The organism is Blautia sp. MSK17_66, assembly GCF_020538025.1.
In the GTDB taxonomy this organism is placed as follows: domain Bacteria; phylum Bacillota; class Clostridia; order Lachnospirales; family Lachnospiraceae; genus Blautia_A.
Map to the genome: position 1 here is coordinate 57,672 of NZ_JAJBNQ010000009.1, position 53,883 is coordinate 111,554.

The 53,883-nt window shown below is 43.7% G+C and carries 49 protein-coding genes, 2 pseudogenes and 1 riboswitch (1 of these 52 cut by a window edge); of the genes and pseudogenes, 46 read left to right on the forward strand and 5 right to left on the reverse strand.

Annotated elements, in window-relative coordinates:
• From LIR34_RS06320 to LIR34_RS06365, 10 genes are all read left to right on the forward strand, one after another.
• On the forward strand, positions 1–1,069 hold the 3' portion of the coding sequence (locus tag LIR34_RS06320) for an ABC transporter substrate-binding protein (RefSeq protein WP_161286196.1). 92 nt of this gene lie to the left of the window's left edge; the window shows 1,069 of its 1,161 coding nt (coding positions 93–1,161); the start codon falls outside the window, past its left edge; its stop codon occupies positions 1,067–1,069.
• A 98-nt stretch (positions 1,070–1,167) separates the two neighbouring features.
• On the forward strand, positions 1,168–2,052 hold the full coding sequence (locus tag LIR34_RS06325; RefSeq protein WP_161286195.1) for a branched-chain amino acid ABC transporter permease: 885 nt from the start codon (positions 1,168–1,170) through the stop codon (positions 2,050–2,052).
• Between the two features lie 12 nt (positions 2,053–2,064).
• Positions 2,065–3,135: a branched-chain amino acid ABC transporter permease gene (locus LIR34_RS06330; protein ID WP_161286194.1), complete on the forward strand. Its 1,071-nt coding sequence runs from the start codon at positions 2,065–2,067 to the stop codon at positions 3,133–3,135.
• A 2-nt stretch (positions 3,136–3,137) separates the two neighbouring features.
• Complete coding sequence (locus LIR34_RS06335) at positions 3,138–3,896, forward strand: ABC transporter ATP-binding protein (RefSeq protein WP_161286193.1); 759 nt, start codon at positions 3,138–3,140, stop codon at positions 3,894–3,896.
• Between the two features lie 12 nt (positions 3,897–3,908).
• Positions 3,909–4,619: an ABC transporter ATP-binding protein gene (locus tag LIR34_RS06340; protein ID WP_173902292.1), complete on the forward strand. Its 711-nt coding sequence runs from the start codon at positions 3,909–3,911 to the stop codon at positions 4,617–4,619.
• Between the two features lie 14 nt (positions 4,620–4,633).
• Positions 4,634–5,260, forward strand: a complete 627-nt coding sequence (locus LIR34_RS06345; RefSeq protein WP_161286191.1) for a cytidylate kinase-like family protein — start codon at positions 4,634–4,636, stop codon at positions 5,258–5,260.
• 106 nt (positions 5,261–5,366) lie between these two features.
• Entirely contained in the window at positions 5,367–6,053 is a 687-nt protein-coding gene (locus LIR34_RS06350) for a polysaccharide deacetylase family protein (protein ID WP_173902293.1), read from the forward strand.
• Between the two features lie 108 nt (positions 6,054–6,161).
• Positions 6,162–6,809: a YesL family protein gene (locus LIR34_RS06355; RefSeq protein WP_244092234.1), complete on the forward strand. Its 648-nt coding sequence runs from the start codon at positions 6,162–6,164 to the stop codon at positions 6,807–6,809.
• A complete protein-coding gene (locus tag LIR34_RS06360) occupies positions 6,806–7,741 on the forward strand; it encodes a TIGR01212 family radical SAM protein (RefSeq protein ID WP_173902295.1) in 936 nt (311 codons plus the stop codon). The genes LIR34_RS06355 and LIR34_RS06360 overlap by 4 nt, the downstream gene beginning before the upstream one ends.
• 16 nt (positions 7,742–7,757) lie before the next feature.
• Entirely contained in the window at positions 7,758–8,273 is a 516-nt protein-coding gene (locus LIR34_RS06365) for a DUF4364 family protein (protein ID WP_161286187.1), read from the forward strand.
• Between the two features lie 62 nt (positions 8,274–8,335).
• Here LIR34_RS06365 and LIR34_RS06370 read toward each other — a convergent pair whose 3' ends face one another.
• Positions 8,336–9,655, reverse strand: coding sequence for a replication-associated recombination protein A (locus LIR34_RS06370; protein WP_173902296.1), 1,320 nt, complete (start codon positions 9,653–9,655; stop codon positions 8,336–8,338).
• A 186-nt stretch (positions 9,656–9,841) separates the two neighbouring features.
• Between LIR34_RS06370 and LIR34_RS06375 the strand changes: the two genes are divergently transcribed.
• Positions 9,842–10,153 carry a YerC/YecD family TrpR-related protein gene (locus LIR34_RS06375; protein ID WP_161286185.1) on the forward strand — a complete coding sequence of 104 codons (312 nt, stop codon included), beginning with the start codon at positions 9,842–9,844 and terminating at the stop codon, positions 10,151–10,153.
• 99 nt (positions 10,154–10,252) lie between these two features.
• Here LIR34_RS06375 and LIR34_RS06380 read toward each other — a convergent pair whose 3' ends face one another.
• Positions 10,253–11,194 carry an N-acetylmuramoyl-L-alanine amidase gene (locus tag LIR34_RS06380; protein WP_173902297.1) on the reverse strand — a complete coding sequence of 314 codons (942 nt, stop codon included), beginning with the start codon at positions 11,192–11,194 and terminating at the stop codon, positions 10,253–10,255.
• 198 nt (positions 11,195–11,392) lie between these two features.
• On the opposite strand from LIR34_RS06380, the gene LIR34_RS06385 reads away from it, so the two are divergent.
• Together LIR34_RS06385 and LIR34_RS06390 are read left to right on the forward strand one after the other, a co-directional pair.
• Positions 11,393–12,382, forward strand: coding sequence for a serine hydrolase (locus LIR34_RS06385; RefSeq protein WP_173902298.1), 990 nt, complete (start codon positions 11,393–11,395; stop codon positions 12,380–12,382).
• Positions 12,383–12,456: 74 nt separating this feature from the next.
• Positions 12,457–13,428, forward strand: a complete 972-nt coding sequence (locus tag LIR34_RS06390; RefSeq protein ID WP_244092236.1) for a hypothetical protein — start codon at positions 12,457–12,459, stop codon at positions 13,426–13,428.
• A gap of 56 nt (positions 13,429–13,484) precedes the next feature.
• Here the strand turns inward: LIR34_RS06390 and LIR34_RS06395 are convergent, their stop codons facing one another.
• A complete protein-coding gene (locus LIR34_RS06395) occupies positions 13,485–14,093 on the reverse strand; it encodes a DUF1836 domain-containing protein (RefSeq protein WP_161286182.1) in 609 nt (202 codons plus the stop codon).
• Positions 14,094–14,160: 67 nt separating this feature from the next.
• Positions 14,161–15,009: an AraC family transcriptional regulator gene (locus tag LIR34_RS06400; protein ID WP_173902299.1), complete on the reverse strand. Its 849-nt coding sequence runs from the start codon at positions 15,007–15,009 to the stop codon at positions 14,161–14,163.
• A gap of 293 nt (positions 15,010–15,302) precedes the next feature.
• On the opposite strand from LIR34_RS06400, the gene LIR34_RS06405 reads away from it, so the two are divergent.
• The 32 genes and pseudogenes from LIR34_RS06405 to LIR34_RS06565 all read left to right on the forward strand — a co-directional run bounded on the left by LIR34_RS06405 (position 15,303) and on the right by LIR34_RS06565 (position 52,082).
• Positions 15,303–16,595, forward strand: a complete 1,293-nt coding sequence (locus LIR34_RS06405) for an ABC transporter substrate-binding protein (RefSeq protein ID WP_161286180.1) — start codon at positions 15,303–15,305, stop codon at positions 16,593–16,595.
• Positions 16,592–17,461, forward strand: a complete 870-nt coding sequence (locus tag LIR34_RS06410) for a carbohydrate ABC transporter permease (protein ID WP_022213205.1) — start codon at positions 16,592–16,594, stop codon at positions 17,459–17,461. Before LIR34_RS06405 ends, LIR34_RS06410 begins: the two co-directional genes overlap by 4 nt.
• On the forward strand, positions 17,461–18,309 hold the full coding sequence (locus LIR34_RS06415; protein WP_022213206.1) for a carbohydrate ABC transporter permease: 849 nt from the start codon (positions 17,461–17,463) through the stop codon (positions 18,307–18,309). Before LIR34_RS06410 ends, LIR34_RS06415 begins: the two co-directional genes overlap by 1 nt.
• Before the next feature lie 33 nt (positions 18,310–18,342).
• A complete protein-coding gene (locus LIR34_RS06420) occupies positions 18,343–20,529 on the forward strand; it encodes an alpha-galactosidase (protein WP_173902300.1) in 2,187 nt (728 codons plus the stop codon).
• A gap of 161 nt (positions 20,530–20,690) precedes the next feature.
• Positions 20,691–22,922, forward strand: coding sequence for a DNA helicase PcrA (pcrA, locus tag LIR34_RS06425; protein ID WP_173902301.1), 2,232 nt, complete (start codon positions 20,691–20,693; stop codon positions 22,920–22,922).
• Positions 22,923–23,020: 98 nt separating this feature from the next.
• Positions 23,021–23,713: a phosphatase PAP2 family protein gene (locus LIR34_RS06430; protein WP_173902302.1), complete on the forward strand. Its 693-nt coding sequence runs from the start codon at positions 23,021–23,023 to the stop codon at positions 23,711–23,713.
• Between the two features lie 7 nt (positions 23,714–23,720).
• Positions 23,721–24,739 (forward strand): annotated as a pseudogene (locus tag LIR34_RS06435) (lysylphosphatidylglycerol synthase transmembrane domain-containing protein).
• Between the two features lie 47 nt (positions 24,740–24,786).
• Positions 24,787–25,461 carry a CDP-alcohol phosphatidyltransferase family protein gene (locus LIR34_RS06440; protein ID WP_173902303.1) on the forward strand — a complete coding sequence of 225 codons (675 nt, stop codon included), beginning with the start codon at positions 24,787–24,789 and terminating at the stop codon, positions 25,459–25,461.
• A 4-nt stretch (positions 25,462–25,465) separates the two neighbouring features.
• Positions 25,466–26,335, forward strand: coding sequence for a phosphatidylserine decarboxylase (locus LIR34_RS06445; RefSeq protein WP_173902304.1), 870 nt, complete (start codon positions 25,466–25,468; stop codon positions 26,333–26,335).
• A gap of 82 nt (positions 26,336–26,417) precedes the next feature.
• Positions 26,418–26,672, forward strand: coding sequence for a hypothetical protein (locus LIR34_RS06450; RefSeq protein WP_330585584.1), 255 nt, complete (start codon positions 26,418–26,420; stop codon positions 26,670–26,672).
• Between the two features lie 103 nt (positions 26,673–26,775).
• The gene (gene rlmD, locus LIR34_RS06455) at positions 26,776–28,164 is read left to right on the forward strand and encodes a 23S rRNA (uracil(1939)-C(5))-methyltransferase RlmD (protein ID WP_173902305.1); all 1,389 of its coding nucleotides are present in this window, start codon (positions 26,776–26,778) and stop codon (positions 28,162–28,164) included.
• Between the two features lie 323 nt (positions 28,165–28,487).
• Positions 28,488–28,706, forward strand: coding sequence for a cation transporter (locus tag LIR34_RS06460; protein ID WP_015542006.1), 219 nt, complete (start codon positions 28,488–28,490; stop codon positions 28,704–28,706).
• Positions 28,707–28,787: 81 nt separating this feature from the next.
• Positions 28,788–30,656 carry a heavy metal translocating P-type ATPase gene (locus LIR34_RS06465; RefSeq protein WP_173902306.1) on the forward strand — a complete coding sequence of 623 codons (1,869 nt, stop codon included), beginning with the start codon at positions 28,788–28,790 and terminating at the stop codon, positions 30,654–30,656.
• 28 nt (positions 30,657–30,684) lie between these two features.
• Complete coding sequence (locus LIR34_RS06470; RefSeq protein ID WP_173902307.1) at positions 30,685–31,047, forward strand: ArsR/SmtB family transcription factor; 363 nt, start codon at positions 30,685–30,687, stop codon at positions 31,045–31,047.
• Positions 31,048–31,210: 163 nt separating this feature from the next.
• On the forward strand, positions 31,211–32,176 hold the full coding sequence (locus LIR34_RS06480) for an HAD-IA family hydrolase (protein WP_320442962.1): 966 nt from the start codon (positions 31,211–31,213) through the stop codon (positions 32,174–32,176).
• Between the two features lie 73 nt (positions 32,177–32,249).
• A complete protein-coding gene (locus LIR34_RS06485) occupies positions 32,250–33,980 on the forward strand; it encodes a DUF1002 domain-containing protein (protein WP_173902308.1) in 1,731 nt (576 codons plus the stop codon).
• Between the two features lie 257 nt (positions 33,981–34,237).
• Positions 34,238–35,440 carry a class I SAM-dependent rRNA methyltransferase gene (locus tag LIR34_RS06490; protein ID WP_173902321.1) on the forward strand — a complete coding sequence of 401 codons (1,203 nt, stop codon included), beginning with the start codon at positions 34,238–34,240 and terminating at the stop codon, positions 35,438–35,440.
• Between the two features lie 56 nt (positions 35,441–35,496).
• Positions 35,497–35,901 (forward strand): hypothetical protein, encoded by a 405-nt coding sequence (locus tag LIR34_RS06495; protein ID WP_161286168.1) that lies wholly within the window; start codon positions 35,497–35,499, stop codon positions 35,899–35,901.
• Positions 35,902–35,936: 35 nt separating this feature from the next.
• Positions 35,937–36,782: a DUF5685 family protein gene (locus LIR34_RS06500; RefSeq protein WP_161286167.1), complete on the forward strand. Its 846-nt coding sequence runs from the start codon at positions 35,937–35,939 to the stop codon at positions 36,780–36,782.
• On the forward strand, positions 36,775–37,401 hold the full coding sequence (locus LIR34_RS06505; protein ID WP_161286166.1) for a J domain-containing protein: 627 nt from the start codon (positions 36,775–36,777) through the stop codon (positions 37,399–37,401). Before LIR34_RS06500 ends, LIR34_RS06505 begins: the two co-directional genes overlap by 8 nt.
• Positions 37,402–37,653: 252 nt before the next feature.
• Positions 37,654–38,640, forward strand: coding sequence for a diaminopimelate dehydrogenase (locus LIR34_RS06510; RefSeq protein WP_173902309.1), 987 nt, complete (start codon positions 37,654–37,656; stop codon positions 38,638–38,640).
• A gap of 248 nt (positions 38,641–38,888) precedes the next feature.
• Positions 38,889–40,517, forward strand: a complete 1,629-nt coding sequence (locus LIR34_RS06515) for an N-acetylmuramoyl-L-alanine amidase family protein (protein ID WP_173902310.1) — start codon at positions 38,889–38,891, stop codon at positions 40,515–40,517.
• 210 nt (positions 40,518–40,727) lie between these two features.
• Positions 40,728–42,185: a C40 family peptidase gene (locus LIR34_RS06520; RefSeq protein WP_173902311.1), complete on the forward strand. Its 1,458-nt coding sequence runs from the start codon at positions 40,728–40,730 to the stop codon at positions 42,183–42,185.
• Between the two features lie 240 nt (positions 42,186–42,425).
• Entirely contained in the window at positions 42,426–43,226 is an 801-nt protein-coding gene (locus LIR34_RS06525) for a transporter substrate-binding domain-containing protein (protein ID WP_227240306.1), read from the forward strand.
• Between the two features lie 15 nt (positions 43,227–43,241).
• Positions 43,242–44,033: an amino acid ABC transporter permease gene (locus LIR34_RS06530; RefSeq protein WP_173902322.1), complete on the forward strand. Its 792-nt coding sequence runs from the start codon at positions 43,242–43,244 to the stop codon at positions 44,031–44,033.
• Positions 44,030–44,770, forward strand: a complete 741-nt coding sequence (locus tag LIR34_RS06535; RefSeq protein WP_161286160.1) for an amino acid ABC transporter ATP-binding protein — start codon at positions 44,030–44,032, stop codon at positions 44,768–44,770. The genes LIR34_RS06530 and LIR34_RS06535 overlap by 4 nt, the downstream gene beginning before the upstream one ends.
• A gap of 244 nt (positions 44,771–45,014) precedes the next feature.
• Positions 45,015–45,213, forward strand: a riboswitch (cobalamin riboswitch).
• Positions 45,214–45,533: 320 nt separating this feature from the next.
• Positions 45,534–46,472, forward strand: coding sequence for a nickel ABC transporter permease (nikB, locus tag LIR34_RS06540; RefSeq protein ID WP_161286159.1), 939 nt, complete (start codon positions 45,534–45,536; stop codon positions 46,470–46,472).
• A gap of 1 nt (position 46,473) precedes the next feature.
• Positions 46,474–47,298, forward strand: a complete 825-nt coding sequence (gene nikC / locus LIR34_RS06545) for a nickel transporter permease (protein ID WP_173902312.1) — start codon at positions 46,474–46,476, stop codon at positions 47,296–47,298.
• A gap of 207 nt (positions 47,299–47,505) precedes the next feature.
• Positions 47,506–49,062: an ABC transporter substrate-binding protein gene (locus LIR34_RS06550; protein ID WP_173902313.1), complete on the forward strand. Its 1,557-nt coding sequence runs from the start codon at positions 47,506–47,508 to the stop codon at positions 49,060–49,062.
• Between the two features lie 15 nt (positions 49,063–49,077).
• Positions 49,078–49,863 carry an ABC transporter ATP-binding protein gene (locus tag LIR34_RS06555; RefSeq protein WP_161286156.1) on the forward strand — a complete coding sequence of 262 codons (786 nt, stop codon included), beginning with the start codon at positions 49,078–49,080 and terminating at the stop codon, positions 49,861–49,863.
• Positions 49,856–50,845 (forward strand): oligopeptide/dipeptide ABC transporter ATP-binding protein, encoded by a 990-nt coding sequence (locus LIR34_RS06560; RefSeq protein WP_173902314.1) that lies wholly within the window; start codon positions 49,856–49,858, stop codon positions 50,843–50,845. Before LIR34_RS06555 ends, LIR34_RS06560 begins: the two co-directional genes overlap by 8 nt.
• A gap of 1 nt (position 50,846) precedes the next feature.
• Positions 50,847–52,082 (forward strand): hypothetical protein, encoded by a 1,236-nt coding sequence (locus LIR34_RS06565; RefSeq protein ID WP_173902315.1) that lies wholly within the window; start codon positions 50,847–50,849, stop codon positions 52,080–52,082.
• 5 nt (positions 52,083–52,087) lie between these two features.
• On the opposite strand, the gene LIR34_RS06570 is transcribed toward LIR34_RS06565, so the two are convergent.
• Positions 52,088–52,903: a substrate-binding domain-containing protein gene (locus LIR34_RS06570; RefSeq protein ID WP_244092238.1), complete on the reverse strand. Its 816-nt coding sequence runs from the start codon at positions 52,901–52,903 to the stop codon at positions 52,088–52,090.
• Between the two features lie 154 nt (positions 52,904–53,057).
• Between LIR34_RS06570 and LIR34_RS06575 the strand changes: the two are divergent.
• Positions 53,058–53,883, forward strand: a pseudogene (locus LIR34_RS06575) (IS200/IS605 family accessory protein TnpB-related protein); the annotation flags it as partial.

Genomic DNA, 53,883 nt, shown 5'->3' on the forward strand with positions numbered 1-53,883 from the left:
GACATTTAAGATCGGTGTGATCGGACCTATGACAGGCGACTATGCACAGTATGGTCTCGGTGTATATCATGCAGCACAGGTTGCAGCAGAAGAAATTAATGCAAATGGTGGATTCAACGGATACAATGTAGAGATTCTTGATGCAGGTGATGATCAGGGTGATCCGGAGAAAGCAGTGAATGCATACAATGACCTCCTGGATAAAGGAATGCAGATGCTTTGTGGTACAGTAACATCTGGTTCCTGTATCGCAGTCGGAGCAGAGGCAGCAGAGAGCACATTCCTGTTCACTCCATCCGGTACAGCATTAGACTGTATCACTGCAGGCAGCAATGAGTTCCGTATGTGCTTCACAGACCCGGCACAGGGAACAAAATCTGCTGAATTTATCGGTGAACATAAGCTTGCAACAAAGGTTGCAGTTCTCTATGATTCCATGGCAGACTATAACTCAGGTGTACATGATGCATTTGTTGCAGCAGCAGAAGAGAATGGTCTGGAGGTTGTAGCTGATGAAGCTTATACAACAGACAACAACACAGATTATTCCGTACAGCTCAAAAAGATCAAAGACAGCGGTGCAGAGCTTCTGTTCCTTCCAAACTACTATTCTGACAATGCTCTGATCCTTCAGCAGGCTCATGATGCAGGAATGGATGACATCAAGAAATTTGGTGTAGATGGTATGGATGGTATTCTTGGAGTAGAAAACTTTGATACATCCCTTGCAGAGGGCGTTATGCTTCTGACACCTTTCTCTGTAACATCCGAAGATGAAAAATCCAAAGCATTTGTTGAGGCATATGAAGCAGCAAATAAGAACGAGGTTCCGAACCAGTTCGCAGCTGATGCTTATGATGTACTTTTTGCAATGCAGCTTGCTGCAAACGATGCGGCAATCACACCGGATATGTCTAATGAAGATATCAGTGCTGCAATGTCAGCTTCCATGCTGAACATTGAACTTGATGGTCTGACAGGTAAGGCAAAATGGTCCGAAGACGGCGAATGTGACAAAGAGCCAAAAGCTTTCGAGATCAAAGATGGTGCTTACGTGGAAATGAAATAACAGTATACTGAAATAAGAGGACGGGGGACGGTTGCCTGTTATCACAGAACCGTCCTCCTTTCTTGCACTAATAAGATAATAAATTAAAGAGGTGCATTATGAGTTTTATATCATATTTAAAAGATGGAATCAGCCTGGGCAGCATCTATGCGATCATTGCACTCGGGTACACAATGGTATATGGTATTGCAAAAATGTTGAACTTTGCTCATGGTGATGTCATCATGGTTGGTGCGTTTGTGATCCTTACTGCTGTTACAAAGGGAGGAATGTCGCCGGTGCTGGCTATTGTACTTTCCGTGATCTTCTGTACCGTTCTTGGTATGGTGATTGAGAAGGTTGCATACAGTCCGCTCCGTAAAGCATCATCAAATCTGGCAGTACTGATCACCGCGATCGGTGTCAGTTATCTGCTTCAGAACCTGGCCTTACTGATTTTCGGTGCAGATGCCAAAAGTTTTGTAACTGTTATCGATGTACCGTCACTCTCTCTTTTCGGAGGAGAACTGGTTATTAAGGGAATTACGATCGTGACGATCCTTACCTGTATTGTGATCATGGTCGGACTGATGCTTTTTGTACAGAAGACCAAACCGGGACGTGCCATGCAGGCAGTATCCGAAGACCGTGATGCAGCACAGCTGATGGGAGTCAACGTGAATGCAACAATCTCCCTTACATTTGCAATCGGTTCAGGACTTGCAGCAATTGCAGGACTTCTTCTCTGTCAGACTTATCCGACACTGACACCATATACAGGAGCGATGCCGGGTATCAAGGCTTTCGTGGCTGCCGTATTTGGTGGTATCGGATCCATTCCGGGAGCTATGGTCGGTGGAATCCTTCTTGGTATTATTGAGATTTTTGGAAAGGCCTATATCTCATCCCAGGTGGCAGATGCAATCTGTTTTGCAGTTCTGATCGTAGTACTTCTTGTAAAGCCTACCGGATTGTTCGGTAAGAACATCCAGGAGAAAGTATAAGAGGTGGTCAGAATGAAAAAAAATATGGACAAAACAACAAAAAACAATCTGATAAATTATGGAATCGTTATCGCACTGTTTGTGATCGTACAGATTCTTTCCGGTACAGGCCATCTGTCCAGACTTATCACAGGTCTTCTGGTTCCGCTGTGCGTGTACACGATTGCAGCAATATCATTGAATTTGGTAGTTGGTTTCTCCGGTGAGCTGAGTCTTGGACATGCCGGATTTATGTGTGTGGGAGCTTATTCCAGTGCACTGTTTTCACATGTGGCAAGTGATATCCCGCAGGTGCCGAGATTTATTCTGGCAATCTTCATCGGAGCAGCAGTAGCTGCTGTGTTTGGTGTGATCATTGGTATTCCGGTACTTCGGCTTCGTGGTGATTATCTGGCAATCGTAACGCTGGCTTTTGGTGAAATCATTAAGAACCTGATCAATATCCTGTATGTTGGTTTTGATGAAAATGGCCTTCATGTTGCTACAAAGGCTGCAAATCTTAATCTGGCAGCGGGCGGCAAACAGATCCTCAAGGGTGCACTTGGTATCTCGGGAACCGGTGCTCTTTATAAAGATGTAAAACACTATTTCTTCCCAATCGGAATCCTTCTGGTCCTGCTTACTTTATTTGTCGTACAGAATCTTGTAAATTCCAGAAGCGGACGTGCGATCATGGCAACCAGAGATAACCGTATCGCAGCAGAATCTGTTGGCATTGATGTCACAAAGTTCAAACTGCTTGCATTTACGATCTCCGCGGCACTTGCAGGTGTTGCAGGTGTTCTTTATGCACATAATCTTTCTATGCTGAAGGTTTCCGGATTTGACTACAATATGTCTATCCTGATCCTGGTATATGTTGTACTTGGAGGAATTGGAAACTTAAGAGGCTCTATGATCGCAACAATTATCCTTTATGCACTTCCGGAGCTTCTCCGTGGATTTGCAAACTATCGTATGCTGATCTATGCGATCGTCCTGATCGTAATGATGCTTTTTAACTGGGCACCGGCAGCAAGAAACTGGAGAGCACGTGTAATGGAAAAAATCAAAGGAACAAAACATAAAAAGGAGGCAGCTTAACTATGGCAATGTTGGAAGTAAATCATCTGGCTATTCAGTTCGGCGGTCTTCGTGCAGTTGATGGATTTAACGTATCCATCGAAAAAGGTCAGCTCTATGGCCTGATCGGACCGAACGGTGCCGGCAAAACAACAATTTTCAACCTTCTCACAGGTGTATACAAACCGACAGAGGGTATTATTAAACTGGATGGACAGGATATCACGGGAAAAAATACGATTGAGATCAACCGGGCAGGTATTGCAAGAACTTTCCAGAATATCCGTCTGTTTAAGGATATGCCGGTTCTTGACAATGTCAAGGTCGGACTTCACAATCAGCATTCTTATTCTACACTGACAGGAATCTTAAGACTTCCGAAATACTATAAAGTCGAGAAAGAAATGAATGAGAAAGCAATGGAGATCCTGAAGGTATTTGATCTGGACAAAGAAGCATACACACTTGCGGGAAATCTCCCGTATGGTAAACAGCGTAAACTGGAGATTGCCAGAGCACTTGCGACTAATCCGAAGCTTCTTCTTCTGGATGAGCCGGCAGCGGGTATGAACCCGAATGAGACACAGGAACTGATGGATACGATCCGTTTTGTACAGGAACATTTTGACATGACCACTCTTCTGATCGAGCATGATATGAAGCTGGTCGGAGGTATCTGTGAGGAAGTAACTGTACTGAACTTCGGACAGGTACTTGCTCAGGGCGAGACTTCGAAGGTTCTGAAAGATCCGGCAGTTGTCACTGCATATCTGGGAGAATAGGAGGAAAATCAAATGTCAATGTTGGAAGTAAAAGATCTCCAGGTTTATTATGGTGTCATCCAGGCATTGAAGGGAATTTCCTTTCATGTAGAACAGGGAGAAGTTATCGCGCTGATCGGTGCGAATGGCGCAGGTAAGACTACAACCTTACAGACGCTGACAGGAATCATTCCGGCCAAGTCCGGAAGCATTCTTTTTGGCGGCAGGGATCTTACCAGAACACCGGCACACAAGATCGTAGAGATGGGAATGGCTCATGTACCGGAGGGACGACGTGTATTCGCAGATATGTCCGTATACGAAAACCTTCTGATGGGAGCATACACAAGAAAAGACAAGAATGAGATCGCACAGAGTCTTGAGATGGTATATAAGAGATTTCCGCGTCTGAAAGAACGTAAAGGACAGCGTGCAGGCACACTTTCCGGTGGTGAGCAGCAGATGCTTGCCATGGGACGTGCACTGATGAGCAAACCCAAGATCATTCTGATGGATGAGCCTTCCATGGGTCTGTCCCCGATTTTTGTAAATGAGATTTTTGATATAATCAAAGAAGTAAGTGAAAGTGGTACGACCGTTCTTCTCGTTGAGCAGAATGCAAAGAAAGCCCTTTCTATCGCAGACAGAGCCTATGTTCTTGAAACCGGAAGTATCACTCTGGAGGGCAAGGCAGATGACCTGCTTCATGATGAATCTGTCCAGAAGGCATATCTGGGAGAATAAGGAGGAGAATCACTATGGATCATGTTGTGATCACAATTGCAAGACAGTATGGAAGCGGCGGACGCACCGTTGGAAAGATGCTGGCAGAGCGCCTTGGAATCTCTTTTTATGATAAACAGATCATTCATATGGCGTCCGACGAGAGTGGAATCGATGTAAATCTTTTTGGGAAGATAGAAGCAGGTGATAAGATCAAAACCTCCCTGTTTGGCAATAAGAGCAGTATTTACAAGGGAGATTTGGTTCGTCCGGGAAGCAGGGATTTTATTTCTGATGAAAACCTTTTTAATTATCAGGCAAAGGTTGTCAATGATCTTGCAGAAAAAGAATCCTATGTTATCGTAGGACGCTGTGTGAATTATGTATTTAAGGATCGTCCGAATACGCTGAGAGTATTTGTTCATGCACCGTGGGAGTTCCGTGTAGAGCAGGCCTCCCAGAAGATTTCCGGATCAAGAGAAGATGTAGAGAAGTTCCTTCTCAAAGATGATAAACGCAAACAGGAATACTACCGCAAATTTACCGGTGGTGTATGGAATGATGCAACAAATTATGATCTCTGCCTGAACAGCGGCAAGCTCGGATTTGAGAAATGTGTAGATGCGATCGAAGCACAGTTAAAGATCATGCTGGATAAGTAAATACAGGGGCATCAGGGACTCAGAAGTGGAAATACCGATGAGTTTCTGGTGCTTTTTTGGATTTTGCCGCATATATTTAAGGGAGTACAGTGTGAGCAGAGTGGCTATGAGAAAAAGAGGTATAAGGATTGCCGCTGTACTTTTGCTGATCATGGGAAGTGCTTTTGCAAAAGTGCGGAAGCTGGAAACCGTGCAGACAGATGGAAATGTAAGTGTTGTCAGGCCGAGAGTTGCACTGACCTTTGATGATGGCCCGAGTCCGAAATATACGCCAATTCTTCTGGACGGACTGAAAGAACGAAATGTCCATGCGACTTTTTTTCTGCTGGGTAAAAATATAAAGAAAAACCAAAAGTTGGTGCAGCGAATGCAAAAAGAAGGACATCTGCTGGGAAATCATACCTACAATCACGTTCAGCTGGACAAAATATCAGAGACGACTGCAAAGCAGGAAATCCTCAGAACAAACAATGAAATCTATGAGACTGCCGGAATCTATCCGGAATATATGCGGCCGCCTTACGGGGCCTGGAAGAAAAATCTGGAACTGTGTGTGGAAATGTTTCCGGTGTTCTGGGATATTGATACCCTGGACTGGAAGAGCCAGAATGTGGAAGCTATACTGGAGACAGCAGGAGACAGACCGGAGGATGGTTCGATCATTCTTATGCACGATGAGTACGAAACCAGTGTGGAAGCTGCGTTTCTTCTCATCGACCGGCTGAAGAAAACCGGATATGAGTTTGTGACAGTGGATAAATTGATTTCAGACTGTGCTGGCGGGTCATTGTGAAGGATGTGAAGACTGACGGGATTGGCATTGCATTTTCTGAATGTTTTCGTTATACTGATAGATAAAGAATTCATTAAAAAAGGAGTAAAAATGGACAGATTTTTTAGTATGGATAATAAGTTTTTTACATTTATGGGAAAGGTAGCAGATCTGTGTATCCTGAATATTGTATGTCTGATCTGCTGTATCCCGATCGTGACGGCGGGGGCATCGATCACCGCGATGTTTTTTGTTACCATGAAGATGGTAAAGAACGAAGAGTCCTACATAATTAAAAGCTTTTTTAAATCCTTCAGACAGAATTTTAAGCAGGCGACCGTGATCAACCTGATCATGCTGGCAGTAGCTGCAATCCTGTATGTGGATCTTCGTATCGTAAATCAGATGGGACAGCCAATTTCACAGATCCTGCATGTGATCTTTCTGGCATTTACGGTACTGTATGCGATGGTGTTTATGTATATTTATCCGGTTCTTGCAAAATTCTACAATTCAACCAGGAATACATTTATCAATGCAGTCCTTATGTCTGTTCGCCATCTTCCGTATACTGTCCTGATGGCACTGGTATGTGCATGTCCGATAGTGCTGATCTTTTTTGCACCGACCTTCAGAGTACAGTCGACAATCCTTGTGATCTGTCTTGTGATTGGTGGGGCGGTAGTGGCATACTGCAATTCATTTTTCCTGGTAAAAATTTTTGAAAAATATATTCCGGAAGATGCAGAGAATGCAGATGGAGGAAGTGCAGAATGAAAAACTGGAATGGTAAACCGTACCATTCACTGGACTATATGCTGCGAGAGAGATTTGGCGAGAAGGTATACAAGGTGACACTGAACGGAGGGATGTCCTGTCCGAACCGTGACGGAAAGCTGGGAGACAGAGGCTGTATTTTCTGCAGTCAGGGTGGAAGCGGCGATTTCGCCGCAGATGCGGCCCTGACGATCACCGAACAGATTGACAGTCAGATCGCAGTCCTGTCGGCGAAGCGTCCGATCCATAAATATATCGCATATTTCCAGGCATATACCAATACCTATGCACCGGTAGAATATCTCAGAAGAATTTTTACAGAAGCGATCCGGCATCCGTCTGTGGTGGCAGTGTCGATCGGAACAAGGCCGGACTGCCTGGGAGAGGATGTTCTGGAGCTTTTGAGTGAACTCAATCAGATCAAACCGGTGTGGATAGAACTTGGGCTGCAGACGATACATGAGAGGACTGCGGCATATATTCGAAGAGGATATCCATTATCTGTTTTTGAGACGGCAGTCAGGAATCTTCGTGAACGTGGAATAGAGGTGATTGTTCACACGATCCTGGGACTTCCGGGAGAATCACAGGAAGATATCCTTGCTACGATGAAATATTTAAATCACAGAGATATACAGGGAATAAAACTTCAGCTTCTTCATGTACTTAAGGATACAGATCTTGCACAGGAATATCTGGAAGGCAAATTTCATGTATATGAAAGAGAAGAATACCTGAATCTGGTGATCCGGTGTCTGGAGAACCTGGATCCGGAGATTGTTATACACAGGATGACAGGGGACGGGCCTGAGAAGCTCCTTCTGGCGCCACTGTGGACAGGCAGGAAAAGGGAGGTCCTGAACCTTCTGCATCATCAGATGAAGGTATGTGACAGTTGGCAGGGAAAGCAGTTCCATTCTCTGCCAGAATAAGAAAGAGGTGACCGAAATGGCAGATCCATTTACAACGTACAAGCTGATCGTATTATATATGGCGAAGCATGCGACAGAGGCACTGACAAATTCACAGATTTCAGAATTTATTCTGGATCGGGAATATACAGATTATTTTCAGCTTCAGAAAGTACTGTCAGAGCTGACGGAGACAGAACTTCTCCACAAAAGAACGATCTCCAACAGTTCTTATTATGAACTGACGGAAGAGGGCCGCAAGACACTTTCCTATTTTGAAAAGGATATTTCTCAGGATATCAGAAATGAGGTGAAGGAATATCTTGAAAGCTGCGGATGCAGAGTACAGGAGAGGATTCTGACACCGGCTGATTATTATACGACACCACAGGGCGGATATGCAGTACGTTGTCAGATTATAGAGAGGGACTCTACGATCATGGATCTGAGCATGGCAGCACCAGGCAAAGAGGCAGCTCAGGCAATCTGCCGGAGCTGGGCTTCAAAATCACAGGATATTTATGAAATGCTGATGAGTGAACTGATATCATAAATTTAAAAGGGGACGAAAAGCAAATGTTCAGAACTGCTTTTCGTCCCCTTTGGCATCGGGAGTCAGGATTCACCCTTTATGTGTTTCAAATGTTCCTGAATCGTCTTTTCATATCCCATGTCACCTGGTTCATAAAAATGTTCTCCCTGAATTTCAGATGGGAGATATTGCTGTTCCACATAGTGGTTGGGATAATCGTGTGCGTACTTATAACCGATTCCCCTGCCAAGTTTCTCGTGGCCGCCGTAATGGGCGTCCTGAAGATGGACAGGTACGGTTGTGCGGGTCTTTTTGACAGAATCCATGGCGGAGAAAATCGCATTTACAGCAGCATTGCTTTTGGGGGCACATGCCATATAAGTGACAGCCTGAGAAAGAATGATCTGTGCTTCCGGCATACCGACGCGCTCAACAGCCTGAGCAGCGGCAACAGCAACGCAAAGTGCCTGAGGGTCAGCATTTCCAATATCCTCTGAGGCGAGGATCATAATTCTTCTTGCAATAAATTTGATATCTTCTCCGGCATAAAGCATTTTGGCCAGATAGTAGACTGCCGCATCCGGATCAGAGCCACGCATACTCTTGATAAAGGCAGAGATGATGTCATAGTGGTTGTCACCCTGTTTATCGTACTGGACAACACGTTTCTGGATACATTCAGAGGCAACATCAAGTGTCAGGTGGATGTAACCGTCAGAACTTTTTGGGGTTGTCAGTATTCCAAGTTCTACAGCATTCAGGGCACTTCGTGCATCACCGCCTGCCATATCCGAGAGAAAATCAAGAGCGTCATCATCAATTACAGCCCCATAGTTGCCCATACCCTTATCGCAGTCATTGACTGCCCGGAGAATGAGAGTACGGATATTGTCCTGACTCAGCGCTCTGAGCTCAAAAATAATAGAACGTGAAAGAAGCGCACCGTTGACCTCAAAATAAGGATTTTCTGTTGTGGCACCGATCAGGATGATTGTTCCGTCCTCAACGAAAGGGAGGAGATAGTCCTGCTGTCCTTTGTTGAAACGGTGGATCTCATCGATGAACAGGATGGTTTTCCGGCCATACATGCCGAGCTGTTCCTGAGCTTCCTTAACGACCTGTTCCATGTCTTTCTTGCCGGCAACGGTCGCATTGATCTGTGTAAAATTGGCACGGGTCGTATTGGCAATGACCTTGGCAAGCGTTGTCTTACCGGTTCCGGGAGGTCCGTAGAAGATAACAGAGGTCAGCTTATCAGCCTTGATCGCACGATATAATAATTTATCCTTTCCTACAATATGCTCCTGGCCGACAACTTCATCCAGTGTGGAAGGACGGAGCCGGGAGGCAAGAGGAGATTCCCTGTCAAGAGTTTTTGATTTGGCATATTCAAATAAATCCATAATGATACTCCATTCTGAAATAATGATCCGTACATTTGTTCCAAGTATACTTGATTTTTAAAATAAATTCAACTGAGAAGATGTTTTGCATATGAAAATGCTGAAACTTCTTGCTTATCACAGAGTAAAGTGTTAAAATATCAGATATGTGAAATAAAGCACAATGTAAGCTAAAGGAGCAAGGTTATGGGTAAAAAAATCAGGACGGAAGAGGTTGACCATTTATTTGAGGCGATCCTCTGTTTGAAGAATAAAGAAGAGTGTTATACCTTCTTCGAGGATGTATGCACAATTAATGAACTTCTTTCTCTCTCTCAGCGTTTTGAGGTGGCTAAGATGTTGACGGATAAGCGCACGTATCTGGATATTTCAGAGAAGACAGGGGCTTCAACAGCAACGATCAGTCGAGTAAACCGTTCACTTAATTATGGAAACGATGGATACGAAATGGTTTTCGAAAGAATGAAAGCCAAGGAAGCACAGGAAACAGAAGAATAAATCTGTTACTGTTCACAGTAACGAATAAATAAAACAGAGTTTGCAGGAAGGGGATACTTCCAGCAGGCTCTGTTTTATTTTGTAAGAAATTACTTCGTATTATTCTGAAGGTTCTTCGACAGGGGAAGGTGAAGGCATTTCGGAAGCGGCAGGGGAGACGAGGCTGAAATATTCATCGATGCCATCGGCTACGGCTTTTGCCATTGTTTCGTGGTTTGAAGAATCTGTGATATACAGGTCATCCTTCTGGTTGCTCATAAATCCCATCTCAAGGATTGCAACAGGGACTGTGCTCCAGTTTGTCCCGGTCATATTGTCAGAAGAAATTACTCCAAGATTTCCAAGACCTGTCGCATCGCAGTAATGGTTGATGATACAGGTTGCCAGAGTGTTACTTTTTTCGATGATATCCTGGTTCAGATACTGATTGGAAGAAGTAGGAGCCATGGTGAGAGCTCCGGCAGAAGCAGAATCGTTAGCTCCATTTGCGTGGATACGCACAGTGATGTCGGCTCCCTCTTCTGTGGCAAGTTCGGCCCGTTCCTTGTTGCTGATTGCTTTATCATTGTCTTCTCTTGTCATGATGACATTGTATCCGCGGGAAAGAAGTTCCTTCTGAAGGACAAGAGAAACCTCAAGGTTTACTTCATATTCAGGAACGTTTGAAAAATTCCCGCTGGTTCCGGTTGTAGCCTTGTTTTTGGTCTGGGAGGATCCCGGAGCCATAGGCTCCTGTGCACTCATATCTACCCAGGAACCCTGGTGTCCGGCATCGACACAGACGGTAAAACTGCCCTGGGTCTTTTTGTTCTTTGTGTTGGCGGCAGACCAGTCCATACCAGCTGAAGAGTCAGAAGAACTGGTTGTACCCTCGGTCTGTTCTTCTGATGTGTCGGAAGATTGTTCCGAAGCGGAAGAGGGCGGTTTGATCATTGCCTGTCCTTCCACATCTTCCTGGGTGGCTTCTGAGGCGGCAGAAACAACTGCCGGGGATACAAGAACCAGACTGCCAAGAAGTAAAGATGTCAAAAAAAATTTCATAAAATTAATACCTCCTGAAAAAAATTTATATATAAAAAATACAAATCTGAAATCTATTCTGCTATAATAAAAATATAAAACAGATGGTTCAAACAGATAACTCTATGATATGACATTATGAATATAATTGCAAATTTTCTTGAAAGTATTATACAGAAATAATATAATAAAGGTATCTGAACATAAGGAAGAGAGAACATGAAAAATAAAATTTTAACATCAATTTTAATTAGCTGCATTACATTGGCGGCAGCGACAACACAGCCATGTTATGCGGCAGAAGAACAGCATGTCAGTGAACATTCTGAGGAACACACACAGACGGCAGAAGATCCGGACCATCATGCAGAACCGGCACCGGAAGAGACAGCTTCCATTCAGGAGGGACAGGGAACTCTGTCACCACCGTCGGAATCCGAGGGAGGCAGTGTATTCGGAAGTTCCGCATCATCAGAGACGGCAGGAACGGATGAGAAGCTTCAGGGAGTTTTATCGAATCTTGCACTTCCGGCAGGAAACGGAACCTGGTCTGTATATGTGTGTGATCTGGTAAATAATACAGAAGGTGCCATCCAGGATGCCAGAATGCAGGCTGCAAGTCTGATCAAGCTTTATATTATGGGAGCAGTATATGAGAACTATGACAGTATCATTGCACAGTACGGACAGTCCAGTGTAGATTCCAATCTGTATTCCATGATCACTGTCAGTGATAATGATGCAGCGAACACACTGGTAAGTTATCTGGGAGGCGGAGACAGCAGTGCAGGAATGACGGTGGTAAATGATTTCTGCAGTGAGAAGGGGTATTCCAGTACCCATATGGGAAGGCTTCTTCTGGCAAGCAATCAGTATGACGATAATTATACATCAGTTTCGGATTGTGGACATTTTCTCAAAGAGGTTTACGAGGGAAGCAAGGAATCTGATGTACATGCACAGGCAGAATTCGATTTACTTGCAGCGCAGACCAGAAGAAACAAGATTCCGGCACAGATGCCGGCCGGAGTCAGCATCGCAAATAAGACCGGAGAGCTTTCCGACGTAGAGAACGATGCCGGTATTATCTACAATTCCTCAAATGATCTGATCATTGTTTTTATGTCAGAAAATGTATTGCAGCCGGGAACAGCTCAGAGTACGATCGCATCCCTGAGCAGACAGATTTATGATTCTTACAGTTCATAGAACTGTAAAATAAATAATCGTAACTGTGAGGATTCTGAACAGTTACGAATAATCTAAAAAAGGAGGGTATCATTATGAGAGAGAAATTAACGGGGATTTTTGAGACATCTATTTTTAAATGGGCAGCATTGTTCGCACTTGTTTTCACTTTGTCACTTCCTGTGACAGCAAAGGAAAGTTTTGCAGGAAGCATTTACACGGTCAGTGTGGCCAAGGGATATCTTGCACTGCGTACTGCAAAGGCTTATGATTCTCGCAATGAGATTGGAGAACTCTATACAGGAGATACGGTAGAAGTGACAGACACCAGTGACAATACTTACTGGTATGTATATTCCTCAAAGCTTAACAAGTCCGGCTATGTAAACCGCAATTATCTTGTAGGCGGTGCTGCAAGCACAGGAGGAAGTAACTATACGGTCAGTGTGGCCAAGGGATATCTTGCTCTTCGTACTGCCAAGGCCTATGATTCTCGTAATGAGATCGGAGAACTGTACAGTGGAGATACAGTACAGGTGCAGGATACCAGTGACAGTACCTACTGGTATGTATATTCTCCGAAACTTAATAAGTCTGGCTATGTAAACCGCAATTATCTCGTGGGCGGTACAGTAAGCACAGGCGGCGCAAGCTATACGGTCAGTGTGGCCAAGGGATATCTTGCCCTTCGTACAGCCAAGGCATACGATTCGAGCAATGAGATTGGAGAATTGTACAGTGGAGATACGGTGCAGGTGCAGGATACCAGTGACAATACCTACTGGTATGTATATTCCCCGAAGCTTAATAAATCCGGTTATGTGAACCGCAATTATCTTATTGGCGCCGGAAGCAGCAGCCCGTCAGTTGTTACCAAGACCGTCAGTGTGGCCAAGGGATATCTTGCTCTTCGTACCGCCAAGGCCTATGATGAGAACAATGAGATCGGAGAACTGTACAGTGGAGATACGGTACAGGTACAGGATACCAGTGACAGCACCTACTGGTACGTATATTCCCCGAAACTTAATAAGTCCGGTTATGTAAATAAGAATTATTTATACTAAAACATTAGAACAGTCAAAGAGGTTCCTGCCAGAAGCGGCAGGAACCTCTTTTAAACTTATTTCTTTTTCCTGGGGTCTTTGTCCCGGAGACTGTCGATCATCTGCTCGATGATCGTTTTTTTCATGTAGACATCAAAGCTGAGCAGGCAGATGAAAGAAAATAATTTCAGGAAATCCTGCTCATCCTCCGGAGCATCCGTAAACGTATTCTGAGCAGTCTGATAATCCTTCAGAAGCTCCTTCTTGAGAACTTCAATCTGTTCTTTCTCCATGCTGAAAACTTCCTCGTAGATGGAAGTCAGATCCAGCTTCTCCTGAGATTTAAAATATTTATCCGTGATCGGATTCAGAAGAGTCTGAATATCATTGATAGAAAGAATGTTCTTGAAGTAGTAAATAAAGATCAGAACCAGCAGGTGCTCTCTGGAATAACGCTTCTTCACCGGTGACGGAAGAAGATTATTCTTGGCGTAGTTATTGATCATGGTCTTGGTGAGAATCTTGTCTTCCTGATATCGCTTGGAATGTGCAAGCTGCTCTTCCATGAAAGTCGTTACCTGATCCATATAAAGATCAATATTCGGAATATCCTCGGGTTTAATATATCCAATTCCGGAAACCCAGTCCAGAATATGTCTGATCATCGCCTCATTATCTGTTGACATAAATACCACTTTCCTCTCTCTTATGCCCCTTATTATATAGTTTTAAATACTACTTGTAAATATTTTTCTAAAGGAATTTGTTATTTTGGCGGTAAGTACGGGGGGAAATCCCATAAAAATTCTTGAAAGCCCTGGAAAAATGGAGCTGGTTGGGATAGCCGACCTGCCTGCTGATCTCGCCCACAGAAAGATCTGTGATCTTGAGAAGTTCGGCAGCTTTTTCCATACGGTACTGGATGAGAAATTCCTGTGGAGACTGTCCGAGGACATCACGGAAAACCTTGCCAAAATAACTCCGATCCAGATTGCAGCGGCGAGCCATGTCCTCGACCGTGATCGCACGGGAATAATTCTGGGCGATGAAGGTCACAGCTTCGTTCGTGTAAAACTGTGCACGTTTGCCTCCCTGGGTACGCCGTCTGGAAGACGATCCGCTGACCAGTGCATCCATGATAAGATAAAGATGCCCGATCAGATGGTAGGAAGATTCCTGAGAGTGTGTGGCAAGATACAGAATCTCATTTTTGAGCCGCTCCCCATCCTGTGGTGTGCGTGGAAGATAGACCGGAGAGTCAGAAGAAAGACCGGAGCCCTCCAGAATCTCCTTTGCCCGGAGTCCGCTGAATTCGATCCAGGCATATTCCCATGGGTCTTTGCGGTCGGCAAAATAAGTATTTACACAATCGGGCTCAATCAGGAATCCCATTCCGCCCTGAAGCTGGTATTCCGTAGACTGGGAATTTTCATCATCAACCAGGAGTGTTCCTTTACCTGAAATAATATAATGGAACAGGAAATGGTTTCGTACAAAAGGACCGTAGGAGTGTAGTGGAAGACACTGTTCATATCCATACTGGTAGAGTGTAAGATCCATAAAACGGTCATCTGAAAACACATGAAACAAGACTTTATCCATATTTTATCCTCCATGAAACATAGAAACTGGTTGATATTACTAAAAAATATCAATTAAAATTGTCAGTAATACACGAAAATTGCATGTTTTTCTATATTATATACCATAATGAGTCTATACTTCAACTTTATTCTTTAAAAAACGAATAAAGGTATAAAAGTGCTGTCATGGGAATATTTACGGAAAGAAGTCCAGATGATATTATTTTAGATGAAGAGTGACGGAAATCCGTTCAGGATCCAAAATACTATGGCCGTGGTAATAAAAGAAAAACAGGAAGGGAGAGAAGTGCAATGAAGAAAAAATTAATTCTTGCAGGAACCGTTCTTATGGGAGCAGGACTTGCTCTTGCCGGATGTGGAGATTCCTCAAAAACTTCTGACGGCAAAACAAAGATAGAAATGGTTCAGTACAAACCGGAGGCAGTCAAAGCCTTCGAAAAGATGGAAGAGAAATTTAACGAAACCCATGATGACATCGAACTGACGATTGAATCACCGAATGAGGCAATGACAATCCTCAAGACAAGATTTATCAAGGAAGATCAGCCGGATATCATTGGAATTGGTGGAGATGTGAACTATTCCAATTTCCTGGATTCTGATATGCTGATGGATATTTCAGATTTTGATGGTCTGAAAGACATCAAACAGTCCTACTTAGATATCGATAAAAATCTGGAATTTATTCCGGAAGATGGTACTTACGCAGTTCCGTATGTGGCAAATGCAGCAGGAATCCTTTATAACAAAGAAATGTTCGAAGAAAATGGCTGGGAGATCCCGACAACCTGGGATGAATTCATAGAACTTCTGGATACGATCCAGGCTTCAGGACAGCTTCCTTTGTACTTTGGCTTTAAGGATACATGGACCTGTCTTGCACCGTGGAATGCCATGGCGTGTGACCTCTCACCGGCAGATGTCTGCCAGCAGGTCAACAAAGGAACGACAACTTTTTCAGAAGAATACAGAGAGCTTGCCGACAAGATCATCCAGCTTCTTCCATATGCACAGAATGATCCATATGCATTCAGCTACAACGATGCCTGCACTGCTTTTGCAAGAGGGGAATCTGCAATGTACTGTATCGGAAGCTACGCAGTTCCGCAGATTCTGTCTGTGAATCCGGATATGCAGATTGATTCCTTCGTATTTCCGGCAAACGACAATGCAGACAAACAGGTGCTGAATTCTGGTGTAGACCTTCAATTTTCGGTTATGAAGGACTGCAAAAATAAAGAAGCCGCTTATGAAGTTCTGCAATTTATGCTTGAGGATGAAAATATTCAGATTTACCTGGACGAGCAGAATGCAGTTCCATGCAAGGAAGGTGACTTTGAACTTCCGTCCATGCTTGACGGCGTGAAAGAATACATCGAAAACGACAAAATGACAGACTACCAGGATCACCATTATCCGTCAGAAATGGCCGTAGATGCAATGATCCAGACCTATCTTATGGATGGTAATGCAGACAGCTTCCTTGCAAAATTCGATAAAGACTGGATACGCTACAACCGTGACCTGATACGAAAAGTCCAGAAGTATGAGGAAGAACATGGAGAGGGAGGAAATGAATCATGAAAGGAAATGAAAGAAAACGTACATTTATGCTGATCACCATTCCGGTACTCATCCTGTTTTTTGCCTTTAATACACTGCCGCTGATCAAAGGCTTCATCTACAGCTTTACGAACTTCAAGGGATATGGAAGTTACGAATGGGTAGGACTCAGAAACTATATTGACCTCTTTCAGGATGCACGCGTAGGAAAATCTTATCTGTTTACGTTTAAATTTGCAATCGTGGCAACGATCATTGTCAATGTGATAAGTCTGATCCTTGCACTTGGTCTGAACAGCAAGATCCGTGCAAAAAGTGCACTCCGTGGAATCTATTTTATCCCGAATGTTCTCGGAGGACTTGTTGTAGGCTATATTTTCAGTTTTATTTTCACATATATTCTCCCGACGATCGGAGAAAACCTGGGAATCGGATTTCTCAAAAGCAGTATGCTTGCGAGCACAAAGTCAGCATGGTTTGCAATCGTAATTGTTGCAGCATGGCAGGCGATCGCCATGAACACGATCATCTATATCTCAGGTCTGCAGACCGTTCCGGAGGATGTTTATGAGGCAGGCGCGATCGACGGTGCAACCGGATGGAGCAAGTTCAAAAACCTTACTTTTCCGCTGATCATTCCTTTTTTTACCATAAATATGGTTCTCTGCATGAAAAACTTCCTCATGGTATTCGACCAGATCATGTCTTTGACAAAAGGTGGTCCGGCACAGAGTACAGAGTCTATTTCCTATCTTATTTACAGAAACGGAATGGATGGAGGACAGTTTGGTTTCCAGAGTGCGAATGCAGTACTTTTCTTCGTAGTCATTGTTGCAATTTCTGTATTCCAGCTTACATTTATGAATAAAAAGGAGGAACAGTTATAATGAAAAAGAACAGTCAGATGCCAGGCAAAACCAACTGGCCGGTTACAATCCTTTTGATCCTTGGATGTATCACGATCTTTTTTCCATTATATATGGCAGTGATCATTGCATTCAAAAAGCCGTCCGAGATGACAAATGATATTGCAGGAGCACTTTCCCTGCCGTCCTCCTGGAGCTTTTCGAATTTTACAGAAGCAATGAAAGTCACAGATTTCTGGAATTCTCTTGGAAACTCTCTGCTGATCACAATTGTGACAGTGGTACTTGCCATTCTGATTCATTCTATTGCCGGATATGCGATCGGAAGAAACATGGCAAACAGCAAATTTTATAAATTTTCTTATCTTTATATCGTGAGCGGTATGTTCGTTCCATTCGCGATCCTGATGATGCCGCTTGTAAAACAGACTTCTCAGATGGGAATCGGAAACAGGGTTGGTGTGATCGTGCTTTATGTGGTATTCTATATGCCAATGAATCTTCTTCTGTATTCCGGTTATCTCAAAAATATTCCGATGGCACTGGAAGAAGCTGCAAAAGTAGACGGTGCAAGTACATGGAAGACCTATTGGAGTATTGTTTTCCCGATCATGAAGCCAATGCATGCGACAGTGGCAGTTTTAACTGCACTTGGAACATGGAATGATGTTATGACTCCACTCGTCATGATGTCCGGAACCGGTAAAAACACACTTCCGCTTGCACAGTTGAATTTCCAGACACAGTTTGGAACAAATTATAACCTCGCCTTTGCATCCTACCTGCTGGCACTGATCCCAATTGTGATCTTCTATCTGGTATGCCAGAAGCAGATACTCAACGGTGTTGTAAACGGAGCGGTTAAATAAATTTAATCATAATTTATCCAGAGGAGAAAAACTATGACAATTGTATTTGAAAAAGAAAACAGACTGTTCACTCTGTGTACCAGAAACAGTATGTATCAGATGAAGGCAGATGATAAGGGAATTCTGCTTCACACCTATTACGGAAAGAAAACAGAGGTTTTTGATTATTCTTATCTGATCCAGAGAAGAGACCATGGTTTTTCCGGAAATCCGGAAGAAGCAGGAAATGACAGAACCTATTCTACAGATACTCTGCCACAGGAATATTCTTCCTTTGGAAGTGGAGATTATCGCGAGAGTGCACTCGATATCCGCTATGATAATGGAACAAGAACTCTGGGGCTTCGTTATGAAGGCTATGAGATCATCAAGGGAAAATATTCCATTCCGGGACTTCCGGCAATGTATGCAGACGAAAACGAGGCAGAAACTCTGGTGATCACACTTCGTGATGATGTACAGGATGTCAGAGTAAAACTGTATTATGGTGTGATCGAAGAACTGGATATTATCACAAGAACCGTCTGCGTGGAAAATCATGGAAAAGCACAGGTTCAGCTTGAGAGAGTCATGTCTCTCTGTCTGGATCAGCCATACGGAGACTGGGACTGGATGACCTTCTATGGAAAACATGAGATGGAAAGACAGCTTTCCAGAACACCGATCCATCACGGCGTGCAGTCTGTCGGTAGCCTTCGCGGGGCATCCAGCCATCAGTACAATCCATTTGTAATGCTGGCGGATAAGAATGCAACAGAAACTTCAGGGGAATGCTATGGATTTTCTCTTTTGTACAGCGGAAACTTCCTTGCGGCAGCAGAGAAGGATCAGTTTGATCAGATCAGACTTATCATGGGAATCCATCCGGAAAACTTCGAGTTCCTTCTGAAAGAAGGGGAAACCTTCTGGGCACCGGAAGTTATGATGGTATACAGTGCAGATGGTTTTGAAAAAATGTCCAACTGTTATCACAAGGCAGTCAGAGAGCATGTCTGCAGGGGAAGATTCAAACTTGAGAGAAGACCGGTCCTGATCAATAACTGGGAGGGAACTTACTTTGACTTTACGGGAGACAAGCTTCTTGAGATGGCAAAAGAGGCAGCTTCCTGTGGTGTGGAACTGTTTGTTATGGATGACGGCTGGTTTGGCAAGCGTGACGATGACAACAGCGGTCTTGGCGACTGGCAGGTAAATGAGAAAAAGCTTGGATGTACCTTAAGTGAACTGGCAGACCGTATCCACGACCTGGGAATGAAATTTGGTATCTGGTATGAGCCGGAGTGTATTTCAGAGGACAGTGACCTTTATCGTGCACATCCGGACTGGGCATTTACTGTACCGGGACGAAGACCAACCCGCGGACGTAATCAGCTTGTGCTTGATTTTTCCAGAGAAGATGTCAGAAATCATATCTTTGATGAGATGACAAAGGTTCTGGATAAGGCGGATGTGGATTATCTCAAATGGGACTTTAACAGAAGTATCAGCGATATTTACTGTGCAGCACTTCCGGCAGAACGTCAGGGAGAGGTTCCGCATCGTTATGTGCTCGGACTGTATGAATTTCTGGACAGACTCGGAAAGAGATATCCGGATATGCTGATTGAGGGATGCAGCGGCGGCGGCGGAAGATTCGATGCCGGCATGCTTCATTATAATTCCCAGATCTGGTGCAGTGACGACACAGATGCCATTGAACGACTGAAAATCCAGTATGGTACTTCCTTTGCATATCCGGTCAGTGCGGTAGGCTCTCATGTATCCGCCTGCCCGAACCATCAGACAGGAAGAATCGTTCCGTTTGAATCAAGAGCAACAGTAGCTATGGCGGGAACCTTTGGATATGAGCTGGATCCGGCTAAGCTTTCAGAAGAGGAAAAACAGCAGATTCAGGAGCAGATCACAGAGTTTAAGAAATATTATGATGTGATCCATTTTGGAAATTATTACAGACTGACCAATGCGATGGAAGAAGGTCCATATGCTGCATGGGAATTTGCAAAAGAAGACGGAAGTGAGGCACTGGTCAGTGTGGTAGCTTCCAGAGTACGTACAAATGATCCGGGAGTGAGAATCAAACTTCGCGGCCTGAAAGAAAACCAGATATATCTGGTAAATGGAGAGGAATATCCTGGCGGTGCACTGATGCATGGAGGACTTCTTCTCGAAGAGGCAAAGAAAGAATACCAGAGCTGGAATTACCATATCGTAATGAAATAAGTAAAACCCCACAGACCCCAAAAATGAAAGGTCTGTGGGGCTTTTTTGTATGCATAAGAAATGTGCTTTACCCGTACAGTACTTTCATGTATAATAGAAAAGACTGAAAAACATCAGTTCGCTTTGTTTAACTTATCAGCAGAAACAGGAGATTTATATTTATGAGTATATATGATACCTTGAATCAGCCTCAGCAGGAGGCTGTCTTTTATACAGAAGGACCTCTTCTGATTCTTGCGGGAGCAGGATCCGGCAAGACAAGAGTACTGACACACAGGATCGCTCACCTGATTGGAGATAAAGGTGTGAATCCGTTCAATATTCTTGCCATTACTTTTACAAATAAAGCTGCACAGGAGATGCGGGAACGTGTGGATAAACTGACCGGCGCAGACGGAATGAGCGTCTGGGTGTCAACCTTTCACTCTACCTGCGTCCGCATTCTCAGGCGTTATATTGACAGGCTTGGATATGATAACCGTTTTACCATTTATGATACGGATGATCAGAAGACCCTGATGAAGGAAATCTGCCGCAAGCTGAATATCGATACCAAGAAATACAAGGAACGGGCTCTTCTGGCACGGATCTCTCATGCAAAGGATGAAATGATCACACCGGATGATATGGAGCGTGAGGCAAAGGGAGATTTTAACCAGAAAAAGATAGCTGCGGTCTACCGTGAATATCAGGCGGCACTTAAGAGAAACAATGCCCTGGATTTCGATGACCTTCTGGTCAAAACCGTAGACCTTTTTGAGAAGTGTCAGGATGTGCTGGAAGCCTATCAGGAAAGATTTCGCTATATCATGGTAGATGAGTATCAGGATACCAATACCGTACAGTTTAAGTTTGTAAGCCTTCTGGCTGCCAGATATGGAAACCTGTGCGTAGTGGGTGATGATGACCAGTCCATTTATAAATTCCGCGGGGCAAACATTGGAAATATTCTCGGATTTGAACGTGTTTTCCCAGATGCAAGGGTAATTCGACTCGAGCAGAACTATCGTTCTACAAAGAACATTCTGAATGCGGCAAACGAGGTCATCGCCAACAACACAGCACGTAAACCGAAACGTCTCTGGACAGAAAACGCAGAGGGAGAGAAAATACACTTCCGACAGTTTATGAATGGATTCGAGGAAGCGGAATACGTGATCGGAGATATCGCAAAGAAAAAGAGAGAGCATCTGGCAGACTACCGAGAATGTGCGATCCTTTACAGAACCAATGCTCAGTCCCGGCTTTTTGAAGAAAAGTGCCTGAAAGCCAATATTCCATACAAGATTGTGGGAGGAATCAACTTCTATGCCCGCAAAGAGATCAAGGATCTTCTCTGTTATCTCAAGACGATCGATAACTCGGCAGATGACCTGGCAGTCAGACGTATCCTGAATGTGCCAAAGAGAGGCATCGGTGCAACAACAGTAGGAAGAGTACAGGACTATGCAGACTATATGAATGTAAGCTTTTATGATGCACTCAGAGTGGCGGAGGAGGTTCCGGCAATCGGAAGAAGTCTTTCCAAGATAGAAGGTTTCGTTACCTTTATACAGTCACTTAAGAGCAAAGCACAGGCATACAGCGTCACAGAACTTCTGGAAGAGGTCATAGATCTCACCGGTTATGTGGATGAACTTAAGGCAGAGGATACGGAGGAATCCAGAGCAAGGATTGAGAATATTGATGAGTTGATATCCAAGACGGTTTCTTATGAGGAAGTTATGAAAGCAGAGGGAAGAGAGGCAACGCTTTCAGGTTTCCTGGAAGAGATTGCACTGATCGCAGATATTGATACGGTAGATCCGGCTCAGGATTATGTTCTTCTTATGACCCTGCACAGCGCAAAGGGCCTGGAATTCCCCTATGTTTACCTTGCCGGTATGGAAGATGGAATGTTCCCGAGCAGTATGTGTGTTTTTTCGGATGATCCTACAGATATGGAAGAAGAGCGCAGACTCTGCTATGTGGGTATTACGAGGGCAATGAAAGAACTGACGCTGACAAGTGCACGCCAGCGCCTTGTGAGGGGAGAGGTACAGTACAACAAAGTATCCAGATTTGTCCGTGAGATTCCGCGGGAACTGGTAGAACTTGGGACAGTTATTCAGGAACATAAACCATCTGTGCAGGAGACAGCTTCACCAAAAAACAGTTATATGCAGATGCGACAGACATTTAAGGCAAAGGCATTTGATCCGCAGAAATTTAAAGTTACCAAGGCGGCGTCTCTGGATTATGGAGTAGGGGATACCGTCCGTCATATCAAATTTGGTGTAGGAATTGTCAAAGCTATCGCAGAAGGTGGAAGAGATTATGAAGTGACCGTAGACTTTGACAAAGTTGGTGTCAAAAAGATGTTTGCAGGCTTCGCAAAACTGAAAAAAATCTAACTTTTTTCTTAAGAATTCTTAATGTTTCTGGACTTTGGTTGCTTACACAGACAGGGAATGTTATACTGAGCGTATGCAAATACAGAAGGGAGTACAGAATGAAAACAGCTTTGAGGATCGTCACCAGAATGCTCCCTGCTTACGGAGTTTTTCCACTTGTTTTTTCGTTTATATTCAATTGTCTTGTATATTCCGGTTCCAGAATGATCGCGGGAGGATGGTACCACCACAATATAGAAACAGGATTGGACAGAAGCCTTCCGTTTGTCCCGCAGTTTCTTGTAGTTTATTTTGGATGCTATCTTTTCTGGGCTGTCAATTATATTCTGATCGCGAGACAGGAACGACACAGAGTGTATCAGTTTTTTACGGGAGATTTTTTGTCAAGATGTATCTGCCTTGTCTTTTTTCTCGTGTATCCGACAACCAATACAAGACCGGTGATCACAGATGCCGGTCTGTGGAATCAGGCGGCACTCTGGCTTTATTCGGTAGATGCGGCAGATAATCTGTTTCCGTCAATCCATTGTCTGGTAAGCTGGTTCTGTTATCTTGGCATCCGGGGAAACCAGAAAGTACCAGTATGGTATCAGAGAGTGTCCATGGTGATAGCAGTTCTTGTGTTTGTATCAACGCTTCTGACAAAACAGCATGTAATTGCAGATGTTGCAGGAGGAGTTATTCTGGCAGAATTGTGTTTCTGTATCGGCAGAAAGACAGAACTGTACAGAATATACGAAAAATTTGGCAGCAGGATTGAGCAGAAAATCCTAGAGTTTACAGAAGGGTGAAGTCTTTATGAAAAAAAACAAAAAAATCATCTTCAACACTGTATTTCTGCTGCTTGTATTTGTCCTGACAATCTATGGCGTTTTTCATGGGGAGGACCTCGGAGATGTTATGGAGGTCATTGAGAATGCGGACAAACGCTGGCTTTTGCCGGGAATCGCACTGGTAGCCTTTTTTATCTGGGGAGAATCAGTCATCATCTGGTATATGATGCGTTCTTATGGTATTCATCTGAAGAAAACATCCTGTTTCCTTTTTTCATCGGTGGGCTTTTTTTCAGCTGCATCACACCGTCTGCGAGCGGTGGGCAGCCAATGCAGATCTATTACATGAAGAAAGAAAAGGTTTCCATTCCGGTGGCAACGGTCATATTGATGATTGTTACGATCACATATAAGTTTGTACTGGTGGTGATCGGAGTCGGCATTGCAGTTTTGGGAAGAGGTTTCCTTCATCAGTATCTGGAGGGGATCCTTCCGGTCTTCTATCTGGGACTGGGACTGAATATCTTTTGTGTTACTTTTATGACTGTGCTTGTGTTTCATCCGGATCTTGCCAGAAATTTTCTGGTAAAGGGACTCAAAATACTGGAAAGACTGCACCTTCTCCGCAAAAGAGAAAGTAGGCTTAAGAAACTGGAAGATTCTATGGATACCTACAGAGAGACTGCAGCGTATCTTAAGGGACATCCGAGAGTTATCTTTAATGTGATTCTGATCACATTTGCACAGAGAATGGCCTTATTTGCTGTTACCTGGTTTGTGTATCGGGCACTGTCACTGAGTGGGACAGGATTCTGGACGATCCTGTTTCTGCAGGCCGTGATTTCTGTTTCTGTAGACATGCTGCCCCTTCCGGGAGGAATGGGAATCAGCGAGACACTGTTCCTGAATATTTTTGTACCGGTTTTTGGAAGCTGTCTGCTACCCGGAATGGTACTGAGCAGGGGACTGGGATACTATGGTGAACTTTTGATCAGTGCGTTTTTTACGGTGGTGGCACAGTTGACAATCGGTCAGAAAACGTAACTGTATGGAACAGTTAAGCAAACAAATGAAAACAGGGAGTAGTATAAATGATTGGATTTTATGATTATACAGTAGTGTTAACATACATAAGCCTGATCTCTTCGATCATGGGGATGTTCTGTGCAATAGACGGGAAACTGCCGTTTGCGGTATTCTGCCTTGCATTTTCCGGACTATGCGACATGTTTGACGGCAAAATTGCCAGAACCAAAAAGAATCGTACAGATGATGAGAAATCGTTTGGGATTCAGATAGATTCCCTTTGTGATATTGTATGCTTTGGAATTTTTCCGATTATTCTCGGATATAAGCTTGGCATGTGCAGAATATACAGTCTTGTGATCCTTTCCTTTTATGGGGTGGCAGGAGTCATTCGTCTGGCATATTTTAATGTCATGGAAGCCAAGAGACAGAGTGAGACAAGTGAAAACCGCAAATATTATCAGGGACTTCCGATCACATCCATGTCCGTGATCATGCCGCTTCTGTTTGTGGTTTCTGTGTTCTTCCCGGGATTCAGATATTTTCTTGGCTGTCTTCATATAGCAATGCTTCTGGTAGGCTTTCTCTTTATTTTTGATTTCCGTTTCAGAAAGCCGACAAATCAGGAACTGGTTGTTCTTGTATCAGTTGTGGGAGTGGCAGTTCTTTTTATTCTGTTTTATAAGGAAGGCTGGTGGATAAAATACGGTCTTCGCATACGTAGATTAAAAGGAGTATGAGTTTATGCGATATACAGCGGATCGTGAGGGGCATAAATGGCAGGAGAGTACCGGACAGGATAAACTCCTCGAGAAGCTCTATGGCAGTGCAGTGGGGAGATGTATCCTCAGACCACTCGTATCACCGGTAGTTTCGAAGCTGGGAGGCAGGATACTGGACTCCCGGATATCCGTACTTGCTGTGGAACCCTTTATCAGAAGGAATGGAATCAATAGGGAGGATTATGAAGAAAAAGAATATTCTTCATATAATGATTTTTTTACAAGGAAACTGAGACAGGGTGCACGTGAGATGGATATGGATGAGAGGCACTTTATCAGTCCATGTGACTGTCGTTTAAGTGTTTATCCAATCGAGCCCCAGATGGAAGTTACGATCAAGAATACCTGTTATACCGTCGGAAGCCTGCTCAGAGATGAGAGGCTTGCAGAGCATTTTAAAGATGGATATCTATGGGTATTCCGACTCAGTGTAGATGATTATCACCGGTATATCTATGTAGATAATGGAAGAGAATCCGTGCGCAGACGGATACCGGGAGTTCTGCATACCGTGAATCCTGTGGCAAATGATGTCTGTCCGATCTACAAGGAGAACACAAGAGAGTACTCACTTCTGAAATCGGAGCACTTCGGAACGCTTCTGATGATGGAGGTCGGCGCTCTGATGGTTGGAAAGATTGAAAACCGTCCGGTGATGAGCCATGTAAGGCGTGGCCAGGAAAAAGGAAATTTTGCGTTTGGTGGATCTACAATCATCTATATGACTCAGAAGGATAAGGTTTTTCCGGATATGGATATCCTGATAAACTCAGCAGATGGGATTGAGACAAATGTGCAGATCGGTTCAAGGATCGGAAAAGGTAAAAACTAAAATTTTTGAGAAGATATGGTAAAACAAAGCAAATAGTGATATACTATGGGATATAAAAACGAGCGAGAGGATGGTGCATAGAATGAATCTGAATAATCTCAACAATCTGAATATGAATGCCAAAATTGAAGAATTACTTTCAACCCTTAAGAAGAAAGAAGACGAGAAAGAAAAGAATACTGTTCTTTGGGTACTTGCAATTGTTGGTGCAGTTGCTGCTGTAGCAGGTATTGCATTTGCAGTATATCGTCTTTTTACACCGGATTATCTGGAGGACTTCGAAGAAGATTTTGATGATGATTTCGATGACTATTTTGAGGATGACGAAGAAGAGTAAGTGCATCATAACCATGTATGATACAGCTCCGGCAGAGATACCGGGGCTGTTTTACTGTCAGCTCATATAACGGATACAGCAGAAAATAAATATGAGGTATGAAATGAAAAAAGGTGAAATTTACGAAGGTATAATTGAAAAAGTAGACTTTCCGAACAAAGGATATGTTCTGGTGGAGAATCAGAAGGTGCTGATCAAAAACGGAATTCCCGGACAGAAAGTACGTTTTATGATTCAGAAGAAGCGTGCGGGAAGAGCTCAGGGGCGTATTCTTGAAGTCCTGGAGAAATCATCGCAGGAGACAAGAGAGCCAGTGTGCAGTAATTTTCCGGCCTGTGGCGGATGTATGTATCAGACCATGTCGTATGAGAATCAGCTTAAGATGAAGGAAACACAGATCAGGGAGTTTCTGGAGAATGCACTGATCCAGGGTGGACAGACGGATGCAGAAGGCAGGGCCAATTTTGAATGGGAAGGAATCCACGGAAGCCCGATTGAATTCGGTTACCGCAACAAAATGGAATTTTCTTTTGGTGATGAATATAAGGATGGTCCGCTTTCTCTGGGCCTGCACAAGAAAGGCAGCACCTATGATATCCTGAATACGGATGACTGTAAGCTGGTGCACAGGGATATGACGGATATTCTGGTCTGTGTGAGAGAGTTTTTTCAGGAGAAAAAATCCTCCTATTACCGGAAACTTCAGCATGTCGGTTATCTTCGTCATCTGATGTTGAGACGCGGCGTGACATCAGGAGAGATTCTGGTGCATCTGGTTACCACCAGTCAGGAGGAATATGATCTGGAACCGCTGAAAGAGCAGCTTCTGGCACTTCCACTGGAGGGAAAAATCGTTGGAATCATGCACATCATCAATGATTCTCTTTCTGATGTGGTTAAGAGCGATGAGACAAGAATCCTCTATGGGCAGGATTATTTTTATGAGACACTGCTCGGCCTGAAATTCCGGATTAGTACATTTTCTTTCTTCCAGCCAAACTCTCTGGCGGCCGAAGTTCTTTACAATGTTGTCAGAGATTACATTCAGAATACCAGCGGAATGGAAGTGTTTGATCTGTACAGCGGAACCGGAACGATCGCACAGCTCCTTGCACCGGTAGCAAAAGAAGTGATCGGTGTGGAGATCGTGGAGGATGCTGTAGAAGCAGCGAGAGAGAATGCAAAGCTGAACGGGCTTGAAAACTGTAAATTTATAGCAGGTGATGTTCTTAAGGTGCTCGATGATCTGACCGAGAAACCGGATGTGATCGTTCTGGATCCTCCGCGTGACGGAATCCATCCGAAGGCACTGCCAAAAATCCTTTCTTATGGAGTAGATCGGATTGTATATGTTTCCTGTAAGGCAACCAGCCTTGCCCGCGATCTGGAGGCATTTCTTCAGGCAGGCTACCGCCTGAAAAAAGCCTGCTGCGTAGATCAGTTCTGCGAAACGGTGTGGACAGAGGCTGTGGCGGTTTTTGTGAAAAAATAAAGAGGAAATCCTTTCGGTCATCATACCGGGAGGATTTTTTGTTACTGTTCACTCCGTTCACAGTAACTTGGTCAAAATGCATTCCAAATCACCTTCGGTGATGGCATTTTGCCCCGTATGTCTCGGGATTTTGCCATATTCATGGCAAAACACCTCGCGGGATATTACCCGTAAACAGTTACGATTTTTTCTTTACAAAATTCAGATGAAATCAGGAAAACCACCTTGACATTTGTACGGCATATGCTATAATACAAACAAACATATGAATAATTGTTCATATGAAAACGTGAATAAAATATCTAAGAGAAGGAGATACTACCATGAAGAAATCCTACAAAATCGAAGTTGACTGTGCAAACTGTGCAAACAAAATGGAAGAGGCTGCCAAGAATACGGCTGGTGTCAAGGATGCGACTGTAAACTTCATGATGCTCAAGATGAATGTAGAATTTGAAGAAGGACAGGATCCTAAGAGCGTAATGAAAGAAGTCCTTAAGAACTGTAAGAAGGTAGAGGACGACTGCGAGATTTACTTATAAGAAAGTATTAAGGATGCTCTGCTGCGGCAGAGCATTCCGACATTTTCCGTACATTTTCTGACGGGCAAAGGAGGAGAGAATATGAACAAAAAGCAGAAAAAAATGCTGACACGTATTATTATAGCATTTGCATTGATCGTAGTGCTGTCCCTGCTTCCGGTTGACGGATATCTGGAATTTGCACTCTATATGATTCCGTATCTTGTGATCGGATATGATATTTTGAAAAAGGCGTTCAAGGGAATCTGCAATAAGCAGGTATTTGATGAGAATTTCCTGATGGCGGTGGCAACCATAGGAGCAATCCTGCTTCGGGATTACAAAGAAGGTACGGCAGTTATGCTCTTCTATCAGATCGGTGAACTCTTTCAGAGTTATGCTGTCGGAAAGAGCCGTCGCAATATCAGCGAACTGATGGATATCCGGCCGGACTATGCCAACATAGAAAAGGACGGTAAATTAGAAAAGGTAGATCCTGATGAGGTTGAGATCGGTTCAGTCATCGTCGTACAGCCAGGTGAAAAAGTCCCGCTCGACGGTGTGATCGTGGAGGGAAGCACAACACTGAATACCAGCGCACTGACCGGTGAAAGCCTTCCGAGAAATGCGAAGCCGGGAGATGAGATCATCAGTGGCTGTATCAACATGACCGGCGTGCTCAAAATCCGCACAACGAAGGAATTTGGTGAATCAACAGTATCCAAGATTCTGGAACTTGTGGAAAACTCCAGCTCCCGCAAATCAAAATCCGAGAACTTTATTTCAAAATTTGCCCGTTATTATACTCCGGCAGTCTGCTATGGAGCACTTGCCCTGGCAATCCTGCCGCCGCTTGTGAGCATGGGAATTCTTCATACTGCGCCGCAGTGGGGACAGTGGATCTACCGTGCGCTGACATTCCTCGTAATCAGCTGCCCGTGCGCACTTGTGATCAGTATTCCACTGAGCTTCTTTGCCGGAATCGGCGGAGCCAGCAATGCCGGTGTTCTGGTCAAAGGATCCAACTATCTGGAGACTCTGGCACAGACGAAATATGTCGTATTTGACAAGACCGGTACCCTGACAAAGGGTGTATTTGAAGTAGCAGGTGTCCATCACAATACGATGGAACAGGAAAAAATCCTGGAGTATGCAGCCCTCGCCGAGAGCTTTTCCACACATCCGATCAGCCGCAGCTTAAAGAATGCCTACGGTAAGGAAATCGACCAGAATCGTGTGACAGAGGTAGAGGAGATCAGCGGCAACGGTGTTACAGCAAAAGTAGACGGAACTCCGGTTGCAGTCGGAAACGCAAGACTGATGGAACGCATCTATGTGAAGCCGATAGAATGCCATCATGCAGGTACCGTTATCCATGTGGCAATTGATGGTGTTTATGAAGGGCATATCCTGATTTCGGATGTTCCAAAACCGACTTCCAGAGAGGCGATTGCAAAACTTAAGAAAAACGGTATTAAAGAAACTGTCATGCTGACAGGTGATATTGACAGAGTTGCACAGCAGGTTGCAGGTGAACTTGGCGTTGACCGTGTATACAGCGAACTCCTTCCGGCTGACAAAGTAAGCAAAGTAGAAGAACTTCTCGCAAAGAAATCAGAAAAAGAGAAACTCGCTTTCGTTGGTGACGGGATCAACGATGCACCGGTACTTTCCAGAGCAGATATCGGTATCGCAATGGGAGCTCTTGGCTCTGATGCGGCGATCGAGGCAGCAGATGTAGTTCTGATGGACGATGACCCGATGAAGATTGTAAAGGCAATCCGGATTGCAAGGAAATGCATGCGGATCGTGTATGAGAATATTTACTTTGCAATTGGCATTAAGGTGATCTGTCTGCTCCTTGGTGCTGTGGGTATTGCAAATATGTGGGTTGCAATTTTTGCAGATGTCGGAGTTATGATCCTTGCAGTACTCAATGCGATCAGAACTCTGTTTGTAAAGAAACTGTAACAGAAACAATATAGAAAGCGAGACGGTTATGGCAGAAGAAAGAGAAGTGATCAGCTGTGAATGTGAGGAGATACATGAGGACCTGCTCAAGATTGTAAATGAGACGATGCCGGATGAGGAAGAATTATATGATCTGGCAGATCTGTTCAAGGTCTTTGCAGATTCTACCCGTATCCGAATCCTGTTTGTTCTCTTTGAAGCAGAGGTGTGCGTGTGTGATCTTGCAAAAGTCTTGAATATGACACAGTCAGCAGTGTCGCACCAGCTTCGCATCCTCAAACAGAATAAACTGGTGAAGAACAGAAGAGAAGGAAAATCCATTTTTTATTCACTGGCAGATGACCATGTCAGAACAATTATCTCCATGGGAAGAGAGCATATCCTGGAGTGATCATTCACAGAAAAGTAGAGAAAGCCAATGCCGGCATATGTCTGTAGCAAAACAGAGATATGCCGGCATTTTTGGTATAGTCAAACAGAGAAGAATAAGGTAAGATAAGAGTCAGGAAAGCAGCATAACAATATTCGTTACTTAAGAGAAAGAGATGACGATCATGGATTATTTAGCAAATAATATAGCAGTAAATTTAAAGAGCTTCCGTCAGCACAGGGGTATGAGTCTGGATCAGATAGCTGACAGGACGGGGGTCAGCAAGAGCATGCTGGCACAGATCGAAAGAGGTCAGGCAAATCCATCCATTGGTGTTCTGTGCAAGATCGCATCCGGTCTTCAGATGGAATTTGAGGATCTGGTCCGGACACCAGCAGTAACTGCTTCTTCAGAAGGAAACACTTCAGATTCCGGACCTTCCATAAAAACAGTGATTTTTGATATTGATAATACTTTATACAGCTATGATGAAAATCATGTGTATGGAATGAAGGCACTGGCAGATTATTGTGAGAGTGCTTTTGGAATCCATGAACAGGAAATGGAAAGCTGTTACAAAAAGGCAGGAGAGATCATGATTGGCAGAATCGGTACAGACACAGCTGCAATCCACAGCCGTCTCCTGCGCATGCAATGTATGCTTGAACTTTGGGAAAAACCGCTTTTTCCGCATGCACGGAATATGTACCATGCATACTGGGATACTCTGATCCGTCAGTTAAAGCCATCTCCCGGAGTACTGGACTTTATGAGAGAACTGAAGAAATGTGGAATCAGCATTGGAGTTGGAACCGATATGACAGCATATATCCAGTACAGGAAACTGGAGGCGATCGGCGCTTCCCCATACATCGATTTCATTGTTACAAGTGAAGAGGCAGGGGTAGAAAAACCGCATCCGCATCTTTTTGAAATCTGTGTAGAAAAATCCGGTGTACAGGCAGCTGAATGTGCATTCATCGGTGATAATTACAAGAAAGACGTAGAAGGAGCCTGGAACAGCGGCCTTCGAGGTATCTGGTATACTCAGGAAAAAGAACCAGATATGGAGACAAAATATCCGGTGATACAATCATTTACAGATATGAAGAAAATAAAAAATACAATTCTGCAGAAGGCTGTGTTATAATGAAAACACTTGAACAACCGCGAGCAACAGATTCATTGTGAATAATAGTATTTGGATAAATGGAGGAATGGATATGAAAAAAAGAAGTTTGATCGTAGCAGCACTGTGCAGTATGTGTCTGGCAGTCAGCACCCCGATGCCGGTAATGGCCGATGCATCAAAGGTAGTAACGCTGGGAGCTGATCTGACAGATGAGCAGAAGAATACCATGATGAAATATTTCAAGGCGGATGCAAATCAGGTTCAGATCATTACAGTAAACAATCAGGATGAGAGAAATTATCTCGGCAAATATATTTCCAGTGAACAGATTGGTACAAGAACCTTAAGCTGTGCTTATGTAAAGCCAACACAGTCCGGCGGTATCAAGGTGCGTACAGCAAACCTTAACTATGTAACCTGCAATATGCTTGCCAATGCACTTTCCACAGCAGGTATTTCCAACTGTGAGGCTGTTGCAGCCTGCCCTTATGAGGTTTCCGGAACCGGTGCTCTTACAGGCGTTATGATGGCCTATGAGTCAGCCAGTGGTAAGCAGCTTGATTCTACCAAGAAGGATCTGGCAACCAAGGAGGTAGTAGTTACCGGAGATGTTGCAAAGCAGGTTGGCGGTGATAATGCGACCAACATCATCAACCAGGCAAAGCTTCAGATCATCGGTGACAATGTTCAGAATGCAGATGAGATCTATAATATTGTCAACAATATTGCAGTTCAGAATAATGTTTCTCTGAGTTCTGATGAACTGACTACTATCACAGCACTTCTTCAGGAAATCGTGCAGCAGAACTATGATATTCAGGATATGAAGCAGACACTTGAAAGTATTCAGCAGAATCTGAATAAGACTTCAGATGATGACAACTCTTCTGAGTCAGAAGACGATATGGTAGATGAAGATAACAGCGATGGCGAAGATATTACAGAAGATGTGAATACAGATGTTCTGGGGGATGATGTCAAGGAATCTTATACAGAGGATGCAGGAATGGCAGAGGCAACTGGAATGACAGAATCTGAGAATGGTGATGATTCTGACAGTTCTGATGAGGGTCTGGGTATTCCGGATGCCACAGAGGACGGTACGCAGGATGACTATTATGAAGAACCGTCAGAAACACCCGAAGAGACAGATTCAGTGGATGGATCTGACAGTAGTTCAGATGATGGAACAGGACTTCCGGAGGAAAACGGTGAAGAGACAGGTTCCACAGATGAAAACTATGGTGAGACAACAGAGGAGAATACAGATTCTTCCGATCAGGCAACCACAGAAGGAACAGATGATGCTTTAAATACAGATTCTCTCGATGATGCATCCAAGGCACAGTTCGAACAGGCTAAGCAGTTCTGTCAGGGAGAGTATAAAGGAGATCTTGCAGTTCTGCAGGCTGTAGTAGAAAACGCACAGCAGCCGACAGTTACACTTGACGCAGATACAGCTGATAAGCTTACCAGAAAGGTTCTTGAAGCTTATCTGAATGTGCTTAAGGATGGCGGAGTTTCTTATGTACCGGCTGATACAGATGTTTATATGACTGCACAGCTCAATATGATCAACAATGATATGAAGAAGATCTTCAGCATTGAAACTGAGCCGGCAGCAGATGATATTCTTGTGACACGAACAGCCGATGAGAGACAGACTCTGTACAATGATACGATGAAGTTCTTTGAGAAGCTTTATGGAGAAACCACAGATGATTCTGCACAGCAGGAGTCAGCAGGAGAAGCTTCTTATGACGAGGAATCCTACAATGAAGAGTCTTATAATGAAGAAACCTATAACGAAGAAACATATTGATTCGTGATTAGGAGTGTATTTAATCGTTATAGATATTAATGAATGAATCCGGTGACCGCAGTTTCCTGAATGTTTGGGAGACTGCGGTTTTCTGTGTTTTACGGGAAATTAGCTTACTTTGTTATTCACTCGATAAAAATGAGTTTTTTCTGTGAGGTCTGTGAAAAACTGGAAATCTAAAAACATCTGTGATAGAATAGAAGGAAATCTTTTTACTGGGAAAATGATAGAGAATGATAGCCGAAAGGGGAAATAATATGAGTCTTGCAGTGGTTACACTGAAAAAGGGAGAGGGTCGACTTCTCAAATCTGGTGGAATGTGGGTATTTGATAATGAGATTTCCAGTATCATGGGAAGCTTTGTAAACGGAGATATCGTGCTGGTGCATGATTTTGACGGATATCCGCTGGGAAGAGGCTTTATCAATACGAATTCCAAGATTACGGTACGCCTTCTTACAAGAGATGAGAATCAGAGGATTGATGAGGATTTTTTTGAAAGAAGAGTAAGAGATGCATGGGAATACAGAAAAAAGGTAACGGATACTTCAAGCTGCCGACTGATCTTTGGCGAGGCAGATTTTTTACCGGGACTTACCGTTGATAAATTTGAGGATGTGCTGGTTGTACAGTCTCTGGCACTGGGAATCGACCGCTGGAAAGAAATGATCCTGGAACTTATCAGGAGCGTACTTGCAGAGGATGGAATCAAAATCCGCGGTATTTATGAAAGAAGCGATGCCAAGGTCCGCAAGCAGGAAGGAATGGAGCTTCACAAGGGATTTATCGGACCGGAATTCCCAACTTTGGTCGAAATTGTTGAAAATGGTGTCAGGTATCAGGTTGATGTCAAGGATGGACAGAAGACCGGATTTTTCCTGGATCAGAAGTACAATCGTCTTGCGATTCAGAAGTTATGTAAGGATGCAAGAGTCCTGGATTGTTTCACACATACAGGTTCTTTTGCACTGAATGCAGGAATTGCAGGGGCAAGAGAAGTTACAGGTGTGGATGCTTCAGAGCTGGCAGTTCGCCAGGCACAGGAGAACGCCAGGTTAAATGGTCTGGAGGGAAGGGTTAAATTTATCTGTGAAGATGTCTTTGAATTGCTTCCGAAGCTGGCGGAGGATGATGAGAAATATGATGTTGTGATCCTGGATCCACCGGCATTTACAAAATCCCGCAGTTCCATCAAAAATGCGGTCAAAGGTTACAGAGAAATCAATCTTCGAGGTATGAAACTGGTCAGGGACGGAGGATTTCTGGCAACTTGTTCCTGCTCACATTTCATGGATTATGAATTGTTTACCAGGACGATCGGACAGGCTGCAAGAAGTGCACATAAGAGACTGCGTCAGGTGGAATACAGGACACAGGCTCCGGATCATCCGATTCTGTGGTCATCCGACGAATCCTATTATCTTAAGTTTTACATCTTCCAGGTATGTAATGACAGATAAAAAAGGAATCTGATGTTGGAATTATTGATGTCAGCATGAAAGAAAGAGGGATTTGCATGCGAGAAAAATTTATAAAGTTTATGGAAGGACGTTATGGTGTAGATGCATTTGCAAAATTCACGATGGGTTTTGCATTTGTGGCAATTATTCTGTCTATGTTTATACGGAATCGAGTGGGTGCAGCGTGTGATACGCTGGGACTTCTGGCAATTCTTTATACTTATTACAGAATGCTCTCCAGAGATATACAGAAACGTTATGCCGAGAATCAGAAATATCTTTCGATCACTTCCGGTATAAGACAATGGTTCTGTCGTGAAAAGAATCTTATGCAGCAGAGAAAGGAATACCATATTTATTCCTGTCCAAACTGCAAACAGAAGATTCGTATACCTAAGGGTAAGGGCAGGATAGAAATCGACTGTCCGAAATGTCACGAGAAGTTTATCAAAAAAAGCTGAATGCCTGGTGAGGGCAGAGTATGGCCGGAGGTTCTATGTTTGGTTATATAGTAATGAACAAGCCTGAAATCAAATTCAAAGATTTTGACCTGTACCGCTCGTTTTACTGCGGTCTCTGCCGGGAACTGAGAGAACGCTATGGGGTTACAGGACAGATATCCCTGACATACGATATGACGTTTGTGATTCTTCTTCTGAGTGGGCTTTATGAGCCTCCGACGAGAAAGGGAACAACACGGTGTGTCATTCATCCTGTGCGAAAACAGCCCGTCCGCAAAAATGCTGTCACAGAATATGCAGCAGATATGAATGTTTTTCTGGCATATTATAAATGTGAGGATGACTGGAAAGATGAGAAGAAACTTTTGAGCTTTCTGTATGGAAAGCTTCTAAGAGAGAAAGAAAAAAAGGCGGAGGAGAGATGGTACAGGAAGGTTGACCGTATTGTTTCTCTTCTGCATGAGCTTTCTGAAATGGAAAAATCCGAAGAACAGGATGTTGATCGAGTTTCCGGATGCTTTGGAAAGATCATGGAAGAGATTTTTGCATACAGGGAAGATATGTGGGAACCTGTACTTCGCAGAATGGGATTTTTTCTGGGGAAATTTATTTATCTTATGGATGCTTATGATGATGTAGAAGATGATGTCAAAAAGGGAAATTACAATCCCTTTTCCACAAGGTATATAATGGAAGGGTTTGATGAGGAAGTACGACAGATGCTGATCATGATGATGGCAGAGGTCTGTCGGGAATTCGAAAAGCTTCCTATCATCAAATATACTGATATACTGCGGAATATTCTGTATTCCGGAGTCTGGTGCAGATTTGAGGCAGTATCCGGCAAAAGGAAGAAAGAGCAGGAGAAAGAACATGTTTGATCCATACAGTGTCCTTGGGGTATCCAGGGATGCATCCGATGAAGAAATCAAAAAAGCATACCGGAGACTGAGCAGGAAATATCATCCGGATGCCAATATCAATAATCCAAACAAAGAACAGGCGGAAGAGAAGTTCAAGGAAGTTCAGCAGGCCTATGAGCAGATTATGAAAGAAAAGGAATATGGCTCATCCTATGGAGGTGGCTATGGTGGATTTACCGGTCGTCAGACCAGTGGATATCAGGATGAGGAGGCAATCCGTCGACAGGCGGCAGCCAATTATATCCAGAGTCGCCATTTTCAGGAGGCAATGAATGTACTGTCTTCACTGAAGAACAGAAACGGTGAATGGTATTATCTTTCAGCTATGACAAATATGGGGCTTGGCAATAATGTCAATGCACTCAATGACATCCGTACTGCTGTGAATATGGAACCGGACAATATGCAGTATCGAATGCTCCTTCAGAGAATGGAAGGCGGCGGGACCTGGTATCAGGAACAGCAGAATCCCTTTGGCGGAATGCCAATGGATGGAAGTGATTACTGCATGAAGCTCTGTCTTGCAAATATGCTATGTGGGCTGTGCTGTCCTGGCGGAGGTGTATTCTGCTGCTGAAGAAACTTTCTGGTAGCTTTGACCAGGTTGCTGTGAACGGAGTGAACAGTAAGATTTATAGGTAAAAGAAAATATAAATGAACGGATTGACATTTGAAGGCTGTGATATTATCATATTATTGTATTGCTGTGATAAAGTATATACGGGGCAAAATCCTATCACCGAAGGTAATCGGGAATGGATTTTGACAAAGTTGCTGTGAACGGAGTGAACAGTAACGTACAACGAGAAGTACAGGAGGAAATTTTTAGATGAGTATTCGTATTGGAATTTTAGGTTATGGTAATCTTGGACGAGGTGTAGAATGTGCGATCAAACATAATCCGGATCTTGAACTTGCAGCAGTTTTTACACGCCGTGATCCTGCAACTGTCAAAATCCTTACAGAGACAGCAGCTGTTTACCATGTAGATGAAGCAGAAAAAATGAAAGACAAGATAGATGTTCTGATTCTCTGTGGAGGAAGTGCTACAGATCTTCCGGAGCAGACTCCGAAATATGCACAGTGGTTCAACGTTGTAGACAGCTTTGATACCCATGCGAAGGTACCGGAGCATTTTGCAAATGTAGACAAGGCAGCCTCTGAGAGCGGACATGTTGGAATCATTTCTGTAGGCTGGGACCCGGGAATGTTTTCTCTGAACAGACTGTATGCGAATGCAATCCTTACCAATGGAAAGGATTATACATTCTGGGGTAAGGGCGTAAGTCAGGGACATTCCGATGCAATCCGCAGAATTGATGGAGTAAAAGACGGCAAGCAGTACACAATTCCGGTGGAAGCAGCACTGGAATCTGTAAGAAACGGAGAAAATCCGGATCTTACAACAAGACAGAAGCATACAAGAGAGTGCTTTGTAGTAGCTGAGGAGGGGGCAGATCTTGCCCGTATCGAGAAGGAGATTAAAACCATGCCGAACTACTTTGCTGACTATGATACAACCGTACATTTCATTTCTGAAGAAGAACTGAAGCGTGACCACAGCGGTATTCCGCATGGGGGATTTGTTATCCGTTCCGGTAAAACAGGCTGGAATGATGAGAACAGTCATGTGATCGAGTATAGCCTGAAGCTGGACTCCAATCCGGAATTCACTTCTTCTGTCATCGTTGCCTATGCAAGAGCTGCGTATCGCATGAGTCAGGAAGGACAGAAAGGCTGCAAGACAGTTTTTGATGTTGCACCGGCTTACTTAAGTGCAAAGGATGGAGCAGAACTTCGTAAACATCTTCTTTAATAAAAAGTTTAAGGGCAGGAATCGGTACCAAAGGTATTTTATGTAACAGTAACAATACTTTGGTGCAGATTCCTGCCTTTTTTTATGTATTGACGTACAGGAAATCTTGAGATATAATACCTACATGGTATTGTAATAATATTGTAAAAAAATATAACGAAAAAAGTAACAATGAATGTAATTATTCGGAGGACAGTGAACTGTATGCCGGACAGTTACCACCTAATTTTTCGGAAAGAGGATAATATATGAAGAAGGTATGTAAAAGAGCCGGGATCTGGGGCATTCTTTTGGGAATTATGCTTTTTGCAGTTGGTTTTACATTGCAGGCGACAACCGTAGAAACCCAGGCAGCAGCGATAACAGGATTTCGTACGATCAACGGCAAGACTTACTATTATAAGAATGGTAAGAGGGTCAAGGGCTGGCTTACACTTGGCAATAATAAGTATTTTCTGAATACAAAGACTGGAGTTCTTTATAAAGGCTGGCAGAAGAGCTCCAAAGGGCCGAAGAGATATTTTGATTCCAGAACAGGAGTTATGTCTAAGGGGCTTAAGAAAGTCGGAGGAAACTACTATTATTTCAAACCTTCTACAGGATATACGGTCAGTGGGTTTGTCAGATTTTCGAAGACAGTTGTGAGATATTTTTCGCCCGGTACTTATACAATGGCAACCGGCTGGATGAAGAACAGCAAAGGGCAGAAGTGGTATTTCAGACCGTCAGATGGCGTGATGTACAGAGGACTTAAGAAAATTGGTTCTTATTATTACTATTTTGATGGAAGCACTGGTGCAACCAAGAGCGGATTTCTGACAGCAGCCAATGGAAATGTGCGTTATTTTCGTGGCAAGACTTACATAATGGCGACGGGATGGCTCAAGAACAGTAAAGGCGGTCGCTATTATTTCGCAAAGAATACAGGAGTTATGTACAAGGGATTTAAGAGTGTTGATGGCAAGAAATATTACTTTAATCCCAAAACCGGACTTGTAAGTACCGGATGGATAAGCGTTGATGGCAAGAAATATTATATTGATCCAAGTACCACCACAATAACAACGGGCAAAAAGCTGATCGATGGTACGTATTATGTGTTTGATTCAAATGGAGTGCTGACAGATTCTTATAAGGAATCTTCTAATTCAGGTCCAACTACACCGACCTCTGCAAGAACGATCAAGAATTATCTTGCAGGAGCATTGCAGCCGGTAGGCCAGGCTCTGTATGTATGGGGCGGAGGCTGGAATGATTCCAACAGAAAGGGCGTAAGTCCGACATGGATTTCCTGGTATAATAGTCAGAACAGCAATTATGATTACAATAATTACAGAGACTTAAGTGATGCAAACAGAGCCAAGGGTCTGGATTGTTCCGGATTTGTAGGCTGGGCATCTTATCAGGTCATGCATACAAAATCAGGAGAGAGCGGTGGTTATACAGTTGTCTCAGGAGATATCGGTTCTTATTATCAGAATACTCTGAAATGGGGTAAGATTGTAAATCAGAACTATCTGTCTCAGAGTGGCTGGAAGATGCAGCCGGGAGATATTGGCTATGATGACGGGCATACCTGGATTATTCTCGGACAGTGTCCGGATAAGAGTGCGGTAGTTATTCATTCCACACCGCAGGCTGGCTGCCAGCTTGCAGGAACCTGCACACCGAGTGGAGATTATGACAGTCAGGCAGTAGCACTTGCCAAGACTTATATGTCCAGATATAAAGGATTTACAAAGTATAATTACCATACATCCTGTGGTAACTATATCCGAAGAGGTAATTATCTGAGATGGTACAGCAGTACACTTTCTGATCCGGAGGGATATAAGAACAAGACAGCTGCACAGATTCTTGCGGATCTTTACAGTTGAAGCTAAATATTGAATATAGAAGAGAGACGTTTTTGTTACAGAAGAACGTCTCTCTTTTTTCGTATTCTTTAATAAATGTTACAAAATTTTAAAATTTTTAATTATTTACTCTTGCGTTCTTGAGAACGATATGTTAATATGTAAAAGAAGTTCGATAAGATATTTCGGAAATGTTACAAAATAGATAGATTTAGATTATGAGGTGAAAACATGAAGAAACGAATTGTTTGCATGACGTTGGCATTAATGATGACTGCAGCACAGGTTGTCAGTGTAAGCGCGTCAAGAGAAGATGAGCTGAGAGAAGAACAGGCAGCTACCAGTGCACAGCTGGATGCTACATATGCACAGATTGATCAGCTTTATTCAGCAAAGCAGCAGTTACAGAATGAAATTAATGCTTTGGATGCAAATCTTGTAAATGTCATGGTTTCCATTCAGACCCTTGAAGGGGATATCAGCAATAAAGAAACTGACATTCAGACTACACAGACTGCTCTTGAGAAAGCACAGAATGCCAAGACAAAGCAGTACGAAGCAATGAAAGAGCGTATCCAGTATATTTATGAGAAGGGCGGCAATGCTGCATGGTTCCAGATGATGATGGACGCAGAGAATCTTTCTGATCTTCTGACAAAGGCAGAATATACACAGAAGATGTATGAGTATGACAGACAGAGCCTTGAGAAATATGCAAATACGATCGCACAGGTAACACAGCTTGGAGATCAGTATAAGCAGGAGAAGGCTGAACTGGAAGGCATGAAGCAGGAATATGAGTCTGAGTCAGTAAACCTTCAGACACAGATTGATACTAAGAAAGCTAATTCTGCTGACTGTGACAATGAAATTGCATATGCACAGCAGATGGCGACAGAGTATTCCAACCTCATCGTTCAGCAGCAGGCAGAGATCGAGCAGCTTGAGGCAGAGCGAATTGCAGCTGAGGAAGAAGCAAGACGTCAGGCAGAGGCAGAAGCAGCTGCAGCAGCAGAAGAAGCTGCAAGACAGGAAGCCGAGGAAGAGGCTGCACAGGAGCAGGAAAATCAGGAAGATCAGTATGATGAGAATACTGATGAAGAAGATCAGGAAGAGATTTCTGAGGATGGTGAGTATACAGAAGATGATGAAGACACAGAGGATGAGAATTCTGACAGTGAAGACTCTTCTGATGACGAAAATACCGACAGCAGCGATGACGAGAGTACATCTGACAGCAGTGATGGGGTAGAATATGATGAATATGGTAATGTGATCGACAGTGACAACACTGTAAATCCGGAGGATGTAGATACTTCATCCAGTTCTTCCAGCTCATCCAGTGGTTCTGGCTCTTCTATCGTAGACTATGCACTGCAGTTTGTCGGAAACCCGTATGTATGGGGTGGAACAAGCCTTACAAGCGGTGCGGACTGCTCTGGATTTACACAGAGTGTATATGCACAGTTTGGTTACAGCCTTCCGAGAACATCCTACGAGCAGCAGAACTGGGGAACTGAGGTTTCTTATGCAGATGCACAGCCAGGTGACCTGATCTGCTATGGCGGTCATGTAGCTATCTACATGGGCAACGGACAGATCGTTCACGCATCAAACTCCCAGGATGGTATCAAGATCAGTAATGATGCAACTTACAGAACCATTCTTTCTGTAAGAAGACCTTCATAAAATAATTTATAAAAACGGTGGCGTGAAGCTGCCGTTTTTTTACTTATATTTTCTATATCTTTTGACAGAACAAAAAGATTGACTTTCCAACAATAAAGTATTAGAATGGCATAAAGCGCAATGGGGCACTTCGTGGTTCCGTGCGCTTTTTTTTACTTTACAGGTATATTTTAGGAGGAAACGAAAATGAGGAAGACGAAAATGTGGAGAATGTTGACAGTAGCGGCTGTAACAGCATCTATGACATGTGGAGTATTTGGAGTGCAGAGTGTAAGCGCGGCTGATAAAAAGACACTCAAGGTTGCTATGGAGTGCGGTTATGCACCATACAACTGGACACAGCCGGATGATTCCAATGGCGCGGTACAGATTTCAGGAAGCTCTGATTACGCATATGGATATGATGTCATGATGGCAAAGAAGATTGCAGATGAACTTGGCTATGATCTGGAGATTGTAAAGCTTGACTGGGATTCCCTTGTACCGGCAGTACAGTCCGGACAGGTTGACTGTGTCATTGCAGGACAGTCCATCACCAAGGAACGTCAGCAGATGGTTGATTTTACAGACCCATATTATTATGCATCTATCATCACTCTTGTAAAAGAGGATGGAGATTATAAAGACGCAGCAAGTGTTGAAGACCTCAAAGGAGCAACTGTGACATCTCAGCAGAATACGATCTGGTATGATTCCTGTCTGCCGCAGATCCCGGATGCCAATATTCTTCCTGCACAGGAAAGTGCACCGGCGATGCTTGTCGCTCTGGAATCCGGCAAATGTGATGCTGTTGTAACCGATATGCCGACAGGAAAAGCAGCCTGCGTTGCTTATCCGGATTTCAAACTTCTTGATTTTAGCGATACAGAGGGAGCTTTTGAGGTATCTGATGAGGATATCAACATTGGTATTTCCCTGAAAAAAGGAAATGATGAACTCAAAGATGCCATCAACGGAGTCTTAAGCGAGATGACCGAAGATGATTACAGCAAGATGATGGATGAGGCAATTTCTGTACAGCCTCTGTCCAGCGAATCATAAAGGAGGAGCAAAATGCTGCCTGAGAGTTTTGGAGGAAGAATCATTTATCTTCTTCAGCAATACGGTCCTTCTTTTGCAAAGGGAGCCGGAGTCAGCATGTGGCTGGCTCTGGTCGGAACACTTTTTGGATGCATCATTGGATTTCTTGTAGGTATCGTGCAGACGATTCCAATAGACAGAAACGATTCCACAGCTAAGAAGATACTGGTCAAAATCGTAAAATTTATTCTTGCCTGCTATGTGGAGTTTTTCCGTGGAACACCTATGATGGCACAGGCAATGTTTATTTATTTCGGTAGTGCATATCTGTTCAATATTAATATGTCCATGTGGTTTGCCGCAATTTTTATTGTGTCCATCAACACAGGTGCATATATGGCAGAAACTGTCCGCGGCGGTATTCTCTCAATCGATCCGGGACAGACAGAGGGTGCCAAGGCAATCGGCATGACACATGTACAGACTATGATTCATGTTATTCTGCCGCAGGCACTCAGAAACATCATGCCGCAGATCGGCAATAACCTGATCATCAATATCAAAGATACCTGTGTACTTTCCATTATCGGTACGGTAGAACTTTTTTATACGACTAAGGGTGTGGCAGGTGCACTGTATACATACTTTGAGTCCTTCACAATAGCTATGGTCATTTATTTTATCATGACATTTACCTGCTCCAGAATTCTGCGTGTGATCGAGCGTAAGATGGACGGACCGGATAACTATGATCTGGCTACTGCAGATACCCTGACACATACAAGTGGTATGTATTCTTACAAGGAAAGGAAGGACAGCAGAGAATGAATGAGACAATTCTGAAAGTACAGCATCTGGGAAAATCCTTCGGAACGCATGAGATTTTGAAAGATATTGATTTCTCTGTGAAACCGAAAGATGTTACCTGCATTATCGGTCCTTCCGGCTCCGGTAAATCCACACTTCTGCGTTGTATGAACCTTCTGGAGACACCATCATCCGGTGAAATCTGTTATCATGGAACAAACATCATGGACAGACATGTGAATGTTCCGGAGTATCGTTCGAAGGTTGGTATGGTGTTTCAGAACTTTAATCTTTTTAGCAACATGACGGTTCTTAAGAACTGTACAGTCGGACAGGAAAAAGTTCTCAAAAAAAGCAAAGAAGAAGCACAAAAAAATGCAATGATGTATCTCGAAAAGGTTGGCATGGCACCGTATATCAATGCGAAGCCGAAGCAGCTTTCCGGAGGACAGAAGCAGAGGGTTGCGATTGCAAGAGCACTTGCGATGGAACCGGAAATCCTGCTTTTTGATGAGCCGACCTCTGCACTGGATCCGCAGATGGTAGGGGAAGTTCTGGAGGTTATGAGAACGCTTGCTAAGGACGGACTTACAATGATTATTGTCACACATGAAATGGCTTTTGCAAAAGATGTGGCAAAGCATGTAATCTTCATGGGTGATGGTGTTATTGTTGAGGAAGGGACTTCACAGCAGATTTTTGAAAATCCGCAGAAAGAAATGACGAAGGAATTTTTGAGTCGATTCCGAAATGCCTGAGCCGGGAACTGCCCGGCGGCCCGTCTGTTTGACAAACATAAAACCCTGAGGGGGACTATCTCAAAGTTGCGAAGGCCGAAAGTCCCCCTCAGACTCCCCCATTTTGGCCACGCAAAAACAGGAAAGTTTTCTATTTTTGTATATAAAAAAATACAATTTATAAAGAAACATTTCTGGACATGGAAAAAAATGTAAGATATTATAAAGTTGTAAATACATAACATTTGTTGGTTTTGAACCAGCCTTTGTAAGTTCTGTCTGAATATCCGTTTAGCTTGAAATGTGGATTCCGGACAGATTAAAAGGGAAACCGGTGTAAATCCGGTACGATCCCGTCACTGTGATAGGGAGCTGCAAAACATAATTGACCACTGGGAAGGCGCAAGTCAGTCCGGGAAGGGGTTTTGGAGCGAGGAACTTAAGTCAGGAGACCTGCTTGCAAATGATTAGATATGATTCTTACGGTAGATAGGAAGCATTGTTTTTTCGTGTGCAAACATCCGTAGTCTATGCGGATGTTTTTTTCTGCGCTTTTACTCAAAAGCGTATTTTCCCCTGCCCTTTTTGAATCGCATCTGGTAAAAAACCGTAACTGTTCACAGGTAATATCCCGCGAGGTGTTTTGCCATGAATATGGCAAAATCCCGAGACATACGGGGCAAAATGCCATCACCGAAGGTGATTTGGAATGCATTTTGACCAAGTTACTGCGAACGGAGTGAACAGTAACAAAAAACCTCTACTAATGTAGGAAGGAGAAACAATGTCAAAAAAACAAATCGGAAAAAGGCTCCTGCAGATTCTGATCGTTCTTATCGGTGTAAGTTTTTTTACATTCGGGCTTACTTATCTTTCACCGGGAGATCCCGCAGAGATCATGCTGACTGAGTGTGGTAATCTGCCGACACCGGAACTCCTCGAACAGACGAGACATGAACTGGGCCTTGACCAGCCGTTTCTGGTACAGTACGGATCCTGGGTAAAAGGAGTACTTACCGGAGACATGGGAACTTCGTATGCGTTTAAAGTTCCTGTAACTGAAAAACTGATGAAGTGTTTCTGGCCAACGCTTCAGATGTCACTGTTCGCGCTTCTGCTGATGATCTTATTTTCCATACCCTGTGGGATTCTTTCAGCAGTGTATCAGAATAAGTGGCCGGATTATCTGATCCGTGGGATTACTTTTTTTGGAGTATCTGTCCCAAGCTTCTGGATCGGTCTGATTCTTCTGAGTATCTTTGGAGTCCAGCTCCGCTGGATCAATGTAGCGGGAGGTACAACGGACTTTAAGGCAATGATCCTGCCGGCTGTGACACTGGCACTTTCCATGTCAGCCAAGTATACCAGGCAGGTGAGAAATGCAGTTCTGGAGGAACTTCGTCAGGACTATGTCATCGGAGCCAGAATGCGAGGTATCAAAGAGAGCGTGATCCTCTGGAGACATGTACTTCCAAACGCAATGCTTCCGATCGTTACCCTTCTTGGACTTTCGCTGGGATCGCTGCTTGGAGGAACGGCTGTTGTTGAGATCATCTACAACTGGCCGGGAATGGGAAGTATGGCGATCAAGGCGATTGCCTGTCGAGATTATCCGATGGTGCAGGCATATGTACTTATGATCGCAGTTATGTATATGGTCATCAACATCATTGTTGATTTATCCTATACTTATCTGGATCCAAGAATAAAGGAGGTCAAATAAAGTGAAGAAGCAGAATTTTTTCCTGGCTCATAAACAGTTTACCTTATTCTTTATTCTTGCACTTGTCATTGTCGGCGTGGCTGTTTTTGCACCATGGGTTGCACCGAAGGATCCGTTGGAAGCCGTGATGCTGGACTCTTTGAAAGCACCCTGTGCAGAATACCCGCTCGGTGCTGACAAACTGGGGCGGGATCTGCTTTCCCGTGTGATCTATGGCACCAGAACTTCTCTGGTTTCCACTCTGATCCTTGTAGCGACGATCTTTGTTGTGGGAACCTTACTTGGGATCATCGCAGGATATTTTGGCGGCTGGATCGATCAGGTGATCATGAGAATCGCAGATATGATGATCTCCTTTCCGGGAATGATCCTGGCGATCGCGATTGCAGGTATGCTCGGACCAAGTCTTCGAAACGGAGTTATCGCCATCACTGCGGTAAGCTGGACAAAATATGCCCGTCTGGCAAGAAGTATGGTTTTGAAAGTAAAACGAAACCTGTATGTGGAAGCTGCAGTTGTAAACGGTACCGGTACATTAAAAATTCTCTGGAAGCACATACTCCCGAATATGCTGACAACCATGACAGTAACGGCAGCAGCAGATATGGGAACCATGATGCTGGAGTTGGCATCTCTCTCTTTCCTGGGCTTTGGTGCGGTCGCACCGACACCGGAATGGGGACTGATGCTGAATGAAGGAAGAACCTATATGGCAAAGGCACCATGGCTGATGATCGCACCTGGTATTGCCATCGTAATCGTCGTAATCGTATTTAATATGCTTGGTGACAGTATCCGTGATATTCTGGACCCGAGACAAGACTAATATACGATACCAGGGTGAAAAGAGATGAATCCACATGAGCTTGCTCATAAGTGGATGAAGAATCTTGGAACCCGCCCCGATATGAGCATAAAAGTGGGATGATAATCCCGCGATATGCGAAAAGAGGGTAGAATTGCGAGAGTTACTCGGTAACGGAGCAATTCGTAGGTATCATAAACTACCGAAAAATATTAAAGGAGAAAATATATGAAAAACAGAATCGCAAAAAAACTTGCCGCAGCAGCACTAGCAGCACTTATGACAATCTCACTCACATCAACAGCACCGGTATGGGCAGCAGATGCAAAGACAATGACGATCGGTGTAACAAGCTTTGCAGATACACTGGAGCCTACAGAGCAGTATTTCAGCTGGGTCATTTCACGTTATGGTGTCGGACAGGGACTTACCAGATTTGATGAAGAAGGAAACATGGTACCATGTCTTGCAACAGAGTGGACAAACAGTGAAGACGGAAAGACCTGGACTTTTACCATCCGTGACGGTGTAAAATTCTCAAATGGCAATGATCTTACACCGGAGCTGGTAAAAGCTTCTCTGGAACGTACGATTGAGATGTCAAACCGTGTACCGGAGTTCTTTGACATTGCAGGTATTGATGTTGATGGTCAGAATGTCATCTTCAATCTGAACAGAGCAAACGCGAATATGGCAGGCTGTCTGGCTGATCCGCTGTTTCTGATCATGGATACAAGCATTGATAATTCCAACATTGCGACAGAAGGTCCGGTATGTACAGGTCCGTACGCATTCCAGTCCTTTGATCCGGACGGAGATACCGTCGTTGTCCGCAATGAATACTACTGGGACGGAGAGGTTCCGAATGACAGCGTGACGCTGCGTATCATCGGTGACCAGACCACTCGTTCCATGGCTCTGCAGTCCGGTGAGATTGATGTGGCTTATAACTTAAAGACAGAAAACGTATTTGAGTTTGAAGGAAATGATAACTACACTATCCAGTCCCTGGAATCCCTTCGTTCCACCTATGCATTTATGAATGAAAACGGTGCACTTGGAGATCTGGCGCTTCGTCAGGCACTTCTCCGCGGACTTGACAAAGAAACCTATACAAGTGTTCTGCTTGAAGGCGGCGCAACACCTGGAAAAGCACCGGTACCTCCGACACTGGATTATGAATATGATGATCTGAACGATGAGAACTCCTATGATCCAGATGGAGCAAAGAAGATTCTTGAAGATGCAGGATACAAAGATACTGACGGTGATGGCTATGTTGAAACTCCGGACGGAGAGCCGCTGGAGCTTACCTTCGTATACTATGACAGCCGTGCAGAGCTTGGTGTATATGCACAGGCAGCTCAGGCAAGTCTCAAAGAGATCGGCATCAACATCAAGCTTGACTGTGTATCCTACGAGACACTTCTTGACCGTCGTGATTCTTCACAGTATGACCTGCTGATCTGGAATGTGCTTGTTGCCAATACAGGAGATCCGGAAAACTATCTTCGTGAGAACTGGTACAGTACATCTGCAAACAACACTTCAGGTTATGCAAACAAAGATGTAGACGCATGGCTGGATGAACTGGCAGAAACTATTGACACAGATGCAAGAAAAGAACTGATCGCGAAGATCCAGCAGGCGATCATGGACGATGCAGCTACTGTATTCTTCGGATATGAAAATACCTTCCTTATCTCCAAATCAACAGTAGAAGGACTGGTAATGTATCCGATGGATTACTACTGGGTAACTGCTGATATGAAGATGGCTGAGTGATAAAGGAGTCTATGTATGCTGGAAATTAAAGATCTGGCTGTACAGTATGGAAATCAGATTCCTACGATCGAACATTTTGATCTTTCCATGAAAAAGGGTGAGATCATCAGCATCGTAGGAGAGAGTGGAAGTGGAAAGACGACAGTGATCCGTGCCGTTCTGGGGGCTCTCCCCGGAGCGGGCAGGGTTGCCAGCGGAGATATTCTCTTTCACGGCAAATCCCTCCTTAAAAACTCCCAAAGTGACTGGAGAAAACTTCGCGGAAGCAAGATTTCCATGATCTTTCAGGACTGTGGAGGAACTCTGAATCCCATTCGTAAGATTGGCAGTCAGTATGTAGAATATATTTGTACACATGAGCCTATGGCAAAAAAAGAGGCATGGCAGAAGGCTGTTTCCATGCTTTCCAAAATGCGTCTTCCGGATGCGGAGAATATCATGAACAGCTATCCTTATCAGCTGTCAGGCGGTATGCGTCAGCGTGTCGGCATTGCCATGGCGATGACATTTAATCCGGAACTTCTTCTGGCGGACGAACCGACAAGTGCACTGGATGTCACCACACAGGCACAGATCGTCCGTCAGATGATGGAACTTCGGGATGATTTTGGAACAGGCATTATCATTGTTACGCATAATATTGGTGTGGCAGCTTATATGGCAGATCAGCTGATCGTCATGCGTCATGGAAAAGTAGTTGATCATGGAACCAGAGAAGAAGTTCTGAACCACCCGACCAGTGATTACACAAAGAAACTTCTGGAGTCAGTTCCGGAAATGGAGGGAAAACGATATGTCTGAAAATCATGAGATCATCATGCAGGCCAAGCATATTGTAAAACAGTTCCCTGCTTCCCATGGCAGAACCTTAACTGCCTGCAATGATGTCAACCTTACCATGTATAAGGGACGGACTTTGGGGATTGTAGGAGAAAGTGGATGTGGAAAGTCAACCTTTGTCCGTATGGTGATTTCCCTGGATCAGCCAACGAGTGGAGAAGTCCTTTATCATGGCAAAAATATCACGGGACTTTCAAAGAAAGAAACCTGGGAAAACCGTCAGAATCTGCAGATGGTTTTTCAGGATCCGCTGGCATCTTTTAACCCAAAGATGAAAATCAGAGATATTCTGACAGAGCCTCTGATGAATTATAAAAAAATCAAAAGAAGTGAGAGAACTGCAAAAGCCAAGGAACTTCTCCGTATGGTGGAACTTCCTGAAGACTTTGTTGACCGTTATCCGCACAATATGAGTGGTGGACAGAGACAGAGGATCAGCATTGCAAGAGCTCTTTCTCTGGAACCGGAGATACTGGTCTGTGATGAGGCAACCTCTGCACTGGATGTTTCTGTACAGGAGTCCGTCATTGAACTTTTGGTACGTCTGCAGAAAGAAAAAAATATTTGTATGATCTTTATCTGTCATGATCTGGCACTGATCCGATCCTTTGCACATCAGATTGCAGTCATGTATCTGGGACATATTGTAGAAATACTTCCGGGGGAAGATGTTTCCGGTAATGCAGTGCATCCGTATACCAGAGCTTTGGTCGGAGCACAGTTTTCTGTTCATATGGATCCATCCAAAAAGCTTGAAAGCATTGAAAGCGAGGCACCAAGTCCGCTGGACGTGCCGACAGGATGTCCGTTCCAGAACCGCTGTGAGCACTGTATGGAAATATGTAAGAAAAAAATGCCGGAACTGAAAGAAATCTCAAAGGGTCATGAAGCAGCCTGTTTTTATGTAGAAAAAGCAAAAAAACAGACGGGAGGAAGCAAATAATATGAAGAAAAAAATACTCAGTCTGATACTGTGTGCGACACTTCTGAATGGAACACAGGAGATGGCATGGGCTTCGGCAGAGACCTACAGTGAAGGAGAAATTCATACGATTGGTGTGGCAATGTATGATCCGGATTCAGCAGAGATGGAAATGTTTGCAAGTTATTACCGGGATTATATTGAAGCAGGTTTTCCGGTGAAATTTATCTTTTCCGGAAAGATCGCAGATACACAGGCAGAGTGTGATTTTATTGATGAAGCGAAAGCAAACGGAGCAGAGGGAATCATTTCTTTTGCCGGATTTGCGGATGGACTTCAGGATGTCATAAAAACCTGTGAAAAAGATGAAATCTACTATGCACTCGGCTCTAACAGCGTGAGTGATGAAAACTACGAAGTGATCAGGGATAATCCCTGGTATATGGGAAGTGTCGGACCGGATCTTGAGGCGGTTTATGAAGCCGGATGCGATATGACGGAATTTTTCCTGGACAAAGGTGCCGGAAATATTGTGATCATGTCTGGTGGTGCATCCGTTGGAAATCGTCTTCATCAGGTCAGAACCTGGGGAATGCTCAACACGCTGGAAGAAAAAGCAGGACTTGTACTTCCGGAATCGGCAGAAGAACTTTCAAAAACAGATAAGACCACAGAACTCACAGATAAAGATGGAATGGTACATGTTACGATCTGTCCGGGATATACAGAAGGCGGGAACGGTCTTAAGAATCTTGAAGCGGTATTGTCCTCTGGAAACTGCAACACTCTTATGAGTGCATTCCATGTATCCACATATCTTGATAAGATTTCAGCCAAAGAAAAAGAACAGAACAGTAATATCATGGTGGGTGCGATCGACAGTTTTTCTGAGCAGAATTTTGAAATCTTCAAAGAAAAAGACTCTTTTGGAAATGCACCGATTGACTATGTACGCGGCAAATATGCTTCCATGGCAGGTCCTGCATTTGCGATGATCTATAATGCCATCACAGGAAGTGCAGATGCAGTAAAAGAGGATGGAGAGGCAGTGCGTCTGTACCAGGATCTCTGGACTGCAAAATCAGAAGAAGAATATATTGAACTGTATGGTTATGCGACAGGAATTTATGAAAATGCGTACAGCTGTGATGACCTGATGGAGGTGATCCGACAGTTCGATGCGGATACGGACCCGCAGAAATTTAAAGAACTGACGGAAGCCTCGGATCTGGAAAGTGTGAAAGAAAGAATCTTCTAATAGTTTTATGTCGTTTCTCGCTTAATCAGAATCGGCGGAATAATCTTGTGAACCGGCTCAGAAGACAGAGCCGGTTTTCTTTTATGCCGTTCTGTAATCTGCTCATGCAGGATTTCCATAGCGGATGCGGCAATTCTGTCAATCTGCTGTCCGACAGTACTGATGGGAACAATAGCTTCCCTGGAAACAGGAGAATCATCAAAACCTATGATCTTGTAGTCATCTGGAAGCTGTCCATACTTTTGAATCAGATGATTGAGCATTATGTTGGCAAATGTATCGTTTGGAAGAAAAATTCCCTTTGTTTTGCCTTGATATTTAGAATCAATTGTTTCCAGCAAATTTTTGAGAATCTGAGAGCTTGCCTCATAACTGCTTCCGGTAGCTGTAAGAATAAGCTCATGTGGAATCTGATATTCCTCGCAGATATCAGAGAAGCCTTTTATACGGCCATAGGATGGAATCTGTGGAGATAATTCGGCATTGATATGGATCAGGACATCTGCTCCTGTCTTGGCAAGAAGGCTGGTTGCCTGCACCGCACCCATATAGTTGTCAGTATTGACACTGTTTACAAACTGATCTTCACGCTCGATCGTCACAATTGGAAGATTGTAGGAGGCGAGTTCTCTGGAAGGAATGGTATGACTTAAAATGATCATTCCTTCTATCTTATAAGACAGAAGTTCCTGAATATATTTTCGTTCAGTTGCTTCATGGTCATTGCCGGTAAAAACAAGAAATTTGTATCCGTAGGTATTATAAGTTTTCAGTATCTGGTTTAAAGGAAGAATTTGAAATTGAATAACTGCGCGTCGCATTCTCGTTACTTTCAGTGATGAGTTAGACGCGCAAATTTTTTACAAAAAACATAAAAGAGAGTTTTATTGGACCTAAAAAGAGTTATAATAGAATAGGAAAGAACAAATAGGACTTATTTGCATCATTATAAGATAGAAAGGTTAAGAAGTAGATATGAAGATTACATCCAGCTATGGCGTGGAATTACGAAAACAGAATATTCCAATCCGTCAGACACTGGATGTTTACAGGTCTGCAGTCAGCTATCTGACAGAGATTTATGAGCAGGTATGGGAAGAACTGGAAAGAATTCCGGAAACGAAGAAACGTTTCAATGAAGCAGAACACCTGATACATACAACGAAAAAGAATCAGGCTCGTTTTGATTTTGATATTCGTTTTCCAAAGATGCCTTCCTATCTGAGAAGGGCAGCCATCCAGCATGCTCTGGGAAGCATATCCTCTTACAAAACTCGAATGGGGATGTGGGAAAAATTAGGTCAAATAGGAGGAAAGCCAAAACTTGTACATGAGAATCATGCCATGCCGGTCTTTTACCGTGATGTGATGTACCGGGAGAATGAGAACGGAAAGGATGCTGCTTATCTGAAGTTATATGACGGTCATGACTGGAAATGGTTCCATGTACGGTTAAGTCACACGGATATGGAGTATCTGAGGAAGAACTGGTCCGGGAAAAAAGCATCTGCCCCAACATTAGAGAGAAGATACAGGAAATACTTTCTGCGTTTTTCTTATACAGAAGATGTGATACTTACGAAAGTACCAATCAGAGAACAGATCATCTGCAGTGTGGATCTGGGAATCAATACGGATGCAGTCTGCACCATTATGCAGTCAGACGGAACTGTCCTGGGAAGAAAGTTTATCAACTTCTCCAGTGAAAAAGACCGGATGTACCGTGTACTGGGACGGATAAGCAGGTTCCAGCGGAAGCATGGCTCTGTACAGGTGAAAAGCAGATGGGCTTATGCGAAGC

Excerpts from the sequence above, each read along its gene's own strand:
- LIR34_RS06480 (WP_320442962.1), top strand. The coding sequence starts at position 31,211 with ATGGATTATTTAGCAAATAATATAGCAGTAAATTTAAAGAGCTTCCGT.
- LIR34_RS06380 (WP_173902297.1), bottom strand. The coding sequence starts at position 11,194 with ATGAAATTTTTTTTGACATCTTTACTTCTTGGCAGTCTGGTTCTTGTA.
- LIR34_RS06350 (WP_173902293.1), top strand. The coding sequence starts at position 5,367 with ATGAGAAAAAGAGGTATAAGGATTGCCGCTGTACTTTTGCTGATCATG.
- LIR34_RS06420 (WP_173902300.1), top strand. The coding sequence starts at position 18,343 with ATGACAATTGTATTTGAAAAAGAAAACAGACTGTTCACTCTGTGTACC.
- LIR34_RS06560 (WP_173902314.1), top strand. The coding sequence starts at position 49,856 with ATGTCTGAAAATCATGAGATCATCATGCAGGCCAAGCATATTGTAAAA.
- LIR34_RS06525 (WP_227240306.1), top strand. The coding sequence starts at position 42,426 with ATGACATGTGGAGTATTTGGAGTGCAGAGTGTAAGCGCGGCTGATAAA.
- LIR34_RS06485 (WP_173902308.1), top strand. The coding sequence starts at position 32,250 with ATGAAAAAAAGAAGTTTGATCGTAGCAGCACTGTGCAGTATGTGTCTG.
- LIR34_RS06355 (WP_244092234.1), top strand. The coding sequence starts at position 6,162 with ATGGATAATAAGTTTTTTACATTTATGGGAAAGGTAGCAGATCTGTGT.
- LIR34_RS06445 (WP_173902304.1), top strand. The coding sequence starts at position 25,466 with ATGCGATATACAGCGGATCGTGAGGGGCATAAATGGCAGGAGAGTACC.
- LIR34_RS06440 (WP_173902303.1), top strand. The coding sequence starts at position 24,787 with ATGATTGGATTTTATGATTATACAGTAGTGTTAACATACATAAGCCTG.
- LIR34_RS06390 (WP_244092236.1), top strand. The coding sequence starts at position 12,457 with ATGAGAGAGAAATTAACGGGGATTTTTGAGACATCTATTTTTAAATGG.
- LIR34_RS06400 (WP_173902299.1), bottom strand. The coding sequence starts at position 15,009 with ATGGATAAAGTCTTGTTTCATGTGTTTTCAGATGACCGTTTTATGGAT.
- pcrA (WP_173902301.1), top strand. The coding sequence starts at position 20,691 with ATGAGTATATATGATACCTTGAATCAGCCTCAGCAGGAGGCTGTCTTT.
- LIR34_RS06570 (WP_244092238.1), bottom strand. The coding sequence starts at position 52,903 with ATGCGACGCGCAGTTATTCAATTTCAAATTCTTCCTTTAAACCAGATA.
- LIR34_RS06405 (WP_161286180.1), top strand. The coding sequence starts at position 15,303 with ATGAAGAAAAAATTAATTCTTGCAGGAACCGTTCTTATGGGAGCAGGA.
- LIR34_RS06370 (WP_173902296.1), bottom strand. The coding sequence starts at position 9,655 with ATGGATTTATTTGAATATGCCAAATCAAAAACTCTTGACAGGGAATCT.
- LIR34_RS06345 (WP_161286191.1), top strand. The coding sequence starts at position 4,634 with ATGGATCATGTTGTGATCACAATTGCAAGACAGTATGGAAGCGGCGGA.
- LIR34_RS06520 (WP_173902311.1), top strand. The coding sequence starts at position 40,728 with ATGAAGAAACGAATTGTTTGCATGACGTTGGCATTAATGATGACTGCA.
- LIR34_RS06340 (WP_173902292.1), top strand. The coding sequence starts at position 3,909 with ATGTCAATGTTGGAAGTAAAAGATCTCCAGGTTTATTATGGTGTCATC.
- LIR34_RS06465 (WP_173902306.1), top strand. The coding sequence starts at position 28,788 with ATGAACAAAAAGCAGAAAAAAATGCTGACACGTATTATTATAGCATTT.
- LIR34_RS06430 (WP_173902302.1), top strand. The coding sequence starts at position 23,021 with ATGAAAACAGCTTTGAGGATCGTCACCAGAATGCTCCCTGCTTACGGA.
- LIR34_RS06490 (WP_173902321.1), top strand. The coding sequence starts at position 34,238 with ATGAGTCTTGCAGTGGTTACACTGAAAAAGGGAGAGGGTCGACTTCTC.
- LIR34_RS06450 (WP_330585584.1), top strand. The coding sequence starts at position 26,418 with ATGAATCTGAATAATCTCAACAATCTGAATATGAATGCCAAAATTGAA.
- LIR34_RS06495 (WP_161286168.1), top strand. The coding sequence starts at position 35,497 with ATGCGAGAAAAATTTATAAAGTTTATGGAAGGACGTTATGGTGTAGAT.
- LIR34_RS06415 (WP_022213206.1), top strand. The coding sequence starts at position 17,461 with ATGAAAAAGAACAGTCAGATGCCAGGCAAAACCAACTGGCCGGTTACA.
- LIR34_RS06535 (WP_161286160.1), top strand. The coding sequence starts at position 44,030 with ATGAATGAGACAATTCTGAAAGTACAGCATCTGGGAAAATCCTTCGGA.
- LIR34_RS06550 (WP_173902313.1), top strand. The coding sequence starts at position 47,506 with ATGAAAAACAGAATCGCAAAAAAACTTGCCGCAGCAGCACTAGCAGCA.
- LIR34_RS06515 (WP_173902310.1), top strand. The coding sequence starts at position 38,889 with ATGAAGAAGGTATGTAAAAGAGCCGGGATCTGGGGCATTCTTTTGGGA.
- LIR34_RS06470 (WP_173902307.1), top strand. The coding sequence starts at position 30,685 with ATGGCAGAAGAAAGAGAAGTGATCAGCTGTGAATGTGAGGAGATACAT.
- LIR34_RS06500 (WP_161286167.1), top strand. The coding sequence starts at position 35,937 with ATGTTTGGTTATATAGTAATGAACAAGCCTGAAATCAAATTCAAAGAT.
- LIR34_RS06335 (WP_161286193.1), top strand. The coding sequence starts at position 3,138 with ATGGCAATGTTGGAAGTAAATCATCTGGCTATTCAGTTCGGCGGTCTT.
- LIR34_RS06555 (WP_161286156.1), top strand. The coding sequence starts at position 49,078 with ATGCTGGAAATTAAAGATCTGGCTGTACAGTATGGAAATCAGATTCCT.
- LIR34_RS06565 (WP_173902315.1), top strand. The coding sequence starts at position 50,847 with ATGAAGAAAAAAATACTCAGTCTGATACTGTGTGCGACACTTCTGAAT.
- LIR34_RS06510 (WP_173902309.1), top strand. The coding sequence starts at position 37,654 with ATGAGTATTCGTATTGGAATTTTAGGTTATGGTAATCTTGGACGAGGT.
- LIR34_RS06505 (WP_161286166.1), top strand. The coding sequence starts at position 36,775 with ATGTTTGATCCATACAGTGTCCTTGGGGTATCCAGGGATGCATCCGAT.
- LIR34_RS06375 (WP_161286185.1), top strand. The coding sequence starts at position 9,842 with ATGGGTAAAAAAATCAGGACGGAAGAGGTTGACCATTTATTTGAGGCG.
- LIR34_RS06395 (WP_161286182.1), bottom strand. The coding sequence starts at position 14,093 with ATGTCAACAGATAATGAGGCGATGATCAGACATATTCTGGACTGGGTT.
- LIR34_RS06360 (WP_173902295.1), top strand. The coding sequence starts at position 6,806 with ATGAAAAACTGGAATGGTAAACCGTACCATTCACTGGACTATATGCTG.
- LIR34_RS06410 (WP_022213205.1), top strand. The coding sequence starts at position 16,592 with ATGAAAGGAAATGAAAGAAAACGTACATTTATGCTGATCACCATTCCG.
- LIR34_RS06385 (WP_173902298.1), top strand. The coding sequence starts at position 11,393 with ATGAAAAATAAAATTTTAACATCAATTTTAATTAGCTGCATTACATTG.
- LIR34_RS06325 (WP_161286195.1), top strand. The coding sequence starts at position 1,168 with ATGAGTTTTATATCATATTTAAAAGATGGAATCAGCCTGGGCAGCATC.
- LIR34_RS06365 (WP_161286187.1), top strand. The coding sequence starts at position 7,758 with ATGGCAGATCCATTTACAACGTACAAGCTGATCGTATTATATATGGCG.
- rlmD (WP_173902305.1), top strand. The coding sequence starts at position 26,776 with ATGAAAAAAGGTGAAATTTACGAAGGTATAATTGAAAAAGTAGACTTT.
- nikB (WP_161286159.1), top strand. The coding sequence starts at position 45,534 with ATGTCAAAAAAACAAATCGGAAAAAGGCTCCTGCAGATTCTGATCGTT.
- LIR34_RS06460 (WP_015542006.1), top strand. The coding sequence starts at position 28,488 with ATGAAGAAATCCTACAAAATCGAAGTTGACTGTGCAAACTGTGCAAAC.
- LIR34_RS06330 (WP_161286194.1), top strand. The coding sequence starts at position 2,065 with ATGAAAAAAAATATGGACAAAACAACAAAAAACAATCTGATAAATTAT.